Origin of the sequence: Phycicoccus sp. Soil803, assembly GCF_001429685.1 — a bacterium.
GTDB lineage: Bacteria > Actinomycetota > Actinomycetes > Actinomycetales > Dermatophilaceae > Pedococcus.
This window is the reverse complement of sequence record NZ_LMST01000001.1, coordinates 4023522-4081192: the sequence shown is the minus strand read 5'-3', so window position 1 is coordinate 4081192 and position 57671 is coordinate 4023522. Positions and strand designations below refer to the sequence as shown.

The following is a 57671-nucleotide window of genomic DNA, read 5'->3' as shown; positions in this document are numbered from 1 at the left end:
CATCTTCAACCTGCGGCGAGACGTCGAGGACAAGCTGAACCGACTGCCGTTGCCCTACTTCGACAACCAGCCGCGTGGTGAGCTGCTCAGCCGCGTCACGAATGACATCGACAACGTCGCGCAGAGCATGCAGCAGACGCTCAGCCAGATGCTGACGTCGCTGCTGACCGTCGTCGCGATGGTCGCGATGATGCTCTACATCTCGCCACTGCTGGCGGTGATCGCGCTCGTCACGATCCCGGTCTCGATGGTCGTCACCGCGACCATCGGCAAGCGGTCCCAGAAGCACTTCGTGCAGCAGTGGAAGAGCACCGGTGAGCTCAACGGCATCGTCGAGGAGACCTTCACGGGCCACCAGCTGGTCAAGGTCTTCGGTCGCGAGGACGAGGTGCGTGCATCGTTCAAGGCGAAGAACGACGACCTGTTCAACGCCGGCTTCGGCGCGCAGTTCATCAGCGGCATCATCATGCCGACGATGATGTTCATCGGGAACCTCAACTACGTGGTGATCGCCGTCGTCGGTGGCCTGCGGGTGGCGAGCGGATCGATGAGCCTCGGCGACGTGCAGGCGTTCATCCAGTACTCGCGCCAGTTCACCCAGCCGCTCACGCAGGTGGCCTCGATGGCGAACCTGCTGCAGTCCGGGGTCGCTTCGGCCGAGCGGGTCTTCGACGTGCTCGACGCGCCGGAGCAGCGGGCTGACGCAGTCGCCCCGACCACCCTCGACGACCCGCACGGGCTGGTGAAGTTCGAGGACGTGTCGTTCTCCTACGACCCGGAGAAGCCGCTGATCCAGCACCTCGACCTCAGCGTCGAGCCGGGCCAGACGGTCGCGATCGTCGGGCCCACCGGCGCCGGCAAGACCACCCTGGTCAACCTGATCATGCGGTTCTACGAGCTCGATGCCGGCCGGATCACCCTCGACGGCGTCGACATCACCGACCTGACCCGGCACAACCTGCGCAGCGAGATCGGCATGGTGCTGCAGGACACCTGGCTGTTCGGCGGGACGATCCGCGACAACATCGCGTACGGACGGCCCGGTGCGAGCGAGGACGAGGTCATCGCCGCGGCGAAGGCCACGTACGTCGACCGGTTCGTGCACTCGCTCCCCGACGGCTACGACACGGTGCTCGACGCCGAGGGCGGCAACATCAGCGCGGGCGAGAAGCAGCTCATCACCATCGCGCGCGCCTTCCTGTCGGACCCGGCGCTGCTGATCCTCGACGAGGCCACCAGCTCGGTCGACACCCGCACGGAGCTGCTGGTGCAGCAGGCCATGTCGGCGCTGCGCCACGACCGGACCAGCTTCGTCATCGCCCACCGGCTGTCCACCATCCGCGACGCCGACGTCATCCTCGTGATGCGCGACGGCCAGATCGTCGAGCAGGGTTCGCACGAGCGGCTGCTCGCGAGCGGCGGCGCCTACGCCGAGCTCTATGCGGCGCAGTTCAGCGGCGCGGCCGTGGACGTCGACACAGGTGAGGCGCCCGCGCCAGACCTGGCCGTCGCCAAGGTCTGAGCCCCGTCGCTCAACGGCGGCGCCTCGGGTTCTTGGTTCGCGTCGAGTCCACGAGGCGAAGCTGGGGCGGATGGGCTCCCGACTCGGCGACCTGGATGAGTTGCGCGGCGACCTCTGCGACCGTGCGGTTCGTGTACTGTCCTATGCCGCGCAGCACCTCGTACGCCGCTTCCCGATCCAACCCATGGCTGGCCATGACCAGACCGGTGGCCACACCGGTGTCGTAGGAACGTCGGCGGCCCATCGTGGCCTCGTTCCCCCACGCGGGGCCCGGGTTCCCGTCCACGAAGGCCTGGTCCAAGGCCGCCTCGATCTGGCTGGCCACGATCTCCGCCACCACGACGGCCGCGGCATCGAATCCGCCGGTCGCACCCGTGAACAGTCGGAGCTCTCCCGCTCCTGCCCGATCCAGAAGGGCAATGGGCAGGCACACGACGTGGGAGCCCGGGCGACTGAGCGCTCCGGGCCGGGTGGCGTCGCGGTCGGCAGTCGACGCAGCGACACCGGGGTCCCCCGGTCTGGTCACCCGGAGTTCTGCGCGGTCCGTCAGGGGAATGGCCCGGATCGCCAAAGCCGGGGACATGACCAGGATCTGCTCGAACGACGCGCCTGCGAGCAAGCGCGTGGAGCCGACGGCCGCGGCAACGGAATGGCTGAGCGACGTGGGAGGTGGACGCTCAGGCACAGGACTCATCCGCGACTGGCGGGTCAATCGGTCGGTGCATGAGGAGGACCCTGTCTGCGCAGCTGCTACGCGGCGATGCGCTGCAGGGTCCGGGTCAGCACTAGTCGTTCGGTGCACATGACCATGGCACCCGTCATGGGTGCTGTCAATGCATCAGGCGGATGCTGTCATGCCGTGGCGGATGGCTGCTTGGAGGACGTCGGCGTCGATGTCGGCCAGGCGCTTGAACCTGATGCAGTAGCCCGTCACGCTCGCCTTGCCGATCGTTTCGCCGTAGGTGCGCTGGAGGAAGGTCTTGTCGTCGAGACCCAGCACGTAGACCGAGAAGCCAGACGTGTTGGCGCTCAAGCCGATTCGATAGAACTCGCGGGACGATCCATCGGCGTAGCTGATGGTGTAGGCGCCGTAGCCGATGTTCGGGTTGGCCACGACCTTGCCGTCGTCGTTGGTGCCGTCGGTGAACCACAGCCGGCAGGTCGGAAACTCCGCCAGCACCCGAGCGTGCAGCTGTCGGAGGTCGGCCTGCTTGGCCTCGGGTTGGCTGGCGAGGTAGGCCTCGACGAGCTCAGCGGTCTCCATCTCGAGCCAGATGCTAGCAACGCCGGGACGATGCGGCGCCCGGGCGGCGCGGCCTCGGAGCCGTAGGGCGACGCTTGCCCGGGTGCCGATTCGCGGCATACGCCCTAGGTTGTCGTGAGGTCCGCAGACGTACCCCAGGAGTCGCTGATGAACGCCCTCGCCCACCTCGCCCTACCCGCTGCCGAACCCCTGATCGATGCCAACTGGCTCGACTACACGTTCGTCGCGATCTACTTCGCGTTCGTCCTCGGCATCGGCGTCATGGCCCGACGGTCCGTCTCCGACTCGATCGACTTCTTCCTGTCGGGGCGTTCGCTGCCCGCGTGGGTGACCGGCCTGGCGTTCATCTCGGCCAACCTCGGTGCCGTCGAGATCATGGGCATGTCGGCCAACGGTGCGGAGATCGGGCTGCCGACGGTGCACTACTTCTGGGTCGGGGCGATCCCGGCGATGCTGTTCCTCGGCGTCGTGATGATGCCGTTCTACTACGGCTCCAAGGTGCGCTCCGTCCCGGAGTTCATGTTCCGGCGGTTCGGCAAGGGAGCCCACCTGGTCAACGCGATCAGCTTCGCGTTCGCCCAGCTGCTCATCGCCGGCGTCAACCTCTACCTCCTCGGGTCGATCGTGCACGCGCTGCTCGGCTGGCCGCTCTGGGTCGCGCTCATCGTGGCCGCGGCGATCGTGCTGTCCTACATCACCCTCGGCGGCCTGTCGGCAGCGATCTACAACGAGGTCCTGCAGTTCTTCGTCATCGTCGCCTCGCTCCTGCCACTGACCCTGATCGGCCTGCACCGCGTGGGTGGGTACGGTGGCCTCAAGGACAAGATCACGGCCTTCGCCGAGTCCCAACCGGCTGGCTCCAAGGTGGCTCCGGCGGCACAGCAGCTCGAGTCCTGGCCGGGCCAGGCGCTGTCCGGCTTCGACTCACCGTTCTGGTCGGTGGTCGGCATCGTCTTCGGGCTCGGCTTCGTGCTGTCCTTCGGCTACTGGACGACGAACTTCGTCGAGGTGCAGCGCGCGATGGCCTCCAAGTCGATCTCGGCGGCTCGCAAGACGCCTATCATCGGTGCCTTCCCCAAGATGTTCGTGCCGTTCCTCGTCATCTTCCCCGGCATGGTGTCGGCAGTCCTGGTCAAGGAGATCATCGACCTCAAGGGCGGGGGCAGCCCGCCGGGAGGTGCCTCCGGCGAAGGGGTGAAGTACAACGACGCCCTGCTCCTGCTGATGCGCGACATCCTCCCCAACGGCCTGCTGGGCCTGGCCATCGCCGGACTGCTGGCTGCCTTCATGGCCGGCATGGCGGCGAACATCTCGGCCTTCAACACGGTCTTCAGCTACGACCTGTGGCAGCGCTACATCCGCAAGGACCACAGCGACGACTACTACCTGCGGATCGGCCGGCTGGCCACGGTGGCGGCGACCCTCATCGCGATCTTCACGGCGACCCTGGCGAGCAGCTTCTCGAACATCATGGACTACCTCCAGACACTGTTCGGGTTCTTCAACGCGCCCTTGTTCGCGACGTTCATCCTCGGCATGTTCTGGAAGCGGATGACCGCCACCGCGGGCTGGGTGGGCCTCGCGAGCGGCACCCTCTCCGCAGTGCTGGTGGCCTTCCTCTCGGAGGACGCGTTCGGCTCCCTCAGCCAAGGGGTCATCCCGCTCTCGGGGCAGGGCGCGAGCTTCGTCGCCGCCTCGACGGCCTTCGTCGTCGACATCGTCCTCAGCGTCGTGGTCAGCCTGGCGACCCAGCCCAAACCGGCCTCAGAGCTCAAGGGGCTGGTCTACTCCGAGACGCCGAGGGAGGACCTCGTCGACCCCGAAGAGGCGAGTCTCCCCTGGTACCAACGCACCCTGCCCCTCGCAGGCATCGCACTCGTCATGGTCCTCGTCCTCAACTTCGCGTTCTAAGGAGGCTGCACATGTCCGACAAGAAGACCGACACCTCGGCCGAGGCATCCGGCGGCCACACCGCCGGTGCGTTCGACATCCGCAACATCATCGGGGCCCTGCTCGCCATCTACGGCGTGCTGCTGCTTGCCGCAGGGCTCTTCATGGACACCGAGGAAGCCAAGACCGGCGGCGTCAACGCCAACCTCTGGACCGGCCTCGCGCTGGCCGTAGCCGGCGCGGTCTTCCTCGTGTGGGCGCGGCTCAAGCCGATCATCGTCCCCGCCGACGTCGAGCGGGTCGAGGACGACCCGACCCGACCTGCACCGCGGCGCCGCCCCGGCGGCCACTAGCTGCAGACCCCAACGGCGGGGTATGCCGGGTGGTCACCACCCGGCATACCGGTCAGTGGGTCTCGCGGACTGGCTGGCGACGCAGGGCCTGGCTGCCGGTGAAGGCCAGGACCGCCGCGGCGGCCATGCCCAGCGCGCCTCCGCACACCCACATCAGCCGGGGGCTGAGCTCGAAGAGCGCCCCGGCGAGCGGTGGCGCGATGACCGTGCCGCCGATCGAGGCCGCGCCGTAGAGGCTCTGGTAGCGACCGTGCATGCCGTCGGGTGCGCGGTCCGACGCGTGCGCGGTGGCCGTCGGCTTGTAGAGCATCTCGCCGGCGGTCACGACGGCCACGGCGACGAGGACCACCACGATGCCCGGCGAGGGAGCCACCACCACCCAGCCGACGCCGACGAGCAGGAAGCCGAGGGCGATCAGGCGTTCGGGGGCGCGGTCGCGGAGCCGGTGCGCGAGCCACGGCTCGAACAGCACGATCAGCGCGCAGTTGAGCGAGATCGTCGTGCCGTAGATCCACGGGGCGGCGCCGAGGGCGTCGAGCTGCCAGGGCACGGCGGAGTAGGCGAACCGGTAGGCCGTGTCGGCGGCGACGACCGTCAGCAGCAGCAGGACGAAGCGCGGGTCCTGGCGCAGGGCAGCGAGCAGCCGGGTGGGCGTGCCGTCGGGCAGCGGGACGCGCGCGGCGGTCGGCACGACGAACATCACGACGCCGAGCATCATCAGGCTCGCGACTGCGTCGATGACGAAGATCGCGCCGAAGTGGTGCACGGCCAGCAGGCCTCCGAGCGGTGGGCCGAGGACGGTGCCGGCGTTGTTGACCGCTCGCATCCACGCGGTCGCCTGCCGGCGGTGCTCGGTCGGCAGGGCGCTCGTGACGAGGGCGAACGACACCGGTCGGCCCACCCCGCCGAGCGCGCCCATGAGCGCCAGCACGACGGGCAGGCCGGGAGTCGGCGTCACCGGGACGAGCAGGCAGCCGACGGCCGAGGCGAGCGACGCCAGCGCCAGCGTCGGGCGCAGTCCGAAGCGGTCGCCGACCGAGCCGCCGGCGAGGTTGCCGGCGATCATGCCCAAGCCCCAGACGGCCGCGATCGACCCTGCGGCGCCCTCGCTCAGGCCGCGGTCGGAGACCAGGTAGAGCGGGATGAAGACCCAGGCCATCGAGCCGAGGGCGTTGACGAACCGGCCGACGAGCAGCCACCGGACCCAGCCGGGGAGATCCCTCACGCCAGCGTCACCACACGGCCCCGCCTGCCGAACCGGCCGTGCGTCACCACTGGACCCACCTCACCACATCGCCTCGAGCTCGGAGGTGCCCAGCGCCGGCGGCAGGTAGCGCGGCTGGTAGAGCGTCATGGTGCCGGCACCTGGGACGACGAGCTGCACCGTGGTGCCCCACGACTGCTCGGTCACGTCACCGTCGAACTCGGCGCCGCGCTCCCCGAGCTCGGCCATGGTCGCCTCGAGGTCGTCGCACAGCAGCGACAGGTCGAACCGCTGGTCGGTGCCGCCCACCTGCGCGTCACCGTCGGACTCGCCACCGTGGTCCCACGAGGACGGGTGCACGCCGAGCTCGCTCGGCCCGGTGCGGAAGATGAGCCAGCCACCGCCGGTGTCGGTGGCGGGGAGGCGCAACACGTCGCGGAAGAAGTCGCGGGCTGCGGCCGGGTCGTGCGCGTAGACCAAGGTGTGCAGGGCGGTGATCATGGGACCACGGTAGAAGCCCGGCGCCGCTCCAGCCCGTCGAGCACGACGTCGAGCCCGAACTCGAACTCGGTCTGGTCGTCGCACCACCCGAGCGTCGAGCCGGGGTCGTCGTGCGCCACCTCACCGAGCATCTCGACGAGGTGCGGGATCTGGCTCGCCATCGCGGCCAGCATCTCCTCCGAGGCGTCGCCGGCCGCGGCGTCACCGGGGTCGAAGAGCTCCTGCGAGAAGCCGATGACCCGGCTGCCGAGGGCGTGCAGCGAGTGGTGGGCGAGGTCGTGGCTGAACCCGCCGGCCCGCAGGATCCCCACGACCCCGTCGTAGTAGCGCACGATGTCGAGGTTCATGCTGGTGCGGGTCTCCAGGACGCCCGGGGCCCACCGGTGCTGCAGCATCACCTCACGGGCGGCCAGGGCCCGGGCCCGCAGCGCGCCCCGCCAGTCGGTGGCCGGGTCGGGGGAGTCGAGCGATGCCACGGCGGCGACGAGCTCGGTGGCGACCTGCTCCACCATCGCGTCGAGCATCGCCTCCTTGCCGGCGACGTGGTTGTAGAGCGACATCGCCTCGACGCCGAGCTCCTGCCCGATCCGCCGCATCGAGACCGCCGCGATGCCCTCCGCGTCGGCCACGTCGACCGCAGCACGCATGACGCGCTCGCGGCTGAGCGGGGTGCGCGGCGTGCCCTTCGTGGTGGCGCCGGCCGGGTCACGGCTGGTGTCGCTCTCGACGGTGTCGGTCACGGGTCCCTCCGGTCGGCTGGGGTCGGGCACGCGGGCGGTCCTCACGAATGCTAGCTCTCGGCCGTTGACAGACTTACGGCGTAGGGCTAACTTACACCGTATATTTACACCGTAAGTTCAACCCCACCCAGGAGCCACCATGACCGACCTCGACCACACCAGCCCTTCGTCGGCGCCGCCGAGCGTGACCACCGAGCCCGCCCCGCGGCATACCGGTCCCACGCCCACGACGATGCGCGCGGCGGTGCACGAGCGCTACGGCAACCCGGAGGAGGTCGTCGTCGTCAAGACCGTGCCGGTGCCGAAGGTGGGGCCCGACGACGTGCTCGTCCGGGTCGCGGCCGCGTCCGTCAACGCCCTCGACTGGCACTACGTCACCGGGCTGCCGATGTTCGCCCGCCCGACGCTGGGCCTGCGTCGCCCCAAGCGCCAGGTGCCCGGCGCCGACGTGGCCGGGGTCGTCGAGGCCGTCGGGTCGGCGGTCACGCGGTTCCAGCCGGGCGACCGGGTCTTCGGTGAGGTGTCCGGAGGGGCGTTCGCGGAGTACGTCGTGGCGCCGGCCGACTGGCTGGTGCCAGTCCCCGAGGGGGTAGGGATCGAGACTGCCGCAACCATCGGTGTCGCCGCCGAGACCGCGCTCCAGGGCCTGCGCGACTGGGGTCGGCTCGAGCCGGGTCAGCGGGTGCTGGTCAACGGCGCCTCGGGCGGTGTCGGCAGCTTCGCGGTCCAGCTCGCCAAGGCGTTGGGGGCCTCCCACGTGACGGCGGTGTGCAGCACCGGCAACGTCGAGGCGGCCCGCCGAGCCGGCGCCGACCGCGTCGTCGACTACACCCGCAAGGACGTCCGGGCGCTGGGGGAGACCTTCGACCTGTTCTTCGACAACGCCGGCAGCCTGACCCTGCGCGACAGCCGCCGCCTGGTCTCACCCGGGGGCAGCTACGTGATGGTCACCTCGCCGAAGTCGAAGTGGCTGCACCCCATGCCGCGGATGCTCAGCGTGCCGGTCTACTTCGCGTTCGGCAGCCAGCGGGCGCCGGCGTTCAAGGTGGCGTCGCGCAACCGGGCCGACCTCGAGCTCGTGGTCGACCTGGTGGCCCGCGGGCTGGTGACTCCGGTGATGGACCGGCGCTGGGCACTCGCCGACGCCCCCGAGGCCCTGCGCGTGCAGGGCGAGTTCCACGCCAGGGGCAAGTCGGTGGTCATCCCCTGACCCAAGCCGGACTTGTTGCGCTCAGGTGGTCACAAGGCCGGGGAAACCGGGTCTCGGTGACCACGAGCGCGCAACAAGTGCGGGGAAGAGGGGGCGGGTCAGGCGAACTGCCAGGAGCGCTTGCTCAGCCCGAACCAGAAGCCGTCGATGACGCTCTTGTTGTCCAGGCTGCCGGACTCGTATGCCGCGCCGAGACTCACGTACAACGGCGCCCAGTGCTCGGTGCGCGGGTGCGCCTCACGGGCGGCCGGAGCCTTCTGCATGAAGTCGAGGATGGCGTCGACGTCCTGGCGCTCGAGCGCCTCGGCGGCCCAGTTGTCGAACTCCGACGAGGCCCTGGGCGGCGTGCCGTCGGGGCCGCCGGCCGGGTTGAACCAGCGCAGGTTGTGCGTGGTGAAGCCGGAGCCGACGATCAGGGTGCCTTGGTCGCGGAGGGGAGCGAGCTTGCGGCCGAGGTCGAACAACGCCCTCGGGTCGAGCGTCGGCATCGACATCTGCAGGACGGGGATGTCGGCCTCGGGGTACATCTCGACGAGCGGCACGTAGGCGCCGTGGTCGAGGCCGCGGGTCTCGTCACGGTGGACCGGGGTGTCGGTGGAGTGCACGAGCTTGGCGACGTCGGCGGCGAGCTCAGGTGCACCCGGGGCGGCATACGTCACCTCGTAGTAGTGCCGCGGGAAGCCGTAGAAGTCGTAGACCAGGGGGACGTCGCCGGTCGTCGCGGACAGCGACAGCGGTGCCTCCTCCCAGTGCGCGGAGACCATGAGGATGTTCGCCGGCTTGTCGAACTGCGTCGACCACGTCGAGAGCTGGTCGGTCCACACCGGGTCGTCGGCCAGCGGCGGGGCGCCGTGGCTGAGGTACAGCACGGGCTGGCGGGTGGTGGTGGCGGTCTCACTCATGGGGACAGCGTATCCCACTTTACTTGAACCTTCAACTAATCACCGGAAGCCACGGACCGAACGCCGGGCGGTGCGACGCGAACTTGACGCGCTCGGATACCGTCATCCGCGATGCCGTGTCCATGCAGCGACGAATCCGCTGCACATGGGGTCAGGAACTGAGGTTGAACCATGAGTGAGGGGCGCAAGCTCGTCATCGTCGAGTCGCCGGCCAAGGCGAAGACGATCGGCGGCTACCTGGGCAAGGACTGGGACGTCGAGGCGTCGGTCGGCCACATCCGCGACATCCCGACGCCGTCGGAGATGCCCGCCGACATCAAGAAGGGCCCGTTCGGCCGGTTCGGCGTCGACGTCGACAACGGCTTCGAGGCCTACTACGTCGTCGACGCCGACAAGAAGAAGAAGGTCTCCGAGCTCAAGCGGCTGCTCAAGGGTGCCGACGAGCTCTACCTCGCCACTGATGAGGACCGCGAGGGCGAGGCCATCGCCTGGCACCTGCTCGAGGTGCTCCAGCCCAAGGTGCCGGTCAAGCGGATGGTCTTCCACGAGATCACCAAGGAAGCGATCCAGCGGGCCGCCAACACCACCCGCGACCTCGACGTCGCGATGGTCGACGCGCAGGAGACCCGCCGCATCCTCGACCGCCTCTACGGCTACGAGGTCAGCCCGGTGCTGTGGCGCAAGGTCAAGGCTGGTCTGTCCGCAGGCCGCGTGCAGTCGGTCGCGACCCGCATGGTCGTCGAGCGCGAGCGCGAGCGGATGGCGTTCGTCCGGGCGTCCTACTGGGACGTCGTCGGTGACTTCACGCCCGACGGCACGTCCAACCAGTTCGGCGCGCGCCTCTCCGCGGTCGACGACGCCCGCGTGGCCACCGGCCGCGACTTCGCCGACGACGGCACGCTCAAGTCGAAGAACGTCGTCCACCTCGACGAGGAGACCGCGAACTCCATTGCGCGACAGGTGATCTCGGCTCAGGTCAAGGTCACCAGCGTCCAGGAGAAGCCCTACACGCGGCGTCCGTCCGCACCTTTCACGACGAGCACCCTCCAGCAGGAGGCGTCGCGCAAGCTGCGGCTCTCGTCGAAGAACGCGATGCGGGTCGCCCAGCGGCTCTACGAGAACGGCTACATCACCTACATGCGCACCGACAGCACCACGCTGTCGGAGGCCGCCCTCACCGCCGCCCGCCAGCAGGCGCGCGACCTGTATGGCGCGGAGTACGTGCCCGACGCCCCTCGCCGCTACGAGAAGAAGGTCAAGAACGCCCAGGAGGCGCACGAGGCCATCCGCCCCGCCGGTGACCGGTTCCGCACCCCGGCGCAGGTCGCCGGCGAGCTGCGCGGCGACGAGTTCGCGCTCTACGAGCTGATCTGGAAGCGCACCGTCGCCTCGCAGATGGCCGACGCCCGCGGGTCGACCGCCACGGTCAAGCTCGGCGGCACGCTCGAGGACGGCCGGGTCGTGGAGTTCAGTGCCTCCGGCACGGTCATCACCTTCCGCGGGTTCCTCGCGGCGTACGAGGAGGGCCGCGACGAGGAGCAGATCAGCCGCGCCCAGGAGGCCGACGAGGAGCGTCGCCTCCCCAAGCTCAGCGAGGGCGTGGCGATCACCACGCTGCGCGCCGACGCCGACGGCCACGAGACCTCGCCCCCGCCGCGCTACACCGAGGCGACTCTCGTGAAGGCCATGGAGGAGAAGGGGATCGGTCGACCCTCCACCTATGCCAGCACGGTCGGCACCATCCAGGACCGCGGCTACGTCAACACCCGCGGCAACGCCCTCATCCCCACCTGGCTGGCCTTCGCGGTCACCCGGTTGCTCGAGGAGCACTTCACCGAGCTGGTCGACTACGACTTCACCGCCTCGATGGAGGAGGACCTCGACCGCATCGCCGGGGGCGACGAGCAGCGCGCCGCCTGGCTGCAGCGCTTCTACTTTGGTGAAGGGCTCAGCGGTGAAGGGCTCAGCGGTGAGGGGCTGGCTGACGGCGCCACGACTGGTTCACCCGGCGGGCTGCCGAACATCGGTCGCTCCGGCCAAGGGCTCAAGCACCTCGTCGAGGACCTCGGCGAGATCGACGCCCGCGAGATCTCCACCATCCCGATCGGCGAGGGCATCGTCGTGCGCGTGGGGCGCTACGGCCCCTACGTCGAGGAGACCGTCCCGCAGGGCGTCGACCTGTCGACCGGCGAGATGAGCGACGACGCCGCCACCACGCCGCGCCGCGCGACCATCAACGACGACATCGCACCCGACGAGATGACCCCGGCCAAGGCACGCGAGCTGCTCGACCAGTCCGCCGACGACGGCAGGGTGCTCGGCCAGGACCCGGACACCGGCCGCGACATCGTCGCCAAGGCCGGTCGCTACGGCCCATACGTCACCGAGGTGCTCGACGAGGAGACCGCGGCGCTCAAGGGCAAGGCCAAGGTCAAGCCGCGCACCGCGAGCCTGTTCAAGGACATGGACCTCGCGACCATGGACCTCGACACCGCCCTCAAGCTGCTCAGCCTGCCCCGCGTCGTCGGGATGTCGACCGAGGAGGACGGCACCCCGGTCGAGATCACCGCGCAGAACGGCCGCTACGGTCCCTACCTCAAGAAGGGGACCGACTCGCGCTCGCTGACCTCCGAGCAGCAGCTCTTCGACATCACTCTCGAAGAGGCGCTGGCGATCTACGCCCAGCCCAAGCAGCGCGGTCGCGCGTCCTCGGCGCCGCTCAAGGAGCTCGGCAACGACCCGGTGTCGGGTCGGCCGATGGTGGTCAAGGACGGTCGCTTCGGCCCCTACGTCACCGACGGCGAGACCAACTCGACGCTGCGCAAGGGCGACGACCCCGAGGCGATCACCCCGGAGCGTGGCGCCGAGCTGCTGGCCGAGAAGCGCGCCAAGGGCCCCACCACGCGCAAGCGGGCGGCGAAGAAGACGACCAAGAAGGCCGCCACGAAGAAGACGGCTGCGAAGAAGACGGCCAAGAAGGCCGCGACGAAGAAGGCGTAGCCGCATGCCGATCGACCCCGCCACGGCCCGCAAGCTGGACCTGCGCCTGGCCACCGAGCAGTCGCAGAGCCGGCTGCCCTCGGTGGCGGCCGGCCTGGTCCGCGACGGCGAGCTGGTGTGGTCGGGTGCGGTCGGCACGCTCTCCGGTCGCGCCGACGGCGAGCCGTCGAGCACCGACACGCAGTACCGGATGGGATCGATCACCAAGACCTTCGTCGCGGTGGAGGTCATGCGGCTGCGTGACGAGGGCCGCTTCGAGCTGAACGACCGGATCGACTCGCTGCTCCCGGAGACCGCCGACGCCGAGTTCGCAGCGGTGACGGTGGCCCAGCTCCTCTCGCACTCGTCGGGCCTCCAGGCCGAGACGTCGGGCCCGTGGTGGGAGCGGGTCGAGGGCGGCAGCTGGGGCGACCTGCTGGCGAGCCGGCCGACCCTGCGGTTCCGTCCCGGCGCGCGGTTCCACTACTCCAACACCGGGTATGCCGTGCTGGGCGAGCTGGTGGGGCGGCTCCGGGGTGCGTCGTGGCAGGAGGTCGTGACCGCGAACCTGCTCGAGCCGCTCGGCCTGTCCCGGACGACGACCCGGCCGGTTGCCCCGTCGGCGCCCGGCTGGGGCGTGCACCCGATGGCCGACCTGCTCCACGTCGAGCCCGAGCACGACGCCGGGGCGATGGCCCCGGCCGGGCAGCTGTGGTCGACGGTCGAGGACCTCGCACGCTGGGCCACCTTCCTGGCCGGCGACACGGCCGGGCTGCTCGAGCCGGCCACCCTCGAGGAGATGTGCCTGCCGCTCGTCGTCAACGACACGCCCGAACAGGCCTGGACCGGGGCGCACGGCCTCGGCTGGCAGGTCTGGAACGTCGACGGCGCGCGCTTCGCCGGACACGGCGGCTCGATGCCCGGCTTCCTGGCCGGGCTGCGGGTCAACCTGGCCACCTGCGACGGCTTCGTCCTCTTCGCGAACGCGACCTCGGGCATGGGCCCGCTCGGTCTCGACCTGTTGGAGCTGCTCGCCGCGGAGCCTCGCGAGGTCAAGCCCTGGCACGCGGACGCCGATCAGTCGGCGGCGCTCGAGCTGGTCGGCGACTGGTACTGGGGCACCACCGGCTACGACCTGCGCCTCGCCCCCGACGGCCATCTCCTGCTCGGTGAGCCGGGCAAGCTCAGGGGCACCCGGCTGCGCCCCACCGAGACCGGGTGGGTGGGGCTCGACGGATACTTCGAGGGTGAGCCGTTGACCGTCGTCCGCGACGCCGACGGACGCCCCGGCCACCTCGACCTGGGGTCGTTCCGGCTGAGCCGGACGCCCTACGACCCCGACGCCGACATCCCGGGTGACGTCCACCCGGACGGCTGGCACTGAACCACGCGGCATACCCCGTCACCCAACTACCTGAAAACATGCCAAACCGTGACACCGGCCGGATGTGTGCCGAGGACATGTTCTGGCACGGTTGTGTGGCGAACCCGGACATGTCCGGCCCACTCCGGTCGCCCTAGGGTTCTGCACAGCGCGACGGATCCCCCACCGTCGCACCGAACCGCACGAGGAGGTGCCGGTGCCCAGCGACGCCAGCGCGCCCGCGCCAGGAGCACTGCTCCAGACCCGTGAGCTGACCAAGGAGTTCCGCGGCTTTCGTGCCGTCTCCGACGTCAGCCTCAGCGTCGCCGAGGGGACCGTCCACGCGCTCGTCGGCCCCAACGGTGCCGGCAAGACCACCCTGTTCAACCTGCTGACCGGCTTCCTGTCGCCGACGTCGGGCCAGATCCACTTCCGCGGCGAGGACATCACCGGCCGCCAGCCCGAGCAGATCGCCCACCTCGGCATCGCGCGCTCGTTCCAGATCACCAGCCTGTTCGACCAGATGAGCGCCGTCGACCACGTCGAGCTGGCGCTGGCCTCCCCGACCGGGCTGGGCTACCGCTTCTGGCGGTCGTCCTCGCAGATGCGGCAGTTCCGCGACCGGGCCATGGACCTGCTCGGCCAGGTCGGTCTCGCGGACCGCTCGGGCGCAGCAGCCGGGTCGCTGGCCTACGGGCAGAAGCGGGCCCTCGAGCTCGCCCTCGCGCTCGCGCTGGACCCCCAGCTGCTGCTCCTCGACGAGCCCACTGCAGGGATGGGCCTGGAGGACGTCGACCGCACCATCGCGCTCGTCAAGAAGGTCTCGGAGGGCCGCACCGTCGTGTTCGTCGACCACAACATGCACGTCGTCGGATCACTGGCCGACACCGTGACCGTGCTGCAGTCCGGGCAGGTGCTCGCCGAGGGCAGCTACGACCAGGTGCGCCACGACGAGCGCGTCGTCACCGCCTACCTCGGACAGGCCGGGTGACCCCGGTGCCCGGCGAGATCCTCGAGGTCGACGGCCTGTCCGCGTGGTACGGCGAAGCGCGGGTGCTCACCGACGTCAACCTGCGCGTCGCGCCGGGTGAGGTGGTCACGCTTGTCGGACGCAACGGCGCCGGCAAGACCACGTTGCTGCGCTCGGTGATGGGCCTGCACCGCCAGGTCGAGGGCTCGGTCTCGTGGGCCGGCCAGGTGCTCGGCCGGTCGAGTGCCGACAAGCGGGCCAAGGCCGGCATCGGCTGGGTGCCCGACGACCGCGGCATCTACGCGACGCTCTCCGTGCAGGAGAACCTGCTCCTCCCCCCGATCACCAGCAAGGCCGACGCGTGGAGCCTCGAGCGCGTCTACGAGCAGTTCCCCGTGCTGCAGGAGCGCCGCGACTTCCCCGGCACCAAGCTGTCGGGCGGTGAGCAGCAGATGCTCGCCATCGCCCGGGTGCTCCGCACCGGCTCGCGGTTGCTGCTCCTCGACGAGCCGTCCGAGGGGCTCGCGCCGGTCATCGTCCAGCAGATCGGCGACATCATCCGCCAGATCAAGGACCAGGGCGTCTCGGTGCTCCTCGTCGAGCAGAACGTGAAGTTCGCCGCCACCGTCGCCGACCGCCACTACCTGCTCGCGCAGGGCCGTGTCGTGGAGTCGCTCGACAACGACTCCTTCCAGTCCCGCACCTCCGAGCTCCTCGAGTACCTCGGCATGTGAGCCCCAACGCGTCCCACTGAGCAGCCCCGCGTCACCAGACCACCTGAACCATCCCGCTCGTCCGGCACCACACCCCAGGAGGGGAACATGCAGCGCACCACGTCCCGACAGACCCTGGCCGTCCTGGCCACTGCTGTCACCGGCAGCCTCGTGCTCGCCGCGTGCGGCGGGGCCGGCGGCCCCAGCTCCGGCGGCGGCAAGATCAGTGACGGCAAGGTCGTCATCGGTCTGCTCAACGACCAGTCCGGTGTCTACAAGGACCTGTCCGGCCCCAACTCGAAGGTCGCCATCCAGATGGCGATCGACGACTACAAGGCCAAGTACGGCGACAAGGCCGTCGCCAAGGACATCGAGATCGTCGCGGCCGACCACCAGAACAAGCCCGACGTCGCCAACACCAAGGCGCAGGAGATGTACGACCGCGACAAGGCCGACATCATCCTCGACGTGCCGACCTCGTCGGCGGCGCTCGCCGTCGCGACCCAGGCCAAGGCGAAGAAGAAGCTGTTCATCGACATCGGCGCCGGCACCACTGCGCTGACCGGCGCCCAGTGCAACAAGTACACGTTCCACTGGGCCTACGACACCTACATGCTCGCCTCGGGCACCGGAGCCGCGCTGGTCGAGGGTGGCGGCAAGAACTGGTCGATCGTCTACCCCGACTACGCCTTCGGCCAGGACATGACCAAGTCGTTCACCGCGGCCGTCGAGCGCGCGGGTGGCACGGTCCAGCAGAAGATCGCCACGCCGTTCCCCAACGAGAACTTCGCGACCTTCATCACCAAGGCCGGCTCGTCCAAGCCCGACGTCATCGGGATCATGGCTGCCGGTGGTGACCTGGTGAACTTCGTGAAGCAGTACAACCAGGCCGGGATGGCCGACAAGGCCAAGCTCGCGGTCGGCCTGATGTTCATCACCGACATCCACAGCCTGGGGGTCGACCAGTTCAAGGGCACCACCTTCACCGACGCGTGGTACTGGAACTTCGACGCCCAGAACAAGGCCTGGGCCGACAAGTTCAAGGCCAAGACCAACACCCGCCCGTCGTTCGCCCACGCCGGCAACTACTCGGCCGCGTTCAACTACCTCGAGGCCGTCCAGGCTGCCGGCACCGACAAGTCCGACGACATCGTCAAGCAGCTCGAGGGCAAGAAGATCAACGACATGTTCCTGCGCAACGGTGAGGTCCGCGCGGCCGACCACAACGTGATCCACGACGTCTACCAGGTCAAGGTCAAGAGCAAGGACCAGGTCAAGGAGGAGTGGGACTACGAGGAGGTCGTCAAGACCATCCCCGCCGCCGACGCCTACGGCCCGGCCAACCCCGCCTGCAAGATGGGCTGACGCCGCCACACGAGCGCGAGGTATGCCGCCCGCTCGCCCCGAGCGGGCGGCATACCTCGCGGGGCCGAAGCTCGAGAACAACCGCACCGCACCGACCACGGGAAGCCACATGACCGCCTTCATCCAGTACACGCTCCAGGGCCTGGCCCTCGGTGGCTTCTACGCGCTGGCCGCGCTGGGACTGGCCGTGATCTTCGGTGTCCTCGGCGTGGTCAACTTCAGCCACGGTGCCTGCTACATGCTCGGCGCGGTCGGCGCGGCCGTCCTGTTGGATGCCACCGGCCTCGGGTTCTGGTGGGCGCTGCCGCTGATGACGATCGCGATGTTCCTGTTCGGGGTGCTGATGGAGCGGCTGCTCGTCCAGTGGCTGCTGCGGCTCGACCCGCTCTACAACTTCCTCCTCACCTTCGGGCTCACCCTCCTGCTCGTCGACGTGGTCAAGCGCAAGTACGGGGTCTCCGGTCTGCCCTACCCACTGCCGGCCGGGCTCGACGGCCGGATCACCCTCGGGGCGGTGTCGCTGTCGACCTACCAGGTGTTCGCAGCGGTCTTCTCGATCAGCGTCTGCCTCGCGGTCTGGCTGGTGCTGACCAAGACCCGGGTCGGCATGATCGTGCGAGCCTCCACCGAGGACGCCGAGCGGTCCCGGGCGCTCGGCATCAACGTGAGCCGTTGGGTGACCCCGGTCTTCGGCTTCGGCATCGCCCTGGCGGGGCTGGCGGGAGTGCTGCGTGCGCCCACCGGCTCGGTCACCGCCGACATGGGCAGCTTCTTCATCATCATCCTGTTCGCGGTGGTCGTGATCGGCGGACTGGGCTCGATCCTCGGCGCCGTCGTCGCGGGCTTCCTGGTGGGCCTCGTGGAGGCGTACGGCCAGGGGTATGCCGGCCGGTTCAGCCAGGTGTTCATCTTCATGCTGATGGCGTTGGTGATCCTGGTCCGGCCCTCCGGGTTGTTCGGGCGAGAGGAGGCCGCGTCATGAGTGCGCAGCTGGAGCGCAAGGTCGACGTCGAGCTGCCCGCCGGTCCCGTGGTGGCGGCCCGCCGCCCCGCCGTCAGGTGGGCGATGCTGGCGGTCGGCCTGGTGGTGACCCTCGCGCTGCCGTGGTTCATCTACCCGCCGGTGGCGATGGACATCGCCGCGTGGGCACTGTTCGCGATCTCGGTCGACCTGCTGCTGGGCTACACCGGCCTCCTGTCGTTCGGGCACGCCGCCTTCTGGGGCACCTCGGCCTACACGACCGGCCTCATCGCCACCCACGTCGGCGTGCCCTTCCCGCTGGCCGTGCTCGGCGGCGCGGTCGCCGCGATGGTGCTGGCCGTGCCGATCGGCTACCTGTCGGTCAAGCGCACCGGCATCTACTTCGCCATGGTGACGCTGGCCTTCGCCCAGATGGTCTACTTCATCGCCAACCAGTGGCGCTCGGTGACCGGTGGTGAGAACGGGCTCCAGGGCATCCCGAAGAACCTCGGCCCCGCCACCGACACCATCAACGCCGACTCGTTCTACTTCTACTACGCGGCGCTGCCGATCATCCTGCTCGGCGTCTTCATCGCCTGGCGCACCGTGAACAGCCCGTTCGGCCGGGTCCTGGTGGCGATCCGCGACAACCCGGCGCGTGCGCGGGCCCTGGGCTACGACGTGGAGCGCTACAAGATCATGGCGTTCGTGCTGTCGGCCGGGCTGGCCGGGCTCGCCGGTGGCGTCTTCTCGATCAGCCACGGGTTCGCGTCGCTGCAGGAGCTGATCTGGACCACCTCCGGCAAGGTCGTGCTGATCACGGTGCTGGGCGGGATCGGCACCCTGTGGGGTGCGGTCGTCGGCGCCGCCCTGGTGGTGACCCTCGAGGACCAGCTCGCGTCGTCGGGCTTCAACGGCATCGGCATCGTCACCGGCACGATCTTCGTCGTCATCGTGCTGGCCTTCAGGCACGGCATCTGGGGCACGGCCCGCAACGGCCTGAACTCCTGGCTCCGCAGGCGTCGCACGTCCCGCGACTCCTGACGGCCTGGGTTAGAGTCGGTTCGCTCTAGAGGGACGTGTCAGGTTGCACCTCGCTGCACCGTCAGTCATTCTCACGGGGGTCAGCGAAATGAGGGTCTGTGCAACACGACAACGGCGAAAGTCGCCAGGAAGCGCCGCGGCGTTCCGCGCTGCCCCAGCGCGGTCCTGACGCCGAGTTCTACAGCCTCTACCCCGACGCGCCCCTGCCTCGTCCCGCGCGGGAGGTCCTTCCCAACGCGCTGCCCCTGGTGGCCGTCCAGCGCTGTCCCCCGATCACGACCGCGTCCTCCATCGGCTGGGTGCTCACCCCGGCGGTGTCCTTCGCCGTGCGGTGGCAGGGTGACGCCCTCGACATGGCGTACATCGACGACGAGAGCAGCGAGATCGGCCCCTGGTCGCCCATCATCGGTGACGGGCCACGGCACCCCCGGGTGCACGAGGTCCTCGAGATCAAGGACGCGGCGCGGCGGGCGGCGGCGGAGCAGATCGACCTCGACCAGATGCCCCTGATCGACCCCAGCCCGTTCGGCGACCCCCGCGAGTTCCAGTACCTCAGCGGGATCGTCGGCGTCACCGCTCCCGGCTGGGCCATGCTGGTCCGTTCGGTGCCGAACTGGCCCCGGGTGGGCGGCGAGTACGAGATCGTCGAGGGCGTCGTCGAGACGGCCTGGTCCGGCACGGTGCTGCCGGTCATGGTGCGGCTGCGCTCCGAAGGCTCCGTGGCGCGCTTCACGCGCAACTCGCCCATGGCGGTCATCCACCCGGTCGCCGTCGCCGGCTACGCCAAGGAGAACGCTCCCGTCCGGACCTCGGGCGCCGGGATCGACGCCTGGTCGGACGAGGCGTGGGACCGGTTCGTGCTGGCCCGCAGCAACCGGACCACCACTCGTGCCTCATACCGTGCCCTGCAGGCCGATCACTACCGTGAGGGACCACCCTCGGAGCAGCGTGACTGACGAGGCCGACGCCAGCCGCCTGCGCAACCACCCGGATGCCTACCGACTGGCCATCGCCAACGTCATCGACGGCCTCGGCACCTACGTCGGGCTCGCCGCGCTGCTCGTCGTCGGCTACAACGCCACCCAGCTCGTGGGCACGGCGATGGTGCTGGCCGCGCACATCCTGCCCGGCCTGCTGGTGACCCTGGTCGTCGCGCCGCGGCTCCAGCACCGGCAGCGGCGCAGGGTCCTGCTCGTCCTCAACCTCATCGGGGTGCTCTCCCTCGTGCCGGCCATCATCGCGCCGGGCGCCGCGACCGCCGTCCTGGCGGCGGCGCTGCTGGGCGCCACCGGGGTGGCCGCTCGCGGCGTGCAGATGGCTGCCCTCACCGAGGCCGTCCCGTACGCGGTCCGGGCCCGCTTCTACGGCACGGTGGGGTCCTTCACCCAAGCGGTCCAGGTCTTCGGCCTGGCCGCCGGCGGGGCGCTCGCGGCATCCTTGAGCCCACGGTCCGCGCTGGTCATCGACGCGCTCAGCTTCACGGTGGCCGGCCTGGTGATCGCCACCATCAGGTTCGGGCCGATGGCGGCCCGGCCGATCGGCCAGGGCACCGCCGAGACCTTCGGCAACGCGGCCCGGGTCGTGTGGTCGAGCCCCGTGCTGCGGATGCTCGCGGTGGTGACCTGGATCGGAGCGCTCGTGGCCAGCGTGCCGGAGGCCGCCAGCCCGGCCGTGACGAGTGGCCCGCTCCTCCCGTTCGTGATGGCGGCGTCCCCCGCCGGCGGTGCGATCGCCGCGCTGATCGCCACGAAGATCGGGCTGTTCAGTCGGCTGGGCGGCAGCCTCCGGCTCGCGGTCGCGTCGGCGGTGTCGCTGATGATCCTCGGCGCCGGGATGGGAGTCGCGTTCCAGCACCCTGCCGACTCGCTCGGACGGGGTTTCTACGGCGTCGCGGCCAACGCCCTGATCGGCGGGCTAGGGGTCTGGTTCCTCGGGATGATCGCCGCGTTCACCGAGCACACCCCGGCCTCGGAGACCGTGGCGGTGGGCTCGTTCATGTCGTGGAGCGTCGGCGCCGCCAGTGGCCTCGGTGGCTTCGCCGTGGCCGGCCTCGGGGTCGCAGGTGGCTATGCGGCGCTGGGTCTCCTGCTGCTGCCTGCGGCACTGTGGGGCCTGCGGGTGGTCTCCTCGATCCCGTCGGTCGGCAGCCGCTGACCCGCCGCCACGCGGCATACCCCTCCGCCGGGGGGCGACCGGGCGGAATGGGGCTTGACCCTCACGCGGCGTGAGGCGGCACAGTGGTCGCATGACCGAGCGGACGCAGACCCTGCTCACCGTGGGACAGGTGGCCGACCGGCTCGACGTGACCGTGCGGACCTTGCACCACTACGACGAGATCGGGCTGGTCCAGCCGAGCGAGCGATCGCGGGCGGGCTACCGGCTCTACACCGACGGTGACCTCACGCGCCTGCAGCACGTGGTGGTCTACCGCCGGCTCGGGTTCGCCCTGGAGGAGATCGCCCTCCTCCTCGACCACCCCGAGAGCGTCGAGCAGCACCTGCGGCGTCAGCGCGCAGCGGTCCAGCAACGGCTCGACGAGATCAGCGACCTCGTCACAGCCATCGACCGAGCACTGGAGAGAGCGATGAACGACGAACAAGCCACCACCGAGGACCTGAAGGAGCTCTTCGGCGACGGGTTCGAGGACGCCCACGCCGAGGCCGAGCAGCGGTGGGGTGACAGCGACGCGTGGCAGGAGTCGCAGCGGCGCACCAAGAGCTACACGAAGGCCGACTGGGCCGCCGTGAAGGCCGAGAGCGACGCCCTGCACCGGGGTTTCACCGACGCGATGGACGCCGGGGAGCCGCCCACCAGTGTCGCCGCGATGGATGCCGCCGAAGCCCACCGGCGCAACATCAACGAGCGGTTCTACGACTGCTCGCCCCAGTTCCACCGCAACCTCGCCGACATGTACACGAGCGACCCGAGGTTCACGGCGACCTACGACGAGATCCGACCGGGCATGGCGCTCTACGTCCGCGACGCCATCTACGCCAACGCAGACCGCCAGGAGCAGTAGGCCGCGGGAGCGCCGCGGGAGGGCCGGGGGAGGCCGCGGGAGGCGCCGGCGCCGGGGGCAGCAGGGGCCGGCGCTGGCCTACCCTCGGAGGATGGGCTCCGGACCGGTCGGCTTCGCTGCGCTGACGTGGCCGGTCCGGACCCGCCGCACGTCGCTGCGGCCGGTCGCTCCGGAAGATCGTGACGCGGTGCACGCCTACCGCGGCCGCGAGGACGTCACGACCTACCTCGGGCGCGGGCCGATGAGCCCGTCCGACGTCGACGAGCGGATCGCCGAGAACCTCGAGCGCTCCCGGCCCGGGCACCCGCGCCCCTTGCTGGGACTCGTGATCGAGGTGGAGGGCGCCGTGGTCGGGGACTGCATGGTCCGGTTCGAGCCCGACGACAACGGCATGCGGACGGCCTTCATCGGCTACACCCTCCACCCCGCGAGCGCCGGCCGGGGTCTGGCCACCGAGGTGGCCGAGGCGCTCGTGCGGCTCTGCTTCACCGAGCTGGGAGTGGCGATGGTGCAGGCCGACGTCTTCGTCCCCAACGTCGCGTCGCAGCGGGTGCTCGAGAAGGTGGGGCTGCGTCGGATCGGGGTCACCACCGCGGGCAGCGAGGGCGGGGGACACCCCCGCATGGACGACTACCTGTATGCCGTGACCGCGGCGGAGTGGGCGGCGTCCCGCTCGTCGTAGCCGGGCGAGGCGGCGAGGGCGAGCACGCCGAGGGGGCGCACCTCGGTGCCTGACCAACGCAGCGGTATGCCGCGTGCCCGAGCCGGCCACGCGGCATACCCCTCTGCCCGCAAAGGTTGCTGCACGAGTGGCGTGGGCTGCGGGGGGGGCGCGGTTCGTCCGTCACACTGTCCGTTGTGTCCCGACGTCCCCGACCCCGCACGCTGCTCCTCGCAGTGGCGGGAGTGGTCGTCCTCCTGCTCCTCACCGCGGTGGTCGACGGCCTCGTGGTGACTCATCGGGTGCCGACCGTCGCCGTCACGGCGCCCGGCTCCGACGACGGCACGACCTACCTGCTCGCCGCGTCCGACTCGCGCGACCGCCTGGCCACCGCGGACCGGGCCCGCTACGCCGACCGCCACCAGCCGTCGGGGGAGCGCGCCGACCTCGTGCTCCTGCTGCGCGGGGACGCCCAGGGCCGCGCGACGCTCTACTCCCTGCCGCGAGATCTCTACGTCGGCCAGCGGCGCGGGTCCCCGCACCGCCTCGGCCTCGCCCTGCAGGACGGGCCTCAGTCGCTGGTCGACTCGTTGTGCCAGGACCTGGGGATCGGGGTCGACCACGTCCTGGTCGTCGACATGGCGGCGCTCGTCCAGCTGGTCGACGCGACGGGCGGGGTCACCGTCCGGGTCGACCGGCCGACGCGCGACGTCCGCGCGCGGCTCGACCTGTCCAACTCCGGTGTGCACCACCTCGACGGCCGGGGGGCGCTCGCCTGGGTGCGCTCGCGGAGCCCGCAGGTCCTCGTCGACGGCCGGTGGGTCGGCGACACCACGGCCGACCCGACCCGCACCGCCCACGCCAAGGACGTCCTCACCCAGGTCGCCGCGCGCCTCGATGACCCGGTCACGCTCCAGCGGGCGGCCTGGTCGGTGGGTCCGCGGCTGCGCCGGGACGCCGACCTCGGCCCGGTCGGCCTGGTCGCCCTGGGGCGGTCCCTGCAGGATGCGCTGGCCGCCGGCCGCCAGGTGACGGTGCCGGCTCGGGCCAAGGGGACCGCGGTCCCGTTCGCCTTCGTCACCCCGGAGACGACCCGGGCCCTGGAGCCGCTGGTCAGCGCCGGCTGCGCGGCCTCCGCAACCGGCTGATCTCGTCCCTTTGGGTGGGTTTGTCCGCGACACCCCGAAGACTTTCCCGAAGTGGGTGGGTCTGCGCGTCACGATCGCTAGCCTTCGCGGTCGAAGGGTCAACAACCACACCACCGGGGGAACTCCACCGTGCTCTCTGCTCGTCTCCGCACCACTGCCGCTGTCGCCGCGCTCACCCTGGGTGGGGTGCTGCTGTCCGGCGGCGCCGCCCAGGCCGCCGCCACCGACACCACCATCGTCGTCCAGTCCGAGGACGGGGTCGTCTTCGCCGACGAGCCCCTGGAGTCCTCGGGCACCTGCGCCGACGGCAGCACCTCTGCCGTCGTCACCGTCACGGTCGAGGACGACGTCGTCGCCGAGGACTCCGTCGACGTCGCCACCGACCTCACGTGGGAGTCCACGCTCGACGTGTCCGACGCCGAGGGCGACGCCACCGTCACGGTCGACTGCTTCGTCTACGCCGACGGCGACTCGGTCGGCACGGCCTCCGAGGACGTGTTCATCCTCGCGCTCCCCGACCTCGAGGTCATCGACGTCACCGTCTCGCCGTCCAAGGTCCGGATCGGTGCCCGCCTCACGATCGAGGCCACCTGCCCGGCCGGCACCGAGGTCGCCGCGGTCGCCGCAGGCAACGAGGACGCCGACGAGCCGTTCCTGATGGACAGCGTCGTCCCCGCCGCGAACGGCGACATCACCTACACCGGCACCGTCCCCAAGAGCGCCGAGACCGGCAACGCCTTCGCCGTGGTCGCCTGTGGCATCTCGGACCTCGAGGCCGCCCTCAGCGACCCCGACTCGGACGAGTTCCCGACCGCGTTCGGCGTCGGTGACTTCACCGTCCTCGCCGCCGCTGTCGCCGCCCCGGCCCCGGCCCCGGCCGCGGCTCCGGCCGCCGCAGCAGCCCGCCCGACCCTGCCCGAGACCGGCTCGGACAACCTGCCCCTGGCCGGCCTGGGGGCCGCCCTGGTGCTGGTCGGTGCGGGTGCCTACGGCGTCCGTCGCCGCACCTCCTGACCCACCCGCTCCACCACCCGTCGAGGTGTGCCGCGTGGCCCAGTCGGCCACGCGGCACACCTCGCGCGCAGGTCCTGTCCGTCCGCTGGCCTAGGCTCGGCCCGTGACCGACGGACTCTTCATCGCCTTCGAGGGCGGCGACGGCGCAGGCAAGTCCACCCAGGTGGCCCTGCTGCGCGAAGCCCTCGAGGCCGCCGGCCGCACCGTGACGGTGACCCGCCAACCGGGCGGCACCACGCTGGGTCGTGAGATCCGCGACCTCGTGCTCCACGGCGACCACGTCGCCCCGCGGGCCGAGGCCCTGCTGTTCGCCGCCGACAAGGCGCACCACGTCGACCAGCTCATCCGGCCGGCGCTCGACCGGGGCGAGGTCGTCCTCACCGACCGCTACACCGACTCGTCGGTGGCCTACCAGGGGGCCGGGCGCGATCTCGGGGCCCAGGAGATCCACGACCTCAACATGTGGGCGGTCGACGACCTGGTGCCCGACCTGACCGTGGTGGTCGACGTCTCGGCGGCCGAGGGGCGGCGCCGGCGCGGAGACGTGCACGACCGGCTCGAGGCCGAGGAAGACACCTTTCACGAGGCGATCCGGGCCCACTACCTCGCGATGGCGCAGGGCAACCCGCAGCGCTACGTCGTCGTCGACGGCACCCTCAGCCCCGACGAGATCCACGCCCGGGTCGTCGAGCGGCTGCGCGGCATGGGGGTCCTGCCGTGAGCGTCTGGCGCGACGTCATCGGCCAGGACTCGGCCGTCGCCACGCTCGAGCGCGCCGTCACCGACCCCGCGTCGATGACGCACGCCTGGCTGCTCACGGGTCCACCGGGGTCCGGGCGCTCCGTGGCGGCCCGCGCCTTCGCGGCCGCGCTGGAGTGTCCGCGGGGCGGGTGCGGGGAGTGCCGCGAGTGCCGCACGGCGGTCGAGGGGACCCACGCCGACGTCGACGTCATCGCCACCGAGGGGCTCTCGATCAAGGTCGAGCAGGCCCGCGAGCTGGCTGCCATGTCGGCGCTGCGGCCCTCGGTGGGGCCGTGGCGCGTGATCATCGTCGAGGACGCCGACCGGCTCACCGAGCGGGCGGCCGACGCCCTGCTCAAGGCGATCGAGGAGCCGGTGCCCCGCACCGTCTGGATCCTCTGCGCCCCCTCGCTCGAGGACGTCGTGATCACGATCCGTTCGCGGTCGCGCCACGTGCGCCTGCGCACCCCTCCCGCCGAAGCGGTCGCCGAGCTCCTCCACCGTCGCGACGGCGTCGAGATGCCGATGGCCATGTATGCCGCGCGAGCGGCCCAGAGCCACGTCGGCCTCGCGCGTCGGCTGGCTCGCGACGAGGGTGCCCGCATCCGTCGCCGCGACGTGATCAGCCTCGCGGGCCGGATCCACGGCGTGGGCGACGCGATCGGTGCCGCCGCCGACCTGGCGTCGATCGCCGACGAGGAGTCCACGGCCGCCGCCGCCGAGCGCGACACGGCGGAGCGTCAGCGGCTGATGGAGGTGCTGGGGGCCGACCCGTCCGCGCGCACCCAGCCGCCCCACATCCGCAGCCAGCTCTCGGGCCTCGAGAAGGAGCAGAAGGCGCGGGCCACCCGACATTCTCGCGACGTGCTCGACCGGTCGCTCGTCGACCTGCTGTCGGTCTACCGCGACGCGCTGATCCTGCACAGCGGGGCCGCCCTCGGGCTGGTCAACCAGGACAGCCTGCCGATCGTGCAGGGCGTCGCCCGGTCGATGAGCGCCGAACAGCTGCTCCAGGCGATGGACGCCATCGGCACGGCCCGTGAGCGCATCGGCCTCAACGTCGCCCCACTGCTCGCCCTGGAGGCCATGGCGATCTCGCTGCGCGTGCCGCGGTGAGTTCTCCCCAGCCGCTCGGGATACGGTCGAGCGCATGACTGCGAGGGGACGAGTCCTGGTGGCCGTGGCCGCTGCGCTGACCATGGGGCTGTCCGGCTGCTCCCTGTTGCCCGGCGGAGACTCCGAGCCCGCCGTCACGCCCCTGCCCAGCGCAGCAAGGACACCCCCAGCCGGGTCGGAGGCGCTCGCGAAGTTCTACGGGCAGACGCTGTCCTGGAAGGGCTGTGTCCTGGGTGAGTGCGCCGGGCTGTCCGTCCCGCTCGACTACGCCAAGCCCGCCGGCGAGGCGATCACCGTGCAGGTGGTGCGGATGCGGGCCACCAAGAAGTCCCAGCGGCTCGGCTCGCTGGTCGTGAACCCCGGGGGTCCCGGCGCGTCCGGCATCGACTACGCCCGTGCGGCGGACGTGATCGTGGGCAGGCCGGTGCGGCAGCGGTTCGACGTCGTCGGGTTCGACCCGAGGGGAGTGCAGCGCTCGAGCCCGGTCGACTGCCTGTCCGACGAGGAGATGGACGGCTTCCTCGCCCAGGACCCCACGCCCGACGACTCGAGCGAGGTGACGAAGTACCTCGACTCGATGAAGGTGCTCGCCGACGGCTGCCTCCAGCGCACCGGCCCCCTCCTCGGCCACATCTCCACGGTCGAGACGGCCAAGGACATGGACATCCTGCGGTCGGCCCTCGGCGACGCCAAGCTCAACTACCTCGGCAAGTCCTACGGCACCCAGCTCGGGGCGGTCTACGCCGGGCTGTTCCCCCAGCTGGTCGGGCGGTTCGTCCTCGACGGGGTGCTGCCGCCCGACCTCACCTGGGAGGAGACGGCCGTCGGCCAGGCGGAGGGGTTCGAGCGCGCGGCGCACTCGTGGGCCAAGGACTGCGTGAGGCGGGGCGGCTGCCCGCTCGGTGACTCGGAGTCCGCGGTGATGTCGGGGCTGGGCGACCTGCTGAAGCGGCTCGATGCCACTCCCGTGCCGATGCGCGACGCCCGGGAGTCCGAGCTCACCGAGGGCTGGGCCACACTCGGGGTTGCCCAGGCGATGTACGACACCCGCTTGTGGAAGCCGCTCACCGAGGCGTTGCGCCAAGTCGTCACCCAGGACGACGGCACCAAGCTGATGCTGCTCTCCGACCAGTACGCCCGGCGCAACTCCACCGGCAAGTACACCTCCAACCTGCTCGAGGCGTTCTACTCCATCAGCTGCCTCGACAACCCGGGCAGCCCGGACCCGAAGTACTACGAGGACCTCGTCGCCAAGGCGAGCGTGAAGGCCCCTGTCTTCGGCCCGGCCCTGGCCTGGGGTGCCGCCACGTGCAGCAGCTGGCCGGTCAAGGCCGGCCCGGGTCCGCGCAAGATCAGTGCCGAGGGCAGTGGTCCGATCGTGGTGATCGGCACGACCCGCGATCCCGCGACGCCCTACGAGTGGGCGGTGCGCGAGCGCGACCAGCTGGCCAACGCACGGCTGCTGACCTTCGATGGCGACGGCCACACGGCCTACACCTCGTCCAACAAGTGCATCGACAACGCCGTCAACGACTACTACACGAAGGGCAAGATCCCGGCCGACAACACGAAGTGCTGAGGGGCATGCCGCTGGGCTCAGCGGAAGGCGTAGACGACGGTGACCGTCACGCCGACGTTCTCGCTGCCGGGCTGGATCGGCACCGGTGACGCGCTGTCCTTGCTGGCCATGGCGCGCACGTCGTAGGCCACCGGCGGCGGGTCGGAGATCGTCTCGGAGATGCTGACGACCGCGCCGAGGTCGCGTCCGGAGGCCTTCGCGTACTGCTCGGCCTTGGTCTTCGCGTTGGCGACGGCGCGGTCGCGGGCGGTGCTGAGGAGCTTGCCGTTGTCCTCGAGGTCGAGGCTGATCCCGTTGACCTGCACGGCATTTCCGCCGGCGCTGACGGCGGCGGAGATCGCGTTGCCCGACTTGCCGAGGTTGCGGAGCGTAGCGGTGACGCCCTCGCTGACGGTGTAGCCCTTGACCACCGGGCTGCCGTTCGTGGGGTAGGAGTACTCGGGCTGGACCTGGAGGTTGGAGGTCTGGACGTCCTTGCCGGCCACGCCGTTCCTCGTCAGGGACGACTGGACCCGCGCGGTGATGGTGTTGGCCGACTCGAGGGCCTTGGCCACGGTGTCACCGCGGGTCTGGACGCTGAGGTCCAGGCGCAGTGTGTCCGGTTTGCCAGCGACCTCGGAGGTGCCGGTGACGGTGATGCCGGGCGTGCTCGTCGGGTAGCCGGGGGTGCCGGGGTTGGTCGCGATCGGGTAGGAGACGAGGGGTGCGGCCGAGGCCTCCCGGCCGGAGTGGGAGCCGACCCAGAAGGCCGCTCCGAGCATCGCCGCGGTCGCCGCGGCGACCGCTCCACGGGACATCTGCTGGGTGCTCATGGGGGTGGGACGGTATGCCGCGTGGCTCGGTTCCACGGGCCGGTCGAGCCGGTTCGGAAATCTGCCGGGTCATCCGTATACTCATCGTCCGTGCCTTCGGGCACCCGCCTCCTTAGCTCAGTCGGCCAGAGCGATTCACTCGTAATGAATAGGTCATCGGTTCGATTCCGATAGGAGGCTCAGCGAACGGCCCCCCAGTGACTGGGGGGCCGTTGCTGCGCTCATGCGCGACTGGCGGCGGTCGCTCAGAACTGGAAGACGAGCCGCGCGGCCGTGCGGGCGTGCAGGACGTCCTCGATCGCCTCGTTCACCTCGTCGAGCTTGCGGCTCTCGGCGATGACCCGCGTGCGGCCGAGGGCATGCAGCCTGAAGACCTCAGCCAGGTCCTGGCGGGTGCCGACGATCGAACCGATCACGGAGATGCCCTTGAGGACGGTCTCGAAGATCGGCAGGTGCATCGGTCCGTCGCTCTCGGGCGGGAGGGCGACGCACACCAGGCGGCCACCGCGACGCAGGGTCGCGAAGGCCTGCTCGAAGGCCTTGGGAGTGACCGCCAGGGCCACGGCCACGTCGGCGCCGCCGAGCTCGGCGATGGCCGGCACCGGGTCAGTGGTCGCGGCGTTCACCGTGTGGTCGGCACCCAGCTCGCGGGCCAGCTGGAGCTTCTCCTCGGTCAGGTCGACGGCGATGACCTCGGCGCCGACCAGGCGGGCGTACTGCACCGCGAGGTGACCCAGTCCTCCGACGCCGAAGATGGCGACGCGCTCGCCGGGCACGATGTTGGCGACCTTGATCGCCTTGTAGGTCGTCACCCCGGCGCAGGTGAGCGGTGCGGCGTCGAAGGCGCTGACCTCCGCAGGTACCGGCACCACGTAGTCGGCGTCTGCGACTGCATACTCGGCGAACGCGCCATCGACCGAGTAGCCGCTGTTGCGCTGCTGCTCGCACAACGTCTCCCAGCCGCTGATGCAGTGGTCGCAGTGACCACAGGCATGACCCAGCCAGGCGATGGCCACGCGTTCACCGACCGAGCGCCGGGTGACGTCGGCGCCCACGGCGGTGATGAGGCCGACACCTTCGTGACCCGGGACGAACGGCGGAGTCGGCTTCACGGGCCAGTCGCCGTGCGCCGCGTGGATGTCGGTGTGGCACAGGCCTGAAGCCTCGATCTGGACGACAACCTGCCCGGCAGCCGGGGTGGGCACGGGGCGTTCCTCGAGGGCAAGGGGTGCGTCGAAGCTGGTGACGACAGCTGCCTTCATGGCAGTTCTCCTTCTGGTGTTCGTGGTGGTCGAGCAGTACGCCCACCACCTCACCGCCCGCCCGCGCGCGCCGTCAGGGGCGAAGGTCCCAAGACCGAGGAGCCACTGCCCGCACGGCGCGTGACATCGTGGTGCGAGCCTGTAGGGGCGCAGGTCGCCACGCCCGCCCCCAGGAGGCTCGCCGACTCGCTCGGCGAGTTCGCCCTTGAGGCCACCACGTCAGGTGGGCCGTCACCTGCGAGCACCAGGCGGCCTGAGCGCCAGCGGCGCCGTGCGATGCTGGCCTGCATGCGGTTCTCGATCTGGCCTGATCTCGACGAACCCTGGCCCGAGCTGCGGGCCCTCGTGACGCACGCAGACGTCACCGGCTGGGACACGGTCTACGTCGAGGACCACTTCATCACCCACTCCGCGCCCGAGTCGCCCCTCTTGGAGGCGACCGGGACCCTCGCCGCCCTCGCGGCGGCGACCGAGCGGATCAGGCTCGGCACCCTGGTCCTGTCCGTCACCTACCGACACCCCGCTGTGATCGCCAACTGGGCCGCCACCGTCGACCAGCTCAGCGCCGGCCGGCTGGTCCTCGGCCTGGGTGCCGGCTGGGAAGAACACGAGCACGCGGCATACGGGTTGCCGTTGGGATCGCCCGGGGAGCGGGTGGACCGGTTCGTCGAGGGGCTGGCCGTCGTGCAGGGACTGCTCACCCAGCCGCGGACGACGGTCGAGGGCCGCTTCTTCCAGGTCCGGGACGCACCCTGCGAGCCGAAGCCCCACCAGGACCACGTCCCGATCCTGGTGGGGGCCAAGGGCCCTCGGATGTTGGGCATCGTCGCCGAGCACGCCGACCGGTGGAACATGTGGGGGAGCCCCGTGCAGGTGGCCGACAAGGCCGCCGTCCTCGATGCGCACTGCGAGCGGATCGGCCGCGACCCCAGGAGCATCGAGCGGTCGACGCAGTCGATGGTGTGTGTCACCGACGACCCGGCTCGGGCTCAGGCGTTCCTCGAGGAACACGGCGCGAGCGGACGGGCCGCGATCGCGGGATCGGCCGGCGAGGTCGCCGAGCGGATCGCCGCCTACGCCGAGGTCGGTGTCGACGAGTACATCGTGCTGACCAGCGACCTCGGTCGCGGCGCTCAGCGCCTCGAGACCCTCGACGGTCTGGGGGCGGCGCTGGTGGCCACCCAGTCGTAGGGCTCTAGCCGACGCGGTCGAGGAAGCCCAGGGAGCGTTCGACGACGAGCTTGGTGGCCCCTTCGTCGTATGCCGCGAGCGAGCTGTCCGTGAACAGGTGACCGTTGCCGGGGTAGAGGAACAGCTCGACCTCGTCGTGCGAGTCGAGGAACGGCTGCGCCATCTCGAGGTCGCCGGCGTCGATGAACTCAGGGTCGGCATCCATCGCGTGCACCTGTGCGGGCGTGCCGTCCGGCCACGCGCCGAACTCCGCGGGGTCGATGACACCGTGGTAGAACAGCCCACCCAGCGCTCCGGGACGGTTCTGCACGAGCCACTGGGCGGCCATCACGCCCAGGGACAGGCCGGCATACACGATCCGCTCTGGCAGGTCTGCGGCCTGGCGGATGCCGCGCTGGCGCATCTCGTCGAAGCCGACCTCGCGGCAGTAGACCGCGCCGTCCTCGATCGAGTCGAAGGTGCGGCCCTCGAAGACGTCGGGTGTGTGGACGGTGTGGCCGCCTTCGCGCAGCCGGTCGGCGAGCTCGATGACGCCGGGCGTGAGCCCCTGGATGTGGTGGAGCAGGAGGATGTCGGTCATGCCCTCACGCTACGGGCGGTTGCGGACGATCTGCGTCCGCCTTCGGGGCGAAGCTTCGCAGCCGGCTCGGGTGGACCCCGTGCCCAGCCCCGCGCAATACACTCGGGCCATGTCGCGTGACGGACGCTCCGCATCGAGCGGACGGGGCCGCCACCGACCGGGCCGCCGACCCCCTGGCCCGCGGTGGCTCGAGGTGCCGCGGCCGGTTCGACTGGCCGTGACCCTCACGACCGGGTCGGCTGTCACTGTCGGCGCCCTTGCCGGGCTCGGGCTTGGACCGTTCCGCGATGTGCCGCCTCCTGCAGGGCATCAGGCATCCGCCCTCGCGACCGCTGACGGCGCGTCGCAGGACACGCCCACGAGTGGTGCCAACTCAGCCGTGCCCGACCCCACACCATCGTCCTCGAGCACGGGAGCTGATGTCCCACGCACCCTCCCACTCGGGTCGCGCACGCTCGGCACCGTTGCCGACACGACGAGCCAGGTCGTCATCGTCCGTGGGACGACGACGGGGTCGAACGCCGCCACGATCCAGTTCTACGAGCGGGTCGGGGCGGACTGGCTGCCCCGGGCCACCTGGCAGGGGCACGTCGGCAAGCGCGGCTGGAGCACCCACCACGTCGAGGGAGACCTCAGGACGCCGGTCGGCACGTTCGGCCTGACGGACGCGGGAGGGCGCAAGGCCGACCCGGGGTCGAAGCTGCCCTATGACCAGTCGACCGCGTTCACTCCTCCTGCGCCGCAGGCGGGCTTCGGTGACTCGACGGCGGACGCGTTCGACTACGTCATCGCAGTGAACTACAACCGGGCGGCGGGGAGGACGCCGCTCGACTTCACCCGACCTCTTGGCGCCGGTCGTGGGGGTGGCATCTGGCTGCACGTCGACCACGGCGGTCCCACGCACGGCTGTGTCTCGCTGCCCAGGGCAGCCATGCGCTACCTGTTGCTGCACCTGTCACCGCAAGCGCGTCCGGTCGTCGTCATGGGCGCCGCGGCCCAGCTCAGTCGCTGAGGCGCGGCGTCGCACAGGTATCGGAATGGCTGACGACAGGACGGGGACGTCGCCGACCTGCATGCCGCCGCTCAGTTCTGCCAAAGGTCCAGTCCTGGGGGCCCCGTGCTGCAATCATTCGGCATGACCTCGGCATCCGGCGACGCTCTGGGTGAGCGGCTCACGGGTTTGGCCCGGGTCACGGCGGAGCTGATCGAGGCAACCACCGCAGACGCAGTCACCAAGATCGTCGTCGAGCACAGCGCGGCGGCGGTGGGGGCCACCATCGCCTCCCTGAGCCTGCGAGTCGAACCGGACGAGGTTCGGCTCGCCGGACTCTGGGGTGGGATGGACGGCGATGCCGAGGCCTACGCCTCGTACCCGTTGAGCACCTCCACGCCCGCCGCGGATGTCATCCGCTCGCGACGGCGCCTCATGCTCGTCGGTCGGGAAGAGATCCTCCGGGCCTACCCCGACCTGCCCCGGATCGACCGAGGTGAGCGCTCCATCCTCGGGCTCCCGCTGAACACCGCGAGCGGAACGCTGGGCGCCATCGGCCTCTCCTTTCCGGGGCAGCGCCAGTTCGAGGCAGCGGAGCTGGACTTCCTCGACATCCTCGCCGACAGCTGCGCCCAGGCTCTCCTCCGCATCCAGGCCGAGGACCGGGCAACCGAGCGGCAGGCGCAGCTGTCGTTCCTCGCGGAGGCCTCGGCGGAGCTCGCGAGCAGCCTGGACTACGAGTCCACCCTGGCGCGGGTGGCCCAGCTGGCGGTCCCCACGTTCGCGGACTGGTGCGCGATCGACCTGGTCAAGGACAACCGCCTGCGCCGCCTCGCCGTGGCCCACGTCGACCCGGCCAAGGTCGAGTTCGCCCACGAGCTCGCCGAGCGCTACCCGAGCGACCCGGACTCAGGGGCCGGCCCGTGGCAGGTGATGAAGACGGGCCGCAGCGAGCTCATCGCCCAGATCACCGACGAGATGCTCGTCGCGGCGGCGCGAGACGAGGAACACCTGCGCATTGCCCGGGAGCTGACGCTGCACAGTGCGATCACCGTGCCACTGATCGCCCGCGGACGGACCATCGGCGTGATCTCGTGGGTCCGGGCAGAGTCGCAGATCCGCTACTCCCAGGACGACGTCGACTTCGCCGAGGAGCTCGCCCGCAGGGCCGCTGTGTCCATCGACAACTCGGATCTGCACAGCCAGACGCTGGCCGTGTCGGTGCGACTTCAGCACGCCGTTCTCCCTCTCGCCCTTCCCGTGCTTGAGAAGTGCGACGTCGCGGCGTACTACTCGGCCTCGGGTCGCACCGGTGTCGGTGGCGACTTCTACGACGTGCTCGCCCTGCCTGGAGGACGGGTCGCGCTCTTCGTCGGTGACGTGATGGGCCGCGGAGTAGAGGCCGCGGCGGCGATGGCCCAGATGCGGGCCTCGGTGCGGGCCTACCTCGCGGTCGACTCGCGGCCGGACGCCGTGCTCAGCAAGCTCGACCTGATGATGGCCGCCTACGGTGAGGACCAGCTCGTCACGCTGCTCTACCTGCTCCTCGATCCCTCGACGGACACGCTCCTGGTGGCCAACGCGGGTCACCCGGCGCCGACCCTGCTCCGATCAGACCTCTCGGTCGCACAGCTCCCCTCCGCTGACGGAGGCCCCCTCGGGATCCCCGCGGGCGCCCGTCAGCACCATCGGGTCACCTTCTGCCCGGGCGACACGGTCCTGCTCTTCACCGATGGTCTGATCGAGCGGCGCACGGAGGACATCGACGCTGGTCGAGCCCGGCTCACCGGGGCGCTCAGCGCGCTCGCCGAGGATGGCCTGGACACGGCGCTCGGCCGCCTTGTCGCGATGGTCAGGGACGAGACGCAGGACGACGACGTCGCCGCCGTTGCGCTTCGCCGTCTCGCCTAGCCTCCCCCGGGTCGTCCCCGTCGTGACCTCGGCCCGGCTGGGTCCTGCGCGAGGGTGGAGCCCGTGACGAACAGGTGAACTCTTGTCGCGTTGACCAAGCGTCGCGTAAGGCGGGTCGGGGTCGGCGCGTCCTAGTACCTGACCGGAGCCACCCAGCCAGTGGTCGGTCGCGGACGGCACCCACCAGTCCACCCCCGGACCAACTGGGCCGCCGTCGGTCAAGAGCGGCGGGCGCCCCAACCCCCTCACCCCGGGGGCGCCCGTCGTTCTGACGTCCCCACGACAAACCCACCTTGGCCGCGCTTCTGGAGTCGCTGCGGACGCCTCGCGTCACGAGTAGACCTGCTGGACGTCCTAGGGGTGGGCGGCGTGGTCGCAGGGGATCACGCCGCCCGTCCCAGGGGACGGTCGATCCCCACTGGGTGGTCTCGTGCACCAAGTGGTGGGCGGCGTAGACGTCGCTGGGCGCGACGCGTCCACCGCGACCAGGGCGGCGACGAGAACGTGCGCCGAGAGCAGGGCCTCACGGCGGCCAGGTGGTCCCGACCGTGCCCGTCGCCGGCGACCCGTTGGCGTAGGTGCCCTCCACGGTGGCGCGGACCTGACCGCGGGCATCCGCAGCCCAGACGGTGTGGATCGTGCCGCTCCATCGACCGTCTGAAGCCGGTCCGGCGGTGCAGGTCACGACGTCCTGACTCTGCGTGCAGGAACCCCAGTCGCCGCCGGCCCCCGCCATGGTCACTCCGCCGGGAAGCTGAAGCGTGAGGCGAACCGGACCCTCGACGCCCTGGGCCGACGCGGACACACCGATCGACGTGTCGGACCGCGGGCCGGCGAGGGCGAGGTCGACGGTCAGCGGGCCGGTGCGCGGGGCCGGACTGGTGGTCGTGGAGGTGACAACAGGGGGACGTGACGTGGCGGCGACCGGGGTGGGCGCCGGCCCCGGGCGCGAAGGCTTCGCGACCGACGGCACCGGGGCGGACGACCTCGTCCGTGTTGTCGTGCTCGGGGTCGGTTTCAGTAGAGCCGTGGTTGTGAGCGAGGTGACCGGAGGGAGCGGCACGGTCTGCAGGGGCTGTGCGACCGGTGGCGCGGTCATTGCCTCGGGTCGCCCGGCGAGCAGGATCGCGACGACGGCTCCGGCGAGGGCGGCCGAGCCCACCGCCCAGCGAGCGCCCGGCCGGAAGCCCCAGACGCTCAACGACGGCCCCTGGGCCCCGACGAGGGCGCCCGCGCTCCCGCCTGCTCCCACGCCGGCTGCTCCGACGCCCGCCGCTGCCACCAGCAGCTTTGACGGCACGAGGCCGAGGACGGCGGGGCCGACGATGCCGGCGAAGTTGAGGTTGACCACCTGGAGCTCGTCGATGCGGCGCGTGCAGGCGACACAGCTCGCCACGTGGGCCACCAGCGCGGGTGGTGAGTCCACGTCGGAGATGGACAGGTCCGCGAGCCCGTCGATGAAGGGCTTGCACTGGGCCTCCACCCCTCGGTCGGAGAGGTGGGCGCGCAGGTAGGACAGCCGGAAGCCGCGTCGGGCGCGCTTGGCCAGCGCTGCGACACCGTTGGGTGACAGTCCCATGGCTCGGCCGACCTCGATGTTGCTGTCCTTGTCGACCGCCGTGCGCCACAGCACGACCTGCCACCGCTGGGGTAGCTCGGCGAAGGCGACGCGGACGAGCTGGAGCTCGCTCATGTGGGCGGTCGTGTCGGCGGTCGGCCTGTCGAAGAGGGCCACGTCGTCGGTCATGACGTCGCCGGCCGACGAGCGCGTGGCCCGGCTCGCCGCCAGGTTGCGCACCGAGGTCACGAGGTAGGCGCGGACCGATGTCGTGGGTCCGGCACCGCCGGACAGGGCGGACAGCATCCCGGAGAAGGCGTCCGAGGCGATCTCCTCGGCGTCGCGCGGCTGTCGTGTCACCCGTCGGGCAGCCAGCAGCACGGAAGGGTAGTGCCTGGTCCAGAGGTCGACGGCAGCCTCGCGGTCGCCGGCTCGGAGGCGGTCCAGCAGGACTGCGTCGGGAGTCTGGTCCTCCGGGTCATCCACAGTCGGGGCCCGCCTCGGGCTCGGCGCGGGCGGGCTGCTCCTGCAGCTCGTGGAGGTCCAAACCCGGATAGAGGGGCGCCACGCTGAAGTGGACGTCGCCGGCTTCCCCCGCCGCGACATCCGCGCGACGCTCGGCCTCGGCGACCGCGAGGGCGGCGAGACCGTTGGCGTACGGACCGGAGTAGGTGGCCAGCGGGCACCCGTGGATGTTGGTCACGACGACGTGGGGCATGTCGATCTCGTCGATCTCCATCGAGTACATGATTCGCGCAATGCGTTCCATGTCGCCCGCGCCGTGCGGAAGCTGCGACTCACTCACCTACCCACATCCTCGTTCGCCGAAGGAGCCTGCCCCTACACGCATCAAGACTCCCCAGCGAGCGATTCATGACGCCGCCACCCCCGACCCGGATCGAGGTCAGGACCCGGGTCCCGTAATGCCCGACTGGCCCAGGCTGTCTAGGGAGTGACGCTCGTTTCCTCCGTTCCCGCCACGTGCTCCCTCTCGTCAGTCGCGGCAGGCATGGTGCGGCGCTCGGCGAAGCGGGGTCAGCACGGCTCTCGTGGGCGACCAGCTCTCGAGGGAGTCCGCTATGCCTGGAAGAGGTGTGACTTCGCATGAGCTTCGCAACGTCAACCAGGACCTGCCGGGGCGATCGCCCGCTCGCTCCACACCGGCACCACGACCACTCATCCCACCGCCGCTCAACCGGGCGACGCCTGCGCGGCTCGTACTGCGCCGCGGCCGTGGCCGTGGCCCTCTCCGTCCCGTCGTTCGATGCCGCCAAGGCGGGCGCCCCGGCGACCTCAGCGAGGTCGGCGACCTCGGGGGCCTCGGCGACCGCGGCGGTGTCGGCGACGTCAGGGGCCTGGGCGACCTCGGCCGACCCGGACCAGCCGGTGACCCGCGCCTCCACGGGGCAGCTCGCCTCGACCTCCTCGGCCCGGCAGGCCCGTCGCGTCTGCGTGCGCGTGGCGAACGTGCGCTCCGGCCCCGGTCTCTCCCACCGTGTGGTGACGACCCTGAAGCGGGGGACGACGGTACGCGGGACGACGAGCCGGGGGTGGCTGCGGATCCGCGCGGCCGGCTGGATCTCCCTGTCTGTCACCTGCCCAGTCGACGGCTCGAAGGCCGCGCGTGCGGGACAGGGAAGCTTCAGCGCCTGGGTCCGCGCCATCGACCCGGCGGGGAACGCCCGATGGACGATGGACCACGCGCGCAGGCACACCCGCGGGAACGTCCGGGGACTGACCGTGTTCCAGAGCTCTGGACCAGCGCAGTCGACCGTCTACATCCAGCCGGGGATGACCTGGTCGAAGACCAAGCTGGTGATGGCCCACGAGGCGATCCACGTCAGGCAGATCCGCTACGGCGGCTTCAGGCACTCGCTCGAGGTCTTCGGCAGTGTCCGGGGGATGGAGCGGGCCGCGGACTGTGGGGCGACCATCATCCTGGGCCGGGTCGTCATGGGCGGTTGCCCCGCAGGGCTGGCACCCCCCGTGCGGCGCCTCCTGGCTGGCCGCCCCGCCTAGGCCGACCCTGCACTCCCCGAGGCGGGGTAGGAAACGGCGGGCGGTTGCAGGCCCGCCCGCCGTTTCCGGCAACCTGCATCCCCCGATGACAGGTCAATGGTGGAGACGGCTCATCGGCCGAAGTGTGACGCGACGACGTCAGGCCGATCCGCGCGACTCACTCACGGTGACCATCCAGACCCGCACGCGCGGTCGGCCGCGCCGCTGCGCGGCACGACGTCGACGCGCACCACGGCGGCCACGATGTCCCCGAGCCGGCCACCCGGCGCCAGGTCGACGGCCCCCGAGTCCGCGTCGACGTGGACATACTCGCCATAGAGCACGAAGAGTGCGCCGGAGGCCGCCACGGCTCGCCGCCACCGCCGGTATGCCGGGTGGTCGCCGCTGCGGGTCCACTCCAGGAGGGACACCTCCCGGCCGTCGACGGTGCCGGTGAGCGAGAAGAGCGCGCCGTCGAGGGCGCCCTGGACCGTGGCCGTGATGGTCGCATGCGCGGTGATCCAGCCGAGCTCGTCGATGGCGAACAGCTCGAACCCCAGCTCGAGGTAGGTCGAGATCCAGGCCGAGCGACCTTCCGCCTGCTCGAGCTCGCGGTGGACGATGGGGTCCGGCGTCGTGAAGACCAGACCCGGCAGGTCGTCACCGTCGGTGCCGGAGGGCGGGAGCAGGGCGTAGTGCATGTCCGACTCCCCGGTGTAGGGGTCGGTGGTGGTCGCGTCGACGGGCGCGGTGACGACCTGCAGCCGGGGTGGTTGGCAGGACCGGTGGTGCACCTCGGCCGAGAACCGCCGGTACCGGAAGCCGGCTTCGGGCGGGGGTGGGTCGGGGACCCGCACCTCGACGGTCAGGGACCTGCGGTCGTTGCTGTCGAACGGCCTCGAACACGTGGCGCAGCTGCGGGCCGAGGTCGCCGTCGCGACCACGTAGTGCGTGGTGTCCGCGGTCTTGAAGACGCGCAGCTCGGGGGGCCAGTCCACCTTGTCGACCCCGGGGTCCCCCACGGCGCGCACCCGCACTCCTCTCGTCGAGCTTCCTTCCTCGAGGGACGTCGCAGGAGCTCGGACGTGACGGAGCGTGACTGACCTGGTCCGTCACGGAGGAGCGCAGCCCCCGCTCCGCGTCGGCTCAGCGCTGGTAGGCCAGCCGACGTGCGTGCAGGACCTTGGCGTAGATGGCGGTGACCTCGTCCAGCGTGGACACCGGCACGGCGGTGACGTGCTTCCACCCGGGACCGGTCGCGGTGACCCGCACCGTACCGACGACGCCGGGGACTCCGCCGGGGTCGGCCTCCGAGGCGTGCGCTGGGGTGCTGCCGTCGTCGATCTGCCACTCGACCTGCTTGGTCGACGACAGGCCGCTGGGGGTCGCCACGGTGTCAGGGCTCAGGGTGATGTCGCCGATGCGCTGCCTGAACCGCGCATCCGACCCAGGGCGGTATCGAGGACGGGGAGGGGTGGTGTGGGTCGTGGTCTGGGGTGCGGGCATGCACCAAGAGACGCGGCACCCGCTCGATCGTGACGGTTCCCCAACGCGGGCGCGGCTGTCGCCGGTGCGGTCGGCTAGCCGTCGACCAGCGACCCCAGCTCGGCCTTGATCTCGCTCTTCAGCACCTTGCCGACCTTCGAGCGGGGCAGCTCGGCCCAGACGTGCACCGCCTTGGGAGCCTTGACGCCGCCGATCCGCGCCTTCACGAAGGCGATGACCTCGGCAGGGTCCACGGTGCGGTCCGGCAGGGCCTGGACGACCGCCTCGACGCGCTCGCCCCACTTGTCGTCGGGCAGCCCGATCACGGCACAGTCCTGGAGGTCGGGGTGCTGCATGAGGGCCTGCTCCACCTCCGTCGAGTACACGTTGAAGCCACCGGTGATGATCATGTCCTTGGCCCGGTCGACGATGAACAGGAAGCCGTCGTCGTCGAGGTAGCCGATGTCGCCGGTGTGGTGCCAGCCGAACCGCGAGGCCTCCGCCGTCGCGTCGGGGTTGCGGTAGTACCCCGGCATCACGAGCGAGGACCGCACGACGATCTCGCCACGCTCACCGCGCGGCAGCAGTCGTCCGTCGAGGTCCATGACGGCGACGGTCACCAGCGGTGCCGGCCGGCCGGCCGAGGACAGCCGTTCGACCGCGACCGAGCCGTCGGGTCGGAAGTGGTCGGCCGGGGGCATCATCGACACCATCATCGGCGCCTCGGTCTGGCCGAAGAGCTGCGCCATCACCGGCCCGATGCGAGTCAGCGCCTCCTCGAGCCGCGTGGCCGACATCGGTGCCGCGCCGTACCAGAAGCACTGCAACGACGAGAGATCCGTCGCGTCGAGGGCGTCGTGGCCGAGCACCATGTAGATGAGTGTCGGCGGCAGGAAGGTGTGGGTGACGTGGTGCCGCTCGAGCAGCTGGAGGAAGCCGCCCACGTCGGGGCGCCGCATGATGACGACCTCGCCACCACGGCAGAGGATCGGGAAGCAGAGCACCCCGGCCGCGTGGGTGAGCGGCGCGAGCGCCAGGTAGACCGGTCGGCCGTCGAACGGGTAGCCCATCAAGGTCAACGCCGTCATGGTCTCGAGGTTCGTGCCGGTGAGCATCACACCCTTGGGGCGTCCGGTCGTGCCTCCAGTGCCGACGATCATGGCCAGGTCGTCGACGGCCGGCAGGTCTGGCTCGGTGTCGTCGGTCTTGGCGGCGTCGGCGCCCCGGGCCAGGAACTCGTCCCAGCCCAGGGCCCCGGCGACGGGGTCGCCTGGTGCGGCGTCGAGGCACACCCAGGTGTGCACCTTCGCCAGGTCGGCGCGGATCCGTTCGACCAGCGGGGCGAAGGACTCCTGGAACACGACGACCGTGCAGTCGAACAGGTCGAGCAGCTCCCGGTTCTCGGCGGCCTCGTTGCGCGGGTTGATCGGGCACCACACCGCGCCCGCCCGGCTGATCCCGAAGACGCACGTGAAGGCGACCGGGTCGTTCGCCGACAGGATGGCGACCTTGTCGCCCGGCTCCACCCCACTGGCGCGCAGCGCGGAGGCGACGCGGTGCGACAACGCCTGCACCGCGGCATACGTCATGGTCTGGCCGTCGGTGGTGAGGCAGGCCGCGCTGGGATCGAGGGAGGCGCCCTTGTCGAGGTAGTCGACGACCCGCATGCGGGTCAGCTCTCGACCGTGAGGACCGGCTCCATCACCAGGCCGAACGCCCGCAGGGCACCCAGCAGCTCGCGGTGACCGAAGGCCTGGGACGCGGATGCGAAGCCCACCGTCCTGGGAGCCTGCTGCAGCAGCGAGTACGCGGCATACGCCTGGAGCAGGCCGGTCTGCTTGTAGTTGCTGTTGCCGTGGATGACGCAGTGCGCGCGCCCGAGCGGGCCGGAGGCGTGCACGGAGTCGAGCGACTTGTTGAGCCGGGGGTTCTCGCGCGGTGGCATCTGGTTCATGACCTGGGCCGCGGTCGCGTCGAGGGCGTCGTACTTGGCGTCGAGGTCCATGTCCTTCGTGGCCTCCAGCGCGGCTGCCACGATCTGCGGCACCCCGAGCATGAGCGGCCGGTTGAACACGCCTCCGAGGGCGCGGACGGTGGCGACCCGCGGGTCCTTCCGGAACCACACCGGGTGGGAGGTGCCGCCCCACGGCAGGGCCAGGGCGAGCTCGTGCTGGCCGGGGATGGAGAGCTGGTAGAGGCCGGCCTCGGGGTCCCACGGCTGGTAGGTGTTCTGCTCGAGGTAGTGCGCGGCCGACATGGCGGCGTTGACGAGGATCGTCTGTGTCGAGGCGATGGTCGGGCTGCCTCCCCAGAAGACGGCGATGTCGAGGGTGTCGAGGCCCGGCTTCTCGAGGCAGAGCTGGGCGGCGATCTCACCGGTGGTGTACATCTGCGCGACACCGGGTGCGAGGAGCAGGCCGGCCGCCGCGAAGTCGGCGCCGTACTTCTCGTCGCAGGTGATGACCCAGTCCTGCTCGCCGGTGGTGTCGAGGTAGTGGACGCCGGCAGCGAGACAGGCCTCGACGACCTCGGGGCCGTAGCGCGCGAACGGGCCCACCGTGTTGCAGACGACGGAGGCGCCGCGGAAGAGCTCGGTCAGCGCTTCGACGGTGTGCTCGGTCGTGGCCACCTCGTACTGCGCGGTCTCGATCCCCGCGACGTTGGTCTCCATCGACGACTTGAGCTTCCCGGCGTCCCGGCCGGCCGCGGTGAAGGGGACGTTGTACTCGCGGAGGTACTCGCAGATCAGTCGACCGGTGTATCCGGACGCTCCATAGACGATGACGGGCTTGTCGCTCATGCCAAATGCCTTTCAGGACAGTCGAACTCAAGGAGGGGTATGCCGCGTGGCAGCGGTACGTCGTGAGGGCGTCGGAGCGTCGAGGACGCCGGCGTCACATGCCCATGCCACCGTCGACCGGCAGGCCGGCGCCGGTGATGAATTTGGCGGCGTCGGAGGACAGGAAGACGACGGCGTCGGCCATGTCGTCGACTTGGCCGAGCCGGCCCGAGGGGGTGAGCTCGATGACCGCGCCGACCGCGGCCTCAGGGGACGGGAAGAGGCCCAGTGCCGCCACGTCGTTGGCCAGCCCGGCGCCCATGGCGGTCGGGACGAGTCCGGGGTAGATGCAGTTGACCCGTACGCCGTAGCCGAGCTTGCCGGACTCCATGGCCGCCACGCGGGTGAGTCGGTCGACGGCGGACTTCGTGGCGGAGTAGACCGAGATGCCGGGGAAGGCGATCCTGGCCGCGACCGAGGCGACGTTGGTGATGCTGCCGCCCTGACCCGCGGCGCCGCCCGGGCGCATCGCCCGGAGCCCGTGCTTCAGGCCGAGGGTCGTGCCGAGGATGTTGACGTCGAGCATCTTGCGGATGTCGTCCGCGTCGACCTCGGTGATGAGGCTGGTGATCTCGATGCCGGCGTTGTTGACCAGGATGTCGAGCCCCCCGAGGCGCTCGACCGTCTCCGCGACGGCCGACTCCCAGTTGGCATCGTCGGTGACGTCGAGCCGCACGAAGCCGTGCTGGTCGCCGAGCTGCTTGGCGGTCTGCTCACCCTCGTCCTGGATGTCGGCGATCATCACGGTCGCCCCGGCCGCGGCCAACGCGGCCGCCATGCCCTCTCCGAGGCCTTGGGCCCCTCCCGTGACGAGCGCCTTGCGGCCGGTGAGGTCGATCGAGGTCATGGCGGGCTCCTTTGCCTCCGGGGCGGCGTGGGTCGACCGCCTGGTAGTACGCCGGCCGGCTGCGCATCAGGGACTGCAGCCGGCCGACGTGGGCTCAGCGTGCTCTTCGCCCTTGACACCTGTCAAGAGTTTCCTTGACACTCGTCAAGACAACCGCGGTCGCTATGCTCGGCAGCCAGGCGGAGCTCCTCAGGAAGCTCACACAGTCGCGATGAGGGACGTTCCGACACGGAAGGAGGGGGTGGGCGTGACGCAGGTCGTGGAGCCGCAGACCGACCGCTTCGACCGGGTCCGGGTCGACAAGTTCGAGGCTCGCCGCGGAGAGCTGGCGGATGCGACCCTGGAGACCCTTGGTGAGCTCGGGTTCGCCCGCACCAGCCTGCGCGAGATCGCCCAGAAGACCGCCTTCTCCCACGGCGTCCTGCACTACTACTTCCGCGACAAGATCGAGCTGATCACCTACTGCGTGCGCCGCTACAAGGAGCACTGCGTGACGCGCTACGACGAGATCGTCGAGCAGGCGGCCAGTGGCGAGGAGCTCGCCGGGCTCTTCGCCGACGCCCTCGTGGGCACGATGCTCGAGGACACCGCGATGCACCGGCTCTGGTACGACATGCGCTCGCAGGCGATGTTCGAGACGGCCCTGCAGCCGACCGTCGTCGACCTCGACCACCAGCTGGAGGAGATGATCTGGCGGGTCGTCTCCCGGCACGCCGAGCTCTGCGACACCGTGCCGGCCGTGCCGTCGGTCACCGCCTACTCGGTCTTCGACGGGCTCTTCGAGAACTCCCTCATCCGGCACCTCGCGGGCGACGCGGGCGCCGCGGAGCGTCTGCGCACCGAGTCGGCCTGGCTCATCAGCACGCTCATGAAGGCCTGACCTGCCTGCCGTGGGTCACGGACAGGGTCGGGTCACCGTGACGACGGAGTCGGCCGCCGCGCCACCGGTTGCGGCCGGTTCGACCTCGGACGGCACCGGCCCCAGGGACTCGTAGCCGAGCCCGATGACGACGTCGACCGAGGTGCCCTTGCGCGAGTCGGCGAACAGCNGGGACCGTGGTGCACGACCGCTGACTGGGTGACGTACCAGGACTCGGGGGCGTTGCTGATCCCGTCGACCGAGAACTTGCGCTTCGCCAGGCCGGCGGCGACCTGCGCGGCGACGCCGGTGCGGCCGGTGGCGTTCATGACGTTGACCGTGAACGACGCCCGCGCGGGCGCTGGCGCGACGAGCGGGCGGCACACCGGCTTCGGGGTCGGTGGGGTCATCCACCCGGCCGAGTAGGCCGCGGTCATGCTGGCGGTCCCGAGCAGCACCCCGGGCACTGTGACGAACAGCATCACCTGGCGCATCCGGTGCTTGCGCCACAGCTGCGCCGGAGTGCGGTGGTCGGTCATCACGGTCTCTCTCGTGCCTGAGCCCGAGGCGCGTGGGCGTCCTCGGGGGTGACGGTGGGTCGCCCGGGCGGCCGCTGGTCGTTGCTGCGTCGGTCCCTCGCGTCCCGAGGTGGGATCCCAGCGCGCTCGGGGTTCGCAGTCGCGCGCTGGGATCCCCGCTGCGGGCGGGCACAGGGGTTCTTCGCAGCACCCTCAAGACGCGTGTGGGTCACGGAAAGTGACGCGTCCTGCTGGCGGGGGTATCAGTGCTGGTGATGGAGCTCGGGGTGACACCCGCCGGCGGTGGACGTGGAGGTGCTCCGCCGGCGGGTGCCGTTGGTTCGACCGGAGGGTGAGCCGGTCACCCGGTAAGACACGGCGTGGCGGAAACTGTGACGCGCTCCGCGGTCAGGCCGGCGGCGCCGCGGCCACCTGGTCGGCGAGGAGGACGGCGACCCGTCGCTGGTCCCGGGTCGGGCGCGCCACGTGCGAGGCGCTCGTGAGCTCGAAGTAGCCGCGTGGCGCGGGCCCCGCGTGCACGGGCAGGAGGACCACGCGGTCGACCGGGAGGCCGGAGCGCTCGACGTCGAGCGACGTCCCCCCATGGGTGACCGAACCGTCGCGCTCGAGGACGGGTCCACCGGGGAGCCGGGCACTGGCCACGAAGTCACAGCGGTCGAGGTCGAGCACCTCCCGGATGCGCGCGGCCACCGAGGTCGTCACCCTCGCCAGGTCGCGGTCCCGCGCCACGGACTCCGCCGTGGCCATGACGCCGTCGAGATAGCCCCGCTGACGTCCGACGTCGGCCCGCTGCCGCTGACCCCAGAGGGCCAGCTCGGTGACGGCGACCCCCACGACCAGCAACAGCAGCGCCACCTCGACGTCCTCGGCGCTGTTGATGGCCAGGCTCCGATACGGCTGGGTGAGGAAGAAGTCGAAACCCACCGCACCCGAGACTGCTGCGACCAGGCCAGCGGCGCGGATCCCGGTCGCCGCGGCAGCGACGATGACGAGGACGAGACCCACGGCGGCGCTCGCATCGGGCCCGCTGTCATCGGCGGAACCGATCGCCGCGCAGAGGACGAGCGGGGCGACGGCGGCAGCCGTGACGACCCAGGGGCGAGGTCGCGACGCAAGCTGGTCGATCTGCATCCCTGCATCACGCCTCGGGCCACGGGCCCCGGTCAAGGTCCTTGACGCGATCTGAACGCCGCGCCGTCAAGATCGCGTCAAGGGTCGTCAGGGGCCCGTCAAGGGAGTGCCTGCGCCTCGACGGAAGTCGTTGACTGACAACGTGATCGAAAACCTCGTGGCCGCAGTCCTCGGCCTCGCGCTGCTGGCATACCTCGTCTACGCACTCGTCCGCCCGGAGCGGTTCTGATGTCGGACAACGTCAGCGGTCTGCTGACGATCGGCCTCCTGGTCCTGCTCCTCGCGATGAGCTACCACCCGCTCGGGGCGTGGATGGCGAAGGTCTTCACCGACCCTCGGCACTGGCCACTCGAGAGGGTCGTCTACCGCCTCGTGCGCGTGGACCCTGACTCCGAACAGGGCTGGCGCGCGTATGCCACCAGCGTGCTGGCCTTCTCGGCCGTCGGGGTCGTGGCGCTGTTCGGCCTGGTCGTCGGGCAGACGCACCTGCCGGGACGGCAGGGCTCGGACGGGATGGGGCTGACGACGGCGGTCAACACGGCGATCTCGTTCGTGACCAACACCAACTGGCAGTCGTATGCCGGTGAGGTGGGGGCGAGCCCGGTCCTCCAGACCGTGGGCCTGACCGTCCAGAACTTCGTGTCAGCGGGGGTGGGACTGGCAGTGGCCGTCGCCCTGGTCCGCGCCCTGGCTCGCCGGTCGGCCGCGACCGTCGGCAACTTCTGGGTCGACCTGGTCCGCGGGGTCGTGCGGATCCTCGTGCCGGCCTCCGTCGTCGCGGCGGTCCTGCTCCTGGTCGGTGGCGTCGTTCAGAACCTCCACGGTCCCACCGTCATCCACTCCCTGTCGGGGGTCGACCAGGTGATCCGGGGCGGCCTGGTGGCCTCGCAGGAGGCCATCAAGGAGCTCGGCACGAATGGCGGTGGCTACTTCAACGCCAACTCCGCCCACCCCTTCGAGAACCCGAACCCGCTCACCAACGTCTTCGAGATCTTCCTGATGCTCGTCATCCCGTTCGCCCTGACCCGCACCTACGGCCTGATGGTCGGCGACCGTCGGCAGGGCTGGGCGCTCGGCGGCTTCGCGGCGCTGTTGTGGGCCGGCGGAGTGGCCCTGACGACCTGGTCGGAGGTGTCGGCCTCGGGAGCGCTGACCGGCTCGATGGAGGGCAAGGAGCAGCGCTTCGGCGTCTGGGGCTCGAGCATCTTCGCCGCCTCGACGACGGGCACCTCCACCGGCGCGGTGAACTCGATGCACGAGAGCTTCAGCCCGCTCGGTGGTGGGACGGTGCTGGCCAACATGGTCCTCGGCGAGGTGTCACCGGGCGGCGTGGGCTCCGGGCTCTACGGGATCGTCGTCGTCGCCCTGCTCGCCGTCTTCGTCGCAGGCCTGATGGTGGGTCGGACACCCGAGTACCTCGGGAAGACGATCGGCCGTCGCGAGGTGACCTGCGCGGCCCTCTACGTCCTCGTCATGCCCCTCCTGGTCCTGGTCTCCACGGGCAGCTCACTCGCCAGCGACGGACCCCGGTCCGCGATGCTCGCCACCGGACCGCACGGGCTGACCGAGGTGCTGTACGCCTATGCCTCTGCGGCGAACAACAACGGCAGCGCCTTCGCCGGCCTGACCGCCGACAACCCTTGGTACAACCTGACCCTGGCGGCGTGCATGCTCCTCGGCCGGTTCGTCCCGATGCTGCTGGTGCTGCGGCTCGCGGGGCATCTCGCCGAGCAGCCCACCCGACCTGCCACGGTCGGGACGATGCCCACCCACACCCCGCTCTTCGTCGGTCTCGTCACCGGCATCGCCCTGGTCGTCGCCGGGCTCACCTTCTTCCCAGCCCTTGCCCTCGGTCCCGTCGCGGAGGCACTGTCATGACGCGATCGCTGCTGCCCGTCGTCCCGCAGGCGTTCGCCAAGCTCGACCCCCGACACGTCTACCGCTCGCCGGTCATCTTCGTGGTCTGGGTGGGGTCGGCCCTGACCACCGGTCTGGCCCTGGCCGACCCCGGTGTCTTCAGCTGGTCCGTGGCCGGGTGGCTCTGGCTGACGGTGCTCTTCGCCAACGCCGCCGAGGCCGTCGCGGAAGGCCGGGGAAAGGCGCAGGCGGCCAGTCTCCGAGCGGCCAAGCGCGAGACCGTGGCCCGTCGCCTGCGCCCGGACGGCGCCGAGGAGTCGGTGCCCGGGAGCGAGCTGACCATCGGCGACACCGTGGTGGTCGAGGCCGGCCAGGTGGTGCCGGGTGACGGCGAGGTCGTCGACGGCGTCGCCACCGTGGACGAGTCCGCCATCACCGGCGAGTCCGCACCCGTCATCCGTGAGTCGGGCGGCGACCGCAGCGCGGTCACGGGTGGCACGACGGTGCTGTCCGACCGCATCGTCGTCCGGATCACGACCAAGCCGGGCGAGAGCTTCATCGACCGCATGATCGCCCTCGTCGAAGGTGCCCAACGGCAGAAGACGCCCAACGAGATCGCCCTGACGATCCTGCTCACCACGTTGACGATCGTCTTCCTCGTGACCGTGATGGCCATCCAGCCGCTGGCCGTCTACTCCGGCCACGGGCAGCCGGTGGTGGTCCTCGTCGCCCTCCTCGTCTGCCTCATCCCGACGACCATCGGCGGGCTGCTCTCCGCGATCGGTATCGCGGGCATGGACCGCCTGGTGCAGCGCAACGTCCTGGCCATGTCGGGGCGCGCCGTCGAGGCAGCTGGCGACGTCTCGACGCTCCTGCTGGACAAGACCGGCACGATCACCTTCGGCAACCGTCGCGCCACCGAGCTCCTTTCGCTCGGGGACGGGACGAAGCACGAGCTGCCCGACGCGGCATACCTGTCGTCGCTGGCCGACTCCACGCCCGAGGGGAGGTCGATCGTGGACCTCGCCACCGCCGAGTACGCCGTCAACGGCGGCCGCTCCGCCCAGGTGCTCGTCCGCGACGGCGCGGAGTTCGTCGAGTTCAGCGCCACGACGCGCATGTCTGGGGTGGACCTGCCGGACGGGACCCACATCCGCAAGGGTGCGACGTCGGCGGTGCGTCGCTGGGTCGAGGAGTCCGGGGGTGCCGTGCCGGACCGCGTGCAGGTGCTCGTCGACGACATCAGCAGCTCGGGCGGCACGCCGCTCGTGGTGGCCCGTCAGGACGGCTCGACCCCGGCTCGTGCGTTGGGTGTCGTCCACCTCAAGGACGTGGTGAAGCCAGGCATGCGTGAACGGTTCGATGTCATGCGTGCCATGGGAATTCGCACCGTGATGATCACCGGGGACAACCCTCTCACCGCTGCCTCGATCGCCAAGGAGGCAGGAGTCGACGACTTCCTCGCGGAGGCGACCCCGGAGGACAAGATGCGCCTCATCAGGAAGGAGCAGGAGGGCGGGCGCCTTGTCGCGATGACCGGTGACGGCACCAACGACGCCCCGGCGCTCGCGCAGGCCGACGTCGGCGTGGCGATGAACTCCGGCACCTCGGCGGCCAAGGAGGCGGGCAACATGGTGGACCTCGACTCCGACCCGACCAAGCTGATCGAGGTCGTCGAGATCGGCAAGCAGCTGTTGATCACCCGCGGGGCCCTGACGACCTTCTCGATCGCCAACGACATCGCCAAGTACTTCGCGATCATCCCGGCGATGTTCATCTCGCTGTTCCCCGGCCTGGGTGCCCTCAACATCATGCGCCTGTCGTCGCCGGAGTCGGCCATGCTGTCGGCGGTCATCTTCAACGCCCTGATCATCCTTGCGTTGATCCCATTGGCACTCAAGGGAGTTCGCTACCGACCCTCCAGCGCCGCGCAGCTGTTGCGTCGCAACCTGCTCGTCTACGGCCTGGGCGGCGTCATCGCCCCGTTCATCGGCATCAAGCTCCTCGACCTCGGTGTCTCCCTCCTCCCCGGATTGGCCTGATCAGATGTCCTCACCACGCCAGCTCGTCGCGTCCCTGCGGATGCTGCTCGTCCTCACCGTGCTCCTGGGGGTGCTCTACCCGGCCGTGGTCTGGGGCGTCGGGCGAGTCGGGCTGTCCGACCGCGCGGATGGTTCCCTGGTCAGCCGGGACGGGGCCGTGGTCGGCTCGAGCCTCCTCGGCCAGGACTTCAGGGGCCCGCAGTGGTTCCACGGGCGCCCCTCCGTGAGCGCGTATGCCGGTGCTGTCAGTGGTGGTTCGAACCTCGCCGCGACGTCGCAGGACCAGGTCGAGGCCGTACGCGAACGCCAGGCCACGTGGGCCGGAGTGGGTGAGGGGGTTGCGCCACCGGACGCCCTGACCGCCTCGGGCAGCGGCCTCGACCCCCACGTGTCGCCGGCCAACGCGATCGCGCAGGTGCCCCGGGTGGCAGCCGCCAACGGGCTGAGCGACGCCGTCGTGCGACGGCTGGTCGACGCGCACACCCAAGGCCGCTCGCTGGGATTCCTCGGCGAGCCACGGGTCAACGTGCTCGAGCTGAACCTCGCGCTCGCGGACTCGGCGCAGCGATGACCCGCCCCACCGGTCCCGGCCGTGCTCGAGGGACGACAATCGGCTCATGAGCAGGGGAGTGCTGCGGGTCTACCTCGGAGCCGCGCCAGGGGTCGGCAAGACCGTCGCCATGCTCTCGGAGGCCCGGCGCAGGAGGGAACGCGGCACCGACGTGGTGATCGGCGTCTGCGAGAGCCACGGCCGCCCGTTCACGGCCGGTCTCATGGAGGGGGTCGAGCGGATCCCCCTGCGCCCCGTGTCGCACCGCGGCAGTGCCCTCGAGGAGCTGGACGTCGCAGCGGTCCTGGCCCGGCGACCGGAGGTCGTGCTCGTCGACGAGCTCGCCCACACCAACGCCCCGGGGAGCCCCCACGCCAAGCGCTGGGAGGACGTCGAGGAGCTCCTGGTCGCGGGCATCGACGTGATCTCCACGGTCAACGTCCAGCACCTCGAGTCACTGAACGACGTCGTCGAAGCGATCACTGGCGTCCGGCAGCAGGAGACAGTCCCTGACGACGTGGTCCGGTCGGCTGACCAGATCGAGCTCGTCGACATGTCTCCGCAGGCCCTGCGCCGTCGCCTCGCCCACGGCAACGTCTATGCCGCCGCGCAGGTCGACGCCGCGCTGGCCAACTACTTCCGCGAGGGAAACCTGTCCGCGTTGCGCGAGCTGTCCCTCCTGTGGGTGGCGGACCGCGTGGAGGAGGGGCTCGACCGCTACCGGGCCGACCACGAGATCACCGAGCTGTGGCCGACCCGGGAGCGCGTCGTCGTCGCGCTCACCGGTGGACAGGAGGGCCGGACTCTCCTGCGTCGTGGCGCCCAGATCGCCTCGAGGGCCGGCGGCGAGCTGCTCGCCGTCTACGTCACCCCTCCCGACGGCCTGGTCGACGCCAAGCTCGAGGGTCTCGCCGACCTCCGCCAGCTCACCGTCGAGCTCGGGGGCACCTTCCACACCATCAAGGGGGAGGACATCGCGGCCGCCCTCCTCGAGTTCGCCAGGGGTGTCTCCGCGCGGCAGGTGGTCATCGGCGCCTCACGTCGCCGACGCTGGCAGGAGCTGCTGTCCACCGGTGTCGGTCAGCGGGTGGTGGAGGGCTCGGGCGACATCGACGTGCACCTGGTCACGCACGAGCTGACCCGGACGGTGCGCGCCCCGTTGCGGTTCGGCCCGGCGCTCGGCGCGCGACGTTCGGCGCTCGGCTGGGCGCTGGCGGTGCTCGGCACAGGCGCACTGGCCGGCCTGCTCCGGGCCACGCCCGGGTGGCACGACCTGCCCCTGGAGGTGCTCCTCTTCCTCCTGGTCACGGTCGTCACCGCCCTCGTCGGTGGGCTGTGGCCCGCTCTGGCCTCGGCGGTCCTCGGGAGCCTGGCCATCAACTGGTTCTTCACCGAGCCGGTCAACACGCTCACGATCAGCGACCCCCAGAACCTCGTCGCGCTGCTCGTCTTCGTCGTCGTCGCCGCGGCCGTCTCGTCCGTCGTGCACGTCAGCGAGCGGAGGGCGGCAGCGGCCGGTTCTGCCCGGCGCGAGGCCGACGCGCTCGCGGCCACGGCGGAGACCCTCCTGGGTGAACGCGACCCGATGCCTGCTCTCCTGCGCCAGGCGGTCGAGTTCTTCGCGGTCGACGCCGCAGCGGTCCTCTCGCGCGACGACGTGCGCTCGCCGTGGACCGTGGTGGCGGCGACCGACGGCTTCGACCTGACGACCGTGGCGACGGCCTCGGTGCGGGCCCCGGTGGACGACACGCGGGTGCTGGTGCTCACCGGTCGGACCCTCTCGGGGGCAGACCGGCGCCTGGTGTCCGCGTTCGCCTCGCGGGCCGGGGCGATCCTCCACCGGGACGAGCTCGTGGAGCTGGCCAGGGAGGCCAAGGTGCTCGCCAAGGACAACCGCGCCCGGACCGCCCTGCTCGCAGCCGTCTCGCACGACCTGCGGACCCCGTTGGCGAGCATCAAGGCAGCAGCATCGAGCCTGCGGCAACCCGACGTCGTCTTCAGCCAGGACGACCGGGCGGACCTGCTCGAGACCATCGAGGAGTCGACCGATCGGCTGACCGGGCTGGTCGCCAACCTCCTCGACATGTCACGGCTGCAGAGCGGCTCGGTGGTACCGAGGCTGGGCGCGGTCGACGTCGAGGGTGCTGTCGCGGTCGCCTCCGCACCGCTCCTCGGTGCCGACCGCGTGCGGATCAGCATGGACGCCACCCTGCCACCTGCCGAGGCCGACGCCGGCCTGCTCGACCGAGTGCTGGCCAACGTCCTCGAGAACGCCCTCAAGCACTCCGGCGCAGAGGTCGTCGTGCAGGCCGCAGCCACCGGCAGCCGGGTGCAGGTGCGTGTCGTCGACCGGGGGAGGGGCGTGCCCGAGGGCGCGAAGGAGACGATCTTCGCGCCGTTCCAACGGTTCGGTGACACTCCTCGCGGCACTGGCGTGGGTCTGGGGCTGGCGGTGGCCCGGGGCCTGGTGGAGGCGATGGGTGGGTCGATCGTCGCCGAGGACACCCCGGGCGGAGGGCTCACCGTGGTGATCGAGCTCGTGCGCCACGGCCACGGTGTCGCGGCGCAGGACGGTGGCCCGACCGGCGCCACTGCGAGGATGGCGCCGTGAGCTCCATCCTCGTCGTCGACGACGAACCCCACCTGGTGCGGACGCTCGCGATCAACCTCAGGGCGCGCGACTACACCGTCGAGACGGCGGGCGACGGGCGGACCGCCCTGCAGTCGTTCCACGACGCGCCCCCCGACCTGGTGGTCCTCGACCTCGGACTCCCTGACCTCGACGGGGTGGAGGTGCTGCGACGGGTCAGGCAGGTCTCGGACGTTCCGGTCATCGTGCTGTCCGCGCGCACCGACTCGGTGGACAAGGTGGAGGCCCTCGACCTGGGCGCAGACGACTACGTCACCAAGCCCTTCGCGATGGACGAGCTGCTGGCCCGGGTACGGGTGGCGCTCCGGCGCCGGGCGGAAGGCGGCGGGTCGTCGGTCGCGGCGGTGCGCACCCCGCACTTCACCCTCGACTTCGCCGAGCGGCGTGCCGTGGCGGCCGGCGCCGAGGTGCGGCTGACCCCCACCGAGTGGAGCCTCCTGGAGGTGCTGGCCCGACGGCCTGGACACCTCGTGTCGCAGCGCGAGCTGCTCCGTGAGGTGTGGGGCCCCGGCTACGGCCGCGAGTCGAACTACCTACGCGTGTACGCCAACCAGCTCCGGCGCAAGCTCGAACCGGACCCCGCCGCCCCGCGGTACGTCGTGACGGAGCCGGGTCAGGGGTATCGGTTGGTCGTGTCGGCCGACTGATCTTGCGGGCTGCCGGACGGGCTGCCCCTGCTGCCACTGGAACTCGTCGCAGGCAACCGAAGTCAAACGGTGCGAGGGGGTCGACTTTTCCGGCGCCCGATCTCTCCTATACCCCCGACGCCGATGGCATGCTGGTTCGGCTCTCCGAGGTGGTCTAGTCCGTTCGGTCAGTTGTGCGCAGGCCAAACGTGCCAAGTGGCCTCCGAGGTCTATCCAGCCTCCGTGTAGGCACCCGTATGTTTCCGTTCATTCAAGTTTTCGTGTCGTGAGGAAAGGTGGCTCCGTGTCCAGACTGCAGTCGGCGGCTGGCCGTGTCCCCCAACGCTGGTCGTTCGGTCACTGGCCCCTGCGTCGAAAGCTTGCAGCCGCGATCGTCCTGCCCGTGGTCCTCGCCTTCGTGTTCGGTGGCCTGCGCGTCAAGAACGACTTCGACTCCTCGCGCCAGCTCACCCAGGCTGCGGACACGGTTCTGGTCATCCGCCCCGTCGTCGACTACAACCTCGCTGTCCAGCGGCTCGCCGCCGCGGAGAGCGTCGGCGGTGGCGGTGTCATCGCGGCGATCACCAAGTACGAGTCCGCGGCGGCCGACCTCCGCATCGCCCTCAAGGCCGAAGGCGTCCCCGAGTCCGTGAAGGCCAGCGGCCAGAGCGCCCTCGCCCTCGGCCAGGCGGTCCGCACTGCGAAGACCCAGAGTCCCTTCTCCGACATCGTCATCGACAAGTCCGGCAACATCGCGACCCTCATGTCCACGGCCGTGAGCGACCTGGGCCTGAGCGACGACTCGGCCTCGGCCAAGATCGTCGTCGCCCTCCAGGACTCCATCGCCGCCCAGCGCGCCATGACCGGTGAGCAGCTCAACCTCTCCAACACCGACGACGCGTCCGCCAACCTGCGCGCGATCGGTCAGGTCGGAGCCGAGACCGCCGCCCTCACGCGACTCCTGTCGACCGCGCCGGCCAACCAGGTCAGCCAGGCCCGCCAGCTCCTCAACGAGAACGGCCGCCGCAACTACACGCTCCAGCAGCAGCCCCCGGACAAGGCCCAGATCGCTGGCCTCGGCATCGTGATCGAGTCGAGCAACGCCGGTTACGCCACGCTGATGGACGGCCAGCTGCAGGCCCTGGAGGCCAACCTCCGTGACCGCGCCGCCCAGCACCGCGCCGAGGCAATCCTCAACGCCGCGATCGTGGTCCTCGCGCTCGCCGCCGCCCTCGGCCTGGTCGTCGCCCTCATGCGCTCCCTCCTCATCCCCATCCGCGCCGTGCGTCAGGGCGCCCTCGACGTGGCGAACAACCGCCTCCCCGAGGCCGTTGCCGCGATGCGTGATGGTGAGGAGCTCCCCGAGTTCGTCCCGATCCCGGTCCACACGACCGAGGAGATGGGCCAGCTCGCCCGCGCCGTGGACGACCTCCACACCCAGGCCCGCACGCTGGCCGGTGACCAGGCCCGCCTCCGGGTCCAGGTCGGCCACATGTTCGAGACCCTGTCACGCCGCAGCACCTCCCTCATCGACCAGCAGCTCAGCCTGATCGAGCGCCTGGAGAGCGACGAGGAAGACCCGAAGCGCCTCCAGAGCCTCTTCCGCCTCGACCACCTCGCCGCCCGTATGCGCCGGAACAGCGACTCGCTGCTGGTGCTCGCCGGCACCTCGACCCGTCGTGGCATGTCCGGCTCGGTCTCGGTCTCCGACGCCGTCCGTGCGGCCGTGTCCGAGGTCGAGAACTACGAGCGCATCGACATCGGCGACACCTCGAACGACCACGTGCTCGGCGCCGTCGGCTCCGACCTCATCCACCTCGTCGCGGAGATCGTCGACAACGCCCTGTCCTACTCCCCGCCCACCTCCCGCGTGGCCATCCGTGGTGCCCGTACGCCCGAAGGCGGGCTCCTCATCGAGGTCGCCGACCGTGGCCTCGGTATGCCGCCCAAGGACCTCGCGGCCCTCAACGACCAGCTCGCGCACGGCGGCGACATCACCGCCGACACCGCGCGCCGCATGGGTCTGTTCGTGGTGGGAAGCCTCGCCAAGCGGCACGGCATCGCCGTCCGCCTGCGTCGCAACGGCGACGACAAGCAGGGCGTCACCGTGTCGGTCCACCTGCCAGCCGGCCTGCTGGCCGACAGCGCCAAGGGCGAGCGTCCGGTCCGTCCGGCTGCCGCTGCCGCTCCCGCGGAGGCTGCTCCCGCCCCCACTCCGCCGACGTCCGCCGTCGGTGGCACCACCAAGGCCGGCCTGCCCACCCGGGTCCGCGGAGCCAGTGGCGCGACGCCCAGCCCCGTGGCCGACGCCGCCAAGAAGCTGCCGACCCGGACGCCCGGTGCGCACGGCCCCACGGCCGCGAACGCCATCCAGGCGCCGCCGGCGAAGCCCGTCATCGAGGGCTCCGAGGCCGCTGAGGAGAAGGCAGCCACCAACGGCCACGCCGAGACCCCGCCGGTCAACGGCCACGCGGCCAAGGCCGACACGTCCTCCGACGCCCCGGTCAACGGCTCCGGCCCCGCAGAGGCGCCGGCCCCCGTCGAGGCCGAGGACGCGGCAGCCAAGGATGCCGAGGTCGAGGCCGCCACGGTCGACGCGAAGGCGGACGCCACGGTTGACCCGAAGACCGAGGCTCCGGTGGAGCCCCAGGTCGACGCGGTTGGCGCGAAGGTTGACGAGAAGGCTGACGCGCCGCAGGCCGAGGCCACCGAGCCGCAGCGCTCTGCGGCCGGCCTGCCGGTGCGCAAGCCGCGTGCCACCGGGATCACCGAGTACCGCGAGTTCGAGGACGCCCCGTCCACGGAGCAGCAGGACGCGACTTCCGACAAGGGCACCGCGAGGACAGGCCTGCCCGCAGCCAAGGGTGGCCGGCTCAGCTGGCTCCCGGGTCGCGCCAAGGCGGCAGCCGAGGCGGCCCGCCTCGAGGCCGAGGCCGAGGCCAACGAGCCCCGCCAGATGCCGTCGAACCTGTCCGCCTGGCTGGAGCACCGCGCCAAGATCGTCGAGGCCTCCAAGGCTCGCGAGCTCGGTGCTGACGCCCCGACCGAGGCCATCGCGACCAGCGGCAGCACCGACTCCCCGGACACGACCGACGCCACGCCCGACGCAGGCACCGAGATCCACGTGCCCGCCGAGTGGGTTGCCGAGGCCGAGGCCGACGCCGCCGAAGCCACCCCGGAGGTCGTCGCCGAAGCCGTCGTGGCTGACGCTGCGGTCGACACCGTCGAGACCGAGGTCGCGGCACCGGCCGACAGCACCCAGGTCCTCGAGGCGCCCGTCACCGAGGCCGGTCACCTCCCGACCCGCATCCCGGGGGCGACTGCTTCCGCGACCGCCGGCCTGCAGGAGACCGAGGCCCCCAGCTCCCGCCCGCGGGTGCGAGCCCACAACACGTCGTTCTTCGGCGCTCGTCGGGCCCGCGACGTGGCGGCTGTCGAGGCCAGCCCGGTCGTCGAGGAGCCGGCAGTCGAGGTCCTGGTCGACGAGGCGCCCGTCGCCGAGGTCGTCGAGGTCATCGAGTCGGCCGAGGTCGTCGAGGTCGTCGAGTCGGCCGAGGCAGTCGAGGTCGTCGAGTCGGCCGAGGCAGTCGAGCAGGAGACCCCGGCCGTCGAGCAGGAGACCGTGGCGCCCGCCGCCGAGGTCACCGAGCAGGTCGCCGAGGAGCCCACCGAGGTCCACGTCGCC

General features: G+C 70.8%; 49 protein-coding genes, 1 tRNA gene and 1 pseudogene (1 of these 51 only partly in view). 33 read left to right on the top strand and 18 right to left on the bottom strand.

The window, feature by feature from the left end; genetic code table 11:
• On the top strand, window positions 1–1522 hold the 3' portion of the coding sequence (locus ASG95_RS18955; RefSeq protein WP_057378466.1) for an ABC transporter ATP-binding protein. 515 nt of this gene lie to the left of the window's left edge; only the last 1522 of its 2037 coding nucleotides appear in the window; its start codon lies beyond the left edge, outside the window; the stop codon is at window positions 1520–1522.
• Window positions 1523–1532: 10 nt separating this feature from the next.
• Here ASG95_RS18955 and ASG95_RS18950 read toward each other — a convergent pair whose 3' ends face one another.
• Window positions 1533–2048 carry an ANTAR domain-containing protein gene (locus tag ASG95_RS18950; protein ID WP_157582258.1) on the bottom strand — a complete coding sequence of 172 codons (516 nt, stop codon included), beginning with the start codon at window positions 2046–2048 and terminating at the stop codon, window positions 1533–1535.
• Between the two features lie 312 nt (window positions 2049–2360).
• Window positions 2361–2786 (bottom strand): DUF1801 domain-containing protein, encoded by a 426-nt coding sequence (locus ASG95_RS18945; protein WP_057378464.1) that lies wholly within the window; start codon window positions 2784–2786, stop codon window positions 2361–2363.
• A gap of 147 nt (window positions 2787–2933) precedes the next feature.
• On the opposite strand from ASG95_RS18945, the gene ASG95_RS18940 reads away from it, so the two are divergent.
• Both ASG95_RS18940 and ASG95_RS18935 read left to right on the top strand, forming a co-directional pair.
• Window positions 2934–4697 carry a sodium:solute symporter family protein gene (locus tag ASG95_RS18940; protein ID WP_056921697.1) on the top strand — a complete coding sequence of 588 codons (1764 nt, stop codon included), beginning with the start codon at window positions 2934–2936 and terminating at the stop codon, window positions 4695–4697.
• Window positions 4698–4708: 11 nt separating this feature from the next.
• Entirely contained in the window at window positions 4709–5029 is a 321-nt protein-coding gene (locus tag ASG95_RS18935; RefSeq protein WP_056921698.1) for a hypothetical protein, read from the top strand.
• 52 nt (window positions 5030–5081) lie between these two features.
• Here ASG95_RS18935 and ASG95_RS18930 read toward each other — a convergent pair whose 3' ends face one another.
• From ASG95_RS18930 to ASG95_RS18920, 3 genes are read right to left on the bottom strand one after another with little or no spacing between them, the layout of a single operon-like run.
• Window positions 5082–6254, bottom strand: a complete 1173-nt coding sequence (locus ASG95_RS18930; protein ID WP_057378463.1) for an MFS transporter — start codon at window positions 6252–6254, stop codon at window positions 5082–5084.
• 60 nt (window positions 6255–6314) lie between these two features.
• Window positions 6315–6734: an extradiol dioxygenase gene (locus tag ASG95_RS18925; protein WP_057378462.1), complete on the bottom strand. Its 420-nt coding sequence runs from the start codon at window positions 6732–6734 to the stop codon at window positions 6315–6317.
• Complete coding sequence (locus ASG95_RS18920) at window positions 6731–7504, bottom strand: TetR/AcrR family transcriptional regulator (protein WP_235544036.1); 774 nt, start codon at window positions 7502–7504, stop codon at window positions 6731–6733. The genes ASG95_RS18925 and ASG95_RS18920 overlap by 4 nt, the downstream gene beginning before the upstream one ends.
• A 109-nt stretch (window positions 7505–7613) precedes the next feature.
• Here ASG95_RS18920 and ASG95_RS18915 point away from each other — a divergent pair, with 109 nt between their 5' ends.
• Entirely contained in the window at window positions 7614–8684 is a 1071-nt protein-coding gene (locus ASG95_RS18915) for an NAD(P)-dependent alcohol dehydrogenase (RefSeq protein WP_057378461.1), read from the top strand.
• Between the two features lie 98 nt (window positions 8685–8782).
• On the opposite strand, the gene ASG95_RS18910 is transcribed toward ASG95_RS18915, so the two are convergent.
• On the bottom strand, window positions 8783–9586 hold the full coding sequence (locus ASG95_RS18910; RefSeq protein WP_057378460.1) for a dioxygenase: 804 nt from the start codon (window positions 9584–9586) through the stop codon (window positions 8783–8785).
• A gap of 171 nt (window positions 9587–9757) precedes the next feature.
• Between ASG95_RS18910 and topA the strand changes: the two genes are divergently transcribed.
• From topA to ASG95_RS18830, 16 genes are all read left to right on the top strand, one after another.
• Window positions 9758–12586, top strand: a complete 2829-nt coding sequence (topA, locus tag ASG95_RS18905; RefSeq protein WP_057378459.1) for a type I DNA topoisomerase — start codon at window positions 9758–9760, stop codon at window positions 12584–12586.
• Window positions 12587–12590: 4 nt separating this feature from the next.
• Entirely contained in the window at window positions 12591–13949 is a 1359-nt protein-coding gene (locus tag ASG95_RS18900) for a serine hydrolase (protein ID WP_057378458.1), read from the top strand.
• 196 nt (window positions 13950–14145) lie between these two features.
• On the top strand, window positions 14146–14919 hold the full coding sequence (locus ASG95_RS18895) for an ABC transporter ATP-binding protein (protein ID WP_235544034.1): 774 nt from the start codon (window positions 14146–14148) through the stop codon (window positions 14917–14919).
• Window positions 14916–15632, top strand: coding sequence for an ABC transporter ATP-binding protein (locus ASG95_RS18890; RefSeq protein ID WP_235544032.1), 717 nt, complete (start codon window positions 14916–14918; stop codon window positions 15630–15632). The genes ASG95_RS18895 and ASG95_RS18890 overlap by 4 nt, the downstream gene beginning before the upstream one ends.
• An 87-nt stretch (window positions 15633–15719) precedes the next feature.
• Entirely contained in the window at window positions 15720–16976 is a 1257-nt protein-coding gene (locus ASG95_RS18885; RefSeq protein WP_056921705.1) for an ABC transporter substrate-binding protein, read from the top strand.
• A gap of 22 nt (window positions 16977–16998) precedes the next feature.
• Window positions 16999–17958, top strand: coding sequence for a branched-chain amino acid ABC transporter permease (locus ASG95_RS18880; RefSeq protein ID WP_235544030.1), 960 nt, complete (start codon window positions 16999–17001; stop codon window positions 17956–17958).
• Window positions 17955–18980, top strand: a complete 1026-nt coding sequence (locus ASG95_RS18875) for a branched-chain amino acid ABC transporter permease (protein ID WP_057378457.1) — start codon at window positions 17955–17957, stop codon at window positions 18978–18980. Before ASG95_RS18880 ends, ASG95_RS18875 begins: the two co-directional genes overlap by 4 nt.
• 98 nt (window positions 18981–19078) lie before the next feature.
• Window positions 19079–19936 carry a DUF6065 family protein gene (locus tag ASG95_RS18870; RefSeq protein ID WP_056921707.1) on the top strand — a complete coding sequence of 286 codons (858 nt, stop codon included), beginning with the start codon at window positions 19079–19081 and terminating at the stop codon, window positions 19934–19936.
• Entirely contained in the window at window positions 19929–21134 is a 1206-nt protein-coding gene (locus ASG95_RS18865) for a hypothetical protein (RefSeq protein WP_056921708.1), read from the top strand. Before ASG95_RS18870 ends, ASG95_RS18865 begins: the two co-directional genes overlap by 8 nt.
• A gap of 91 nt (window positions 21135–21225) precedes the next feature.
• Window positions 21226–21999, top strand: coding sequence for a MerR family transcriptional regulator (locus ASG95_RS18860; protein ID WP_056921709.1), 774 nt, complete (start codon window positions 21226–21228; stop codon window positions 21997–21999).
• A 91-nt stretch (window positions 22000–22090) separates the two neighbouring features.
• On the top strand, window positions 22091–22681 hold the full coding sequence (locus ASG95_RS18855) for a GNAT family N-acetyltransferase (RefSeq protein WP_056921710.1): 591 nt from the start codon (window positions 22091–22093) through the stop codon (window positions 22679–22681).
• A gap of 176 nt (window positions 22682–22857) precedes the next feature.
• On the top strand, window positions 22858–23808 hold the full coding sequence (locus ASG95_RS18850) for an LCP family protein (RefSeq protein ID WP_157582255.1): 951 nt from the start codon (window positions 22858–22860) through the stop codon (window positions 23806–23808).
• Between the two features lie 129 nt (window positions 23809–23937).
• Window positions 23938–24822: an LPXTG cell wall anchor domain-containing protein gene (locus ASG95_RS18845; protein ID WP_056921712.1), complete on the top strand. Its 885-nt coding sequence runs from the start codon at window positions 23938–23940 to the stop codon at window positions 24820–24822.
• 103 nt (window positions 24823–24925) lie between these two features.
• Window positions 24926–25543 (top strand): dTMP kinase, encoded by a 618-nt coding sequence (tmk, locus tag ASG95_RS18840; protein WP_056921713.1) that lies wholly within the window; start codon window positions 24926–24928, stop codon window positions 25541–25543.
• Window positions 25540–26679, top strand: coding sequence for a DNA polymerase III subunit delta' (locus tag ASG95_RS18835; protein ID WP_056921714.1), 1140 nt, complete (start codon window positions 25540–25542; stop codon window positions 26677–26679). The genes tmk and ASG95_RS18835 overlap by 4 nt, the downstream gene beginning before the upstream one ends.
• Before the next feature lie 34 nt (window positions 26680–26713).
• Window positions 26714–28258, top strand: coding sequence for an alpha/beta hydrolase (locus ASG95_RS18830; protein WP_057378456.1), 1545 nt, complete (start codon window positions 26714–26716; stop codon window positions 28256–28258).
• 17 nt (window positions 28259–28275) lie between these two features.
• Here ASG95_RS18830 and ASG95_RS18825 read toward each other — a convergent pair whose 3' ends face one another.
• Window positions 28276–29070, bottom strand: a complete 795-nt coding sequence (locus ASG95_RS18825) for an SIMPL domain-containing protein (RefSeq protein ID WP_056921716.1) — start codon at window positions 29068–29070, stop codon at window positions 28276–28278.
• A 106-nt stretch (window positions 29071–29176) separates the two neighbouring features.
• Between ASG95_RS18825 and ASG95_RS18820 the strand changes: the two genes are divergently transcribed.
• Window positions 29177–29250, top strand: a tRNA-Thr gene (locus ASG95_RS18820).
• Window positions 29251–29315: 65 nt separating this feature from the next.
• Here the strand turns inward: ASG95_RS18820 and adhP are convergent.
• On the bottom strand, window positions 29316–30332 hold the full coding sequence (adhP, locus tag ASG95_RS18815; protein WP_057378455.1) for an alcohol dehydrogenase AdhP: 1017 nt from the start codon (window positions 30330–30332) through the stop codon (window positions 29316–29318).
• A gap of 288 nt (window positions 30333–30620) precedes the next feature.
• Here adhP and ASG95_RS18810 point away from each other — a divergent pair, with 288 nt between their 5' ends.
• A complete protein-coding gene (locus ASG95_RS18810) occupies window positions 30621–31523 on the top strand; it encodes a TIGR03560 family F420-dependent LLM class oxidoreductase (protein WP_057379002.1) in 903 nt (300 codons plus the stop codon).
• Between the two features lie 4 nt (window positions 31524–31527).
• Here ASG95_RS18810 and ASG95_RS18805 read toward each other — a convergent pair whose 3' ends face one another.
• On the bottom strand, window positions 31528–32103 hold the full coding sequence (locus tag ASG95_RS18805) for a dienelactone hydrolase family protein (protein ID WP_057378454.1): 576 nt from the start codon (window positions 32101–32103) through the stop codon (window positions 31528–31530).
• 379 nt (window positions 32104–32482) lie between these two features.
• Here ASG95_RS18805 and ASG95_RS18800 point away from each other — a divergent pair, with 379 nt between their 5' ends.
• Window positions 32483–33115 carry a L,D-transpeptidase family protein gene (locus tag ASG95_RS18800; RefSeq protein WP_200961940.1) on the top strand — a complete coding sequence of 211 codons (633 nt, stop codon included), beginning with the start codon at window positions 32483–32485 and terminating at the stop codon, window positions 33113–33115.
• A 123-nt stretch (window positions 33116–33238) separates the two neighbouring features.
• The gene (locus ASG95_RS18795; RefSeq protein ID WP_057378453.1) at window positions 33239–35005 is read left to right on the top strand and encodes a GAF domain-containing SpoIIE family protein phosphatase; all 1767 of its coding nucleotides are present in this window, start codon (window positions 33239–33241) and stop codon (window positions 35003–35005) included.
• Window positions 35006–35528: 523 nt separating this feature from the next.
• On the opposite strand, the gene ASG95_RS18790 is transcribed toward ASG95_RS18795, so the two are convergent.
• Both ASG95_RS18790 and ASG95_RS21655 read right to left on the bottom strand, forming a co-directional pair.
• Window positions 35529–37049 carry an RNA polymerase sigma factor gene (locus tag ASG95_RS18790; protein WP_057378452.1) on the bottom strand — a complete coding sequence of 507 codons (1521 nt, stop codon included), beginning with the start codon at window positions 37047–37049 and terminating at the stop codon, window positions 35529–35531.
• Window positions 37042–37368, bottom strand: coding sequence for a hypothetical protein (locus tag ASG95_RS21655; protein WP_162259426.1), 327 nt, complete (start codon window positions 37366–37368; stop codon window positions 37042–37044). The genes ASG95_RS18790 and ASG95_RS21655 overlap by 8 nt, the downstream gene beginning before the upstream one ends.
• A gap of 434 nt (window positions 37369–37802) precedes the next feature.
• On the opposite strand from ASG95_RS21655, the gene ASG95_RS18780 reads away from it, so the two are divergent.
• Window positions 37803–38582 (top strand): SH3 domain-containing protein, encoded by a 780-nt coding sequence (locus tag ASG95_RS18780; RefSeq protein WP_157582252.1) that lies wholly within the window; start codon window positions 37803–37805, stop codon window positions 38580–38582.
• 161 nt (window positions 38583–38743) lie between these two features.
• Here ASG95_RS18780 and ASG95_RS18775 read toward each other — a convergent pair whose 3' ends face one another.
• The 5 genes from ASG95_RS18775 to ASG95_RS18755 all read right to left on the bottom strand — a co-directional run bounded on the left by ASG95_RS18775 (window position 38744) and on the right by ASG95_RS18755 (window position 43732).
• Window positions 38744–39592 (bottom strand): hypothetical protein, encoded by an 849-nt coding sequence (locus tag ASG95_RS18775; RefSeq protein ID WP_057378449.1) that lies wholly within the window; start codon window positions 39590–39592, stop codon window positions 38744–38746.
• A gap of 115 nt (window positions 39593–39707) precedes the next feature.
• A complete protein-coding gene (locus ASG95_RS18770) occupies window positions 39708–40067 on the bottom strand; it encodes a hypothetical protein (protein WP_057378448.1) in 360 nt (119 codons plus the stop codon).
• A 74-nt stretch (window positions 40068–40141) separates the two neighbouring features.
• Window positions 40142–41713 carry a long-chain fatty acid--CoA ligase gene (locus ASG95_RS18765; RefSeq protein WP_057378447.1) on the bottom strand — a complete coding sequence of 524 codons (1572 nt, stop codon included), beginning with the start codon at window positions 41711–41713 and terminating at the stop codon, window positions 40142–40144.
• A gap of 5 nt (window positions 41714–41718) precedes the next feature.
• Window positions 41719–42846: a DUF5938 domain-containing protein gene (locus tag ASG95_RS18760; RefSeq protein WP_057378446.1), complete on the bottom strand. Its 1128-nt coding sequence runs from the start codon at window positions 42844–42846 to the stop codon at window positions 41719–41721.
• A 94-nt stretch (window positions 42847–42940) separates the two neighbouring features.
• Window positions 42941–43732: an SDR family NAD(P)-dependent oxidoreductase gene (locus tag ASG95_RS18755; protein ID WP_057378445.1), complete on the bottom strand. Its 792-nt coding sequence runs from the start codon at window positions 43730–43732 to the stop codon at window positions 42941–42943.
• A gap of 247 nt (window positions 43733–43979) precedes the next feature.
• Between ASG95_RS18755 and ASG95_RS18750 the strand changes: the two genes are divergently transcribed.
• Entirely contained in the window at window positions 43980–44612 is a 633-nt protein-coding gene (locus ASG95_RS18750) for a TetR/AcrR family transcriptional regulator (RefSeq protein ID WP_056921839.1), read from the top strand.
• 170 nt (window positions 44613–44782) lie between these two features.
• Here the strand turns inward: ASG95_RS18750 and ASG95_RS18745 are convergent.
• A partial coding sequence (locus ASG95_RS18745) for a LytR C-terminal domain-containing protein (RefSeq protein ID WP_235544028.1) occupies window positions 44783–45130 on the bottom strand: 348 nt, incomplete at its 3' end.
• A 387-nt stretch (window positions 45131–45517) separates the two neighbouring features.
• On the bottom strand, window positions 45518–46261 hold the full coding sequence (locus ASG95_RS18740) for a DUF4118 domain-containing protein (RefSeq protein WP_057378443.1): 744 nt from the start codon (window positions 46259–46261) through the stop codon (window positions 45518–45520).
• Window positions 46262–46391: 130 nt separating this feature from the next.
• Between ASG95_RS18740 and kdpF the strand changes: the two genes are divergently transcribed.
• The 7 genes and pseudogenes from kdpF to ASG95_RS22480 form a co-directional block, all read left to right on the top strand.
• Complete coding sequence (kdpF, locus tag ASG95_RS18735) at window positions 46392–46490, top strand: K(+)-transporting ATPase subunit F (protein WP_200961939.1); 99 nt, start codon at window positions 46392–46394, stop codon at window positions 46488–46490.
• Complete coding sequence (gene kdpA, locus ASG95_RS18730; RefSeq protein WP_057378441.1) at window positions 46490–48139, top strand: potassium-transporting ATPase subunit KdpA; 1650 nt, start codon at window positions 46490–46492, stop codon at window positions 48137–48139. The genes kdpF and kdpA overlap by 1 nt, the downstream gene beginning before the upstream one ends.
• On the top strand, window positions 48136–50160 hold the full coding sequence (gene kdpB, locus ASG95_RS18725; RefSeq protein WP_057378440.1) for a potassium-transporting ATPase subunit KdpB: 2025 nt from the start codon (window positions 48136–48138) through the stop codon (window positions 50158–50160). The genes kdpA and kdpB overlap by 4 nt, the downstream gene beginning before the upstream one ends.
• 4 nt (window positions 50161–50164) lie before the next feature.
• Window positions 50165–50731, top strand: a complete 567-nt coding sequence (gene kdpC, locus ASG95_RS18720; protein ID WP_057378439.1) for a potassium-transporting ATPase subunit KdpC — start codon at window positions 50165–50167, stop codon at window positions 50729–50731.
• Between the two features lie 46 nt (window positions 50732–50777).
• A complete protein-coding gene (locus ASG95_RS18715; RefSeq protein ID WP_057378438.1) occupies window positions 50778–53321 on the top strand; it encodes a DUF4118 domain-containing protein in 2544 nt (847 codons plus the stop codon).
• Complete coding sequence (locus tag ASG95_RS18710) at window positions 53318–54007, top strand: response regulator transcription factor (RefSeq protein WP_057378437.1); 690 nt, start codon at window positions 53318–53320, stop codon at window positions 54005–54007. Before ASG95_RS18715 ends, ASG95_RS18710 begins: the two co-directional genes overlap by 4 nt.
• Before the next feature lie 742 nt (window positions 54008–54749).
• Window positions 54750–57671 (top strand): annotated as a pseudogene (locus ASG95_RS22480) (ATP-binding protein); the annotation flags it as partial.

Coding starts and splice junctions, on each gene's coding strand:
- ASG95_RS18945 (WP_057378464.1), bottom strand. CDS start 2,786: ATGGAGACCGCTGAGCTCGTCGAGGCCTACCTCGCCAGCCAACCCGAG.
- ASG95_RS18940 (WP_056921697.1), top strand. CDS start 2,934: ATGAACGCCCTCGCCCACCTCGCCCTACCCGCTGCCGAACCCCTGATC.
- ASG95_RS18935 (WP_056921698.1), top strand. CDS start 4,709: ATGTCCGACAAGAAGACCGACACCTCGGCCGAGGCATCCGGCGGCCAC.
- ASG95_RS18925 (WP_057378462.1), bottom strand. CDS start 6,734: ATGATCACCGCCCTGCACACCTTGGTCTACGCGCACGACCCGGCCGCA.
- ASG95_RS18915 (WP_057378461.1), top strand. CDS start 7,614: ATGACCGACCTCGACCACACCAGCCCTTCGTCGGCGCCGCCGAGCGTG.
- ASG95_RS18910 (WP_057378460.1), bottom strand. CDS start 9,586: ATGAGTGAGACCGCCACCACCACCCGCCAGCCCGTGCTGTACCTCAGC.
- topA (WP_057378459.1), top strand. CDS start 9,758: ATGAGTGAGGGGCGCAAGCTCGTCATCGTCGAGTCGCCGGCCAAGGCG.
- ASG95_RS18900 (WP_057378458.1), top strand. CDS start 12,591: ATGCCGATCGACCCCGCCACGGCCCGCAAGCTGGACCTGCGCCTGGCC.
- ASG95_RS18885 (WP_056921705.1), top strand. CDS start 15,720: ATGCAGCGCACCACGTCCCGACAGACCCTGGCCGTCCTGGCCACTGCT.
- ASG95_RS18880 (WP_235544030.1), top strand. CDS start 16,999: ATGCCGCCCGCTCGCCCCGAGCGGGCGGCATACCTCGCGGGGCCGAAG.
- ASG95_RS18875 (WP_057378457.1), top strand. CDS start 17,955: ATGAGTGCGCAGCTGGAGCGCAAGGTCGACGTCGAGCTGCCCGCCGGT.
- ASG95_RS18860 (WP_056921709.1), top strand. CDS start 21,226: ATGACCGAGCGGACGCAGACCCTGCTCACCGTGGGACAGGTGGCCGAC.
- ASG95_RS18855 (WP_056921710.1), top strand. CDS start 22,091: ATGGGCTCCGGACCGGTCGGCTTCGCTGCGCTGACGTGGCCGGTCCGG.
- ASG95_RS18830 (WP_057378456.1), top strand. CDS start 26,714: ATGACTGCGAGGGGACGAGTCCTGGTGGCCGTGGCCGCTGCGCTGACC.
- ASG95_RS18825 (WP_056921716.1), bottom strand. CDS start 29,070: ATGAGCACCCAGCAGATGTCCCGTGGAGCGGTCGCCGCGGCGACCGCG.
- adhP (WP_057378455.1), bottom strand. CDS start 30,332: ATGAAGGCAGCTGTCGTCACCAGCTTCGACGCACCCCTTGCCCTCGAG.
- ASG95_RS18810 (WP_057379002.1), top strand. CDS start 30,621: ATGCGGTTCTCGATCTGGCCTGATCTCGACGAACCCTGGCCCGAGCTG.
- ASG95_RS18805 (WP_057378454.1), bottom strand. CDS start 32,103: ATGACCGACATCCTCCTGCTCCACCACATCCAGGGGCTCACGCCCGGC.
- ASG95_RS18795 (WP_057378453.1), top strand. CDS start 33,239: ATGACCTCGGCATCCGGCGACGCTCTGGGTGAGCGGCTCACGGGTTTG.
- ASG95_RS18770 (WP_057378448.1), bottom strand. CDS start 40,067: ATGCCCGCACCCCAGACCACGACCCACACCACCCCTCCCCGTCCTCGA.
- ASG95_RS18765 (WP_057378447.1), bottom strand. CDS start 41,713: ATGCGGGTCGTCGACTACCTCGACAAGGGCGCCTCCCTCGATCCCAGC.
- ASG95_RS18760 (WP_057378446.1), bottom strand. CDS start 42,846: ATGAGCGACAAGCCCGTCATCGTCTATGGAGCGTCCGGATACACCGGT.
- ASG95_RS18755 (WP_057378445.1), bottom strand. CDS start 43,732: ATGACCTCGATCGACCTCACCGGCCGCAAGGCGCTCGTCACGGGAGGG.
- ASG95_RS18740 (WP_057378443.1), bottom strand. CDS start 46,261: ATGCAGATCGACCAGCTTGCGTCGCGACCTCGCCCCTGGGTCGTCACG.
- kdpA (WP_057378441.1), top strand. CDS start 46,490: ATGTCGGACAACGTCAGCGGTCTGCTGACGATCGGCCTCCTGGTCCTG.
- kdpB (WP_057378440.1), top strand. CDS start 48,136: ATGACGCGATCGCTGCTGCCCGTCGTCCCGCAGGCGTTCGCCAAGCTC.
- kdpC (WP_057378439.1), top strand. CDS start 50,165: ATGTCCTCACCACGCCAGCTCGTCGCGTCCCTGCGGATGCTGCTCGTC.
- ASG95_RS18715 (WP_057378438.1), top strand. CDS start 50,778: ATGAGCAGGGGAGTGCTGCGGGTCTACCTCGGAGCCGCGCCAGGGGTC.